This is a genomic window from Sphingopyxis panaciterrae (assembly GCF_011762125.1).
Taxonomy (GTDB): domain Bacteria; phylum Pseudomonadota; class Alphaproteobacteria; order Sphingomonadales; family Sphingomonadaceae; genus Sphingopyxis; species Sphingopyxis panaciterrae.
The window spans coordinates 1,247,939-1,305,609 of the sequence record NZ_JAASQN010000001.1; the positions used below are offsets into that span (position 1 = coordinate 1,247,939).

Consider the following 57,671-nt stretch of genomic DNA (forward strand, 5'->3'; position numbering starts at 1 on the left):
CCGCCGCGACCGCCTGCATGCCAACATCCTGCTGCGCTCGAACGTCATCGCGTCCTTGCGGCGCCGCATGGTCGATCAGGGTTTCACCGAATATCAGACCCCGATCCTGACCGCCTCGTCGCCCGAGGGCGCGCGCGACTATCTGGTGCCGAGCCGCGTCCATCCCGGCAAATTCTATGCGCTGCCGCAGGCGCCGCAGATGTTCAAGCAGCTGCTGATGGTCGCCGGCTTCGACCGCTATTTCCAGATCGCGCCCTGCTTCCGCGACGAGGACGCGCGCGCCGACCGCTCGCCCGGCGAATTCTACCAGCTCGACTTCGAAATGAGCTTCGTGACGCAGGATGACGTGTTCAACGCGATCGAGCCGGTGCTCGCGGGCGTGTTCGAAGAGTTCGCCAACGGCAAGTCGGTAACCCCGGCCGGCTCGTTCCCGCGCATCCCGTACCGCGAGTCGATGCTGAAATACGGCAATGACAAGCCCGATCTGCGCAACCCGCTGATCATCACCGACGTTTCGTCGCACTTCACCGGTTCGGGCTTCGGCCGCTTCGCCGACATCGTCGCCGCGGGCGACGTCGTCCGTGCGATTCCCGCGCCCGCGACCGCCGAGAAGAGCCGCAAATTCTTCGACGACATGAACAGCTGGGCGCAGGGCGAGGGCTTTGCAGGCCTTGGCTATGCGACGCGCAAGGGCGGCGAATGGGGCGGCCCGATCGCCAAGAACCATGGGCCGGAAAAGATGGATGCGCTCGCCGCCGAGCTCGGCACCGGTCCCGACGACGGTCTGTTCTTCGCCGCCGGCAAGGAACAGGCGGTCGCAAAGCTCGCGGGTTTCGCGCGCACCCGCGTCGCCGAACAGCTGGGCCTCATCGATCCGTCCAAGTTCGAAATGTGCTGGATCGTCGATTTCCCGATGTTCGAGGCCGACGAGGACACCGGCAAGATCGACTTCAGCCACAACCCGTTCAGCATGCCGCAGGGCGAGCTCGAAGCGCTCGAGACCAGCGACCCGCTCGACATCCTCGCGTGGCAATATGACATCGTGTGCAATGGCGTCGAACTGTCGTCGGGCGCAATCCGCAACCATCGCCCCGACATCATGTACAAGGCATTCGAGATTGCGGGTTACAGCCAGGCCGACGTCGACGCCAACTTCAGCGGCATGATCAACGCCTTCAAATTCGGCGCGCCGCCGCATGGCGGTTCGGCGCCGGGCGTCGACCGCATCGTGATGCTGCTCGCCGACGAGCCGAACATCCGCGAAGTCGTCGTCTTCCCGATGAACCAGAAGGCCGAAGACCTGATGATGAACGCCCCGGCGCCGGTCAGCGACAGGCAGCTCAAGGAACTCGGTATCCGCATCGTCGACGGTCCGAAGAGCTAGGCGTGACCGGGCGGCCCCGCGAACACCGGCTGGCAACGCCGGAAGGCGATATCTGCTGGTTCGAATGGGGCGCGCCGTCGTCCGATCGCGCCTCGCTGCTGCTCCTCCACGCCACCGGCTTTCATGCCCGATTGTGGGATCAACTCGTCGCTGCGCTGCCTGCGGGCACGCACGTCATCGCCCCCGATCATCTCGGGCACGGACGCAGCGCCAATCCGGCGTCGCTGTCCGACTGGGCGGCGACCGCGGATGCGCTGCTGCCGCTTGTCGACCATTTCGCCGGCACGCCGCTCGTCGGCTGCGGCCACAGCATGGGCGGCTATGTCCTGACCCGCCTCGCAGCCGCGCGGCCGCAGGCGTTCCGGCATCTTTTGCTCGTCGATCCGGTGATCATGGCACCGGCCCTCTATGCCGAGGCGGCCGGGCAGCCGGTGCCCGATCCTGCCGAACATCCGGTCGCGCGCCGCCGCGCCCGCTGGGACGGCTGGGAAGCGATGAACGCGCATTTCGCGCAGCGCCCGCCCTATATGCATTGGCAACCCGCGGTGCTCGCCGACTATTGCCGTTTCGGCCTGCTGCCCGCAGCCGAGGGTGAGGGATATGAGCTCGCCTGTCCGCCGATGCTCGAAGCCTCGGTCTATCTGAACGCGCTGCGCACCAGCCCGCACGACTGGCTCGCCCGCATCGCCGCGCCGGTCAGCGTGATCCGCGCCCGCACCGGCGACCGCGCCAACGCGCTCGATTTCTCGGTCAGCCCGACCTGGCCGGGGCTTGGCGCGGCGCTCGGCGCGGTCCGCGACGAACAATGGGGCGAGAACAGCCACTTCATCCCGATGGAAGCACCCGGGCGGCTCGCGGCGCTGCTCGCGGCAACGCTCTGATCTTCATCCCGTCTTCGTCACCCCGGATCAAGTCCGGGGTGACGAAGACGGGATGATCGCCGCTTTTGACAGTTTCCTCTCGCTGCGATAGCCCGCCCATGGGTTGATCAACGGGGGGTATGATTTCATGCTGCGTCTGCTTGCCGCGACGATGTTGTGCCTCGCTGCACCCGCCACCGCCGAAGTGCTGACGATCGAGGGCAGCGAGCCCGCGACCGCGAACGTCAACGACCTGTTCCGCGTCGCGGTCGAGCGGTTCGAGGGGCGCGACGGCGCGGTGCTCGCGCAGGCGCTGGAGGCCGAACTCGGCGCGGCGCAATTCGGCGGCCAGCCCTATTATCGCATCGTGGCGCTCGAATCGGGCGCGCCGGTCGATGCGCTGATCACCGGCACGGTGCGCAGTCGCACGGAGGAAACGCCGGTCACCGAAAAGCGCAAGCGCTGCGTCGAACAGGACCCCGGCAACAAGAAAAAGTGCCTCAAGGAGAAAGAAGTCGATATCCGCTGTTATAGCCGCGTCGCCACCGTCGCGACGACGGTGCGGCTCGTCGCGATCGCCGACGGGGCGGTGCGCTATTCGCGGCCGCTCCATGCCCGCGACGACATCACCTATTGCCCTGACCGCAGCGCCTCGCGAACGGTCGATCAGTTCGTCGCCGAGACGCTGAAGACCCAGGTGCGCGTCATTCGCGGCGACCTCGCGCCGCGCGATTATGCGCTCGACATTCGCGTCGACGAAAATCGCAAGGGACTGGCGAAGGCGGCGGCAGAGACCTTCAAGGATGCGATCCGCCAGACCAAGAGCGATCAGGACGGCGCCTGCGCGACATGGACCGCGCTGACCCGCGATGCCGAACCGACCGCGGCGCTTGCCTTCAACCTCGGCCTCTGTTCCGAACGGCAGGGCGATTTCGATGCCGCGCTCGACTGGTATGGCGAGGCGCAGCGCCAAGGTTCGCGCAGCGACGCGATCCCTGACGCGCTGGCGCGGATCGAACGCCACCGCCGCGCGCTCGCCGATTGGCAGGCGCGCCAGCGGCTGGGCCGCCGCGAGTAACTCGCGCACCGCGCGCTGTACCAGAAAATGACAATGATATTCACGCCCTTGGTAACCGGCCCCGGTCTGGGCTAGGGATGGCGTCATGACCATTTCGCTTTCGGACCATGAATCGGGCGCCAAATATGACGGCGACTATGGCGATGACATCAAGGCGCTGCAGGAGCGGCTCGAACGGGTGCAGGCGGCGCATATCACGCACGGCCAGCGCAGCATCATTATGTTCGAAGGCTGGGACGCCGGGGGCAAGGGCGGTATCATCAAGCGGCTGACCGCGCTGCTCGACCCGCGCTATTTCGAGGTATGGCCGATCGCCGCGCCGACTGACGAGGAAAAGGCGCGGCATTTCCTCTGGCGCTTCTGGAAGCGGCTGCCCGGCAATCGCGAAATATCGATCTTCGACCGCAGCTGGTACGGTCGCGTCCTCGTCGAGCGCGTCGAAGGTTTCGCAAGCGAGGCCGAATGGCGCAAGGGCTATGACGAAATCAATGAGTTCGAGGCGCAGCTGACCGGCAGCCGTACCAACCTCGTCAAATTGTTCATCCACGTCACGCAGGAAGAACAGGACAAGCGCTTCGCCGACCGGCTCGACGATCCGTGGAAACGCTGGAAGACCGGGCCGGAGGATTATCGCAACCGCGCGAAGCGCAAGGATTATGTCGCTGCGATGGACGAGATGTTCGCGCAGACCAATACGCGCTGGGCACCGTGGAAGGTCATCGACGGCAACAACAAGAAGGCGGCGCGCATCGCTGCGCTGACGCATATCGCCGAAATGCTCGAGGGCGCGGTGTCGATGACCCCGCCCGACCTCGACCCCGCGGTGGTCAAGCTGGCGCATAAGGCCTTCGGCTACACGGCAAAAGACTAGGTGGCGTGGACAAACTCGGTCTATTATCGGCCGATTGCGGACTTTCCTTTCATCGTCACCCCGGACTTGATCCGGGGTCCCGCTTGAAGCCCAAAGCTTTCGTCGCCCAAAAAAAGCGGGATCCCGGGTCAAGCCCGGGATGACGAAGGTAGGGTGGTACCTGTGTCGGCTCCCCACCCCAAAGCCGCCGTTCAACGCGTTGCGAATTTGTCCACGCGACCTAGGGTCAGGATCTATTGATTTCCCGTTATTCCCGCGAAGGGCGCGGAGAGATGGCTGGCTCTCCAAGCAATCTGCCGCCTTCCTTTTTCCTTCTTTGTGGCTTTGTGCGAGCCAAAAAAATCTCGCACAAAGCCACAAAGAACAGCGGGATTCCCGCCTTTCGCGGGAATGACGAAAGAGGGGGTGACGGACAGGGTTTAACAGTTCCTGACCCTCGGTTTTTGGCCGCGTCCCGCTAGCAATCGCGGCGCCCAGCCGCTACATGGGTATGATGAGCCGCGCCAAGAGATCTGACGATTGGGGTTTTCCCCGCTGGCGCCCCTATGGGTCGTCGCGCGAGGCGCAGAAGGTCCGGCTGTGCGATCGCCACGGTTGTACCAATCCCGGCAACTGCCCGGCGCCCAAGTCGCCGAACAGCCCCGAACGCTGGTATTTCTGCGAAACGCACGCCGCCGAATATAATCGCGGCTGGGACTATTTCGAAGGATTGAGCGCCGAGGATGCTGCGGAGCGCGCCGCCGCCGAAACGCGTGACGCGGGGGCCTATACCAAGGCGCAGCATTATGCCTGGGGCGGGTCGGGCGACGGCAGCCGCAGCGCCGACGAAATGCGCGCGCTGGAAATCCTCGACCTCGAACCCGACGCCGATTTCGAGACGACGAAAAAGGCGTGGCGCGGCCTCGCGAAGGAGTGCCACCCCGATGTCAAACCCGGCGACGCCGAAGCCGCGAAGCGCTTCGCCGCAGGGCAGGCGGCGTTCGAAGTGCTGAAGCAGGCCGAAGAGCGGAAAAGCTGGAAGCCCGCGTAGCGGCGGCGGACGGCTGGTTACTGCCCGTCTTCTCCCCTCCCGCTTGCGGGAGCGGCTCTATCCATCACCGTCATCCCGGACTTGATCCGGGGTCTCGCTTGACGTCGAAACTGCCAGTACCAAAAAAGCGGGGTCCCGGGCCAAACCCGGGATGACGGGCGACCGCAAACGACCGATTGCGGTCGCTCGAATATCGCTGAAACAAAGTCTATCTTCCTCTGTCTGTCGGAGGTGGTAAGGGGGGATGCGGGCAACGCGGACGCCCGTTCAGGTGATGCGTCGCCCAAGCTCCGCTCCATTAGCCGCGTCTGCGGCAAGGAGCGTATTTGCAATGACGACCGATCACTATCGTCCGCCGAGCCTTTCTCTGCCGATCCTTTTCCTTCGCTTCCTGCGATTCGGTTTTCTCGCCTTTGGCGGTCCGGTTGCGCAGATCGCGATGGTGAAGCAAGCGCTGGTCGAAGAGGAGCGCTGGATATCGCCCGCGCGCTTCAACAGGCTGCTCGCGGTGATGCAGATCCTGCCCGGACCGGAGGCGCATGAGCTATGCGTCCATCTCGGCATGGTCGCGCGCGGACGGATCGGCGGATTGCTGGCGGGGCTGGGTTTCATGCTGCCGGGCTTCGTGCTGATGCTTGGCGCGGCGTGGTTTTACAAGGACTGGATTGTCGGCCATTCGTCGATGGCGCCGATCTTTCTCGGCGTGCAGATCGCGGTGCTCGCGATCATCCTGCGCGCGGTGCAGCGGATCGCGACGCATATCCTCGAAGACAGGCTGCTTTGGGGGCTCGCCGCGGCTTCACTCGCCGCGACGCTGGCGGGCGTCCCTTTCTGGATTCCGCTGATTGCGGCCGGGTTGATCTACAGCTTTGCGGCACGGCCGCTGATCGCCGCCGGCGTGGTCGCCGCCGCGATTGCGCTGGCTTTTCTCGGCGCGGGACAGGCCGTTGCCGTGAAAATAGACGTCGCCGCGAGCGAGGTGGGGATCATCGCGCTGTTCGTGGCGGGATTGAAGGGGGGATTGCTGACCTTCGGCGGCGCCTATACCGCCATCCCCTATGTGCGAACCGACACGGTCGGACGCGGATGGCTGTCCGACGCGAGCTTCCTCGATGGCGTGGCGTTTGCGGGTATGCTGCCCGCGCCGCTCGTGATCTTCGCCACTTTTGCGGGCTATGTCGCGGGCGGACTGCCGGGCGCGGTTGCGATCACCGTCGGCATGTTTCTGCCCGCCTTCGCCTTTTCGATGATCTTTTTCGAGCGATTGGAAGCGGTAGCCGAGAACCCGGCCTTGCACCGGATGCTGGCTGGCGTCGCTACGGCCGTCGTCGGCGTGATCGCCGCGACGCTGTTGCAACTCGGCTGGTCGACGGCCGGGCGCTCGACGACCCTCCTGTGGCCGGGGCTTCTCTTTTGCGCTTCGGGGCTGGCGGTCTGGCGCTGGAAAGGAAAGCTGGTCGTTCCGGCGATTATATTTGCGGGCGGATTTGCCGGGTGAGTGATGAAATTATGAGTAAGGGAAAGGAATCGATGTCCGCATTGCATCCCGAACTCGCTCCCGCCTCAACCCGCCCGGGTAACGGCGAACGCCTTCAACCCTTGCCCGAATCCAGCGCATAACCCGCCGACCGCACCGTGCGGATGATATCTGCCGTCCCCGGCAGGTTGATCGCCTTGCGCAACCGCCGGATATGCACGTCGACCGTCCTGAGCTCGATGTCGCTATCCTGCCCCCACACGCTGTCGAGCAATTGCCCGCGCGAAAAGACGCGGCCCGGATGCTCCATGAAATGGCGCAACAGGCGGAACTCGGTCGGGCCCATCGCGACGATCTGGCTGTTCCGCACCACCTTGTGCGCGACCGAATCCAGTTCGATATCGGCATAGCTTAGCATCTCGCCGGCCAGCGCGGGGCGCAGGCGGCGCAGCACCGCCTGGACGCGCGCGACCAGTTCGCGCGGGCTGAACGGCTTGGTGACATAATCGTCGGCGCCGGTTTCAAGGCCACGGATGCGGTCCTCTTCCTCGCCGCGCGCGGTCAGCATGATGATCGGGACGTTCGCCGATTTGGGGTTGCGGCGCAGGCGCCGGCAGACCTCGATCCCCGGCAGGCTCTCGATCATCCAGTCGAGCAGGACGATGTCGGGGACGCGTTCCTCGACGAGGATCAGCGCCTGTTCGCCGTCGGGGGTCTGGCGGACCGAAAAGCCTTCGCGGGCGAAATGCCAGACGATGAGCTCGGCGATCGCTTCGTCATCCTCGATGAGCAGCAGGTCGGGCTGGGGCATCAGGCCTTCTCCTGCTCCGCGGCGCCATCTTCGGGACGGTCGCCGCGCTCGCGTTCTTCCATCCGTTCGCCGGTCACGACATAATGGACCATCTCGGCGATGTTCGTCGCATGGTCGCCCATGCGCTCAAGGTTCTTGGCGACGAACAGCAGGTGCGCGCTTTCCGAAATATATTTCGGATTTTCCATCATGAAGGTGACGAGGGTGCGGAAGATGCTGTTGTAGAAATCGTCGACGCTCTTGTCGCGCACCGTCACCCGCACCGCGAGTTCGGCGTCGCGCGCCGCAAAGCTGTCGAGCGCGTCGTGGATCAACTCGACGACGATGTTCGACATCGACATCAGGAGCGGGATCGCCTCGATCGACCGCGTCTGGTCCATCAGCGCGACGCGCTTGGCGATATTCTTGCCATAGTCGCCGATCCGCTCGACGACCGACACGATCTTGAGCGCCGCGATCATCTCGCGCAGATCGTCGGCCATCGGGGCCCTCAGCGCGATGGTCTGGACCGCGAGCTGTTCGACCTCGGCCTCCAGCGCGTCGATCTTCTTGTCGTCGCGCACGACCTGTGCGGCGAGGTCGAGGTCGCCGCTGTTGAGCGCGTTCATCGCCTGGAGCAGCGCCTGTTCGGCGCGCCCGCCCATTTCGCTGATCAGTCCGCGCAGGCGGTTCAGATCCTCGTCGAAGGCCTTGACGGTATGATCGTTCGTTAATGCCATCACTCTTGTCCTTTAGCGCCGCGACTTAGCCGTAGCGGCCGGTGATATAGTCCTTGGTGCGTTCCTGCCGCGGGTTGGTGAAGATGTCGGTCGTCTTGCCGTACTCCACCAACGTCCCGAGGTGGAAAAAGGCGGTGCGCTGCGACACGCGGGCCGCCTGCTGCATATTGTGCGTGACGATCACGATCGCATATTTGCCGCGCAGTTCGTGGATCAGCTCCTCGATCTTCGCGGTCGCGATCGGGTCGAGCGCCGAGCAGGGCTCGTCCATCAAAATGACCTCGGGATCGACCGCGATCGCGCGCGCGATGCACAGGCGCTGCTGCTGGCCGCCCGACAGCGCGGTGCCGCTCTCGGCCAGCCGGTCCTTGACCTCGTCCCACAGGCCGGCGCGCACCAGCGCGCGCTCGACGATGACGTCAAGGTCGGCCTTGTTCGGCGCGAGGCCGTGGATGCGCGGGCCGTAACCGACATTGTCATAGATCGACTTGGGGAAGGGGTTCGGTTTCTGGAACACCATGCCGACGCGGGCGCGCAGCTGCACGACGTCCATCGACGGCGCATAGATATCCTCGCCGTCGAGCTCGATCTGTCCGGTGACGCGCGCGCTCGCGACCGTGTCGTTCATCCGGTTCAGCGAACGCAGAAAGGTCGACTTGCCGCAGCCCGACGGGCCGATGAAGGCGGTGACGAGGTCGGTGCCGACGTCGATCGAGACGTCGTTGATCGCCTGTTTCTCGCCATAGAAGACGTTGACGCTATGCGCCTTCATCTTCGGGTCGGATATGGTCAGGTCTTCTTGGGTCATGTTCACCAGCGTTTTTCGAATTTGTTGCGAAGATAGATCGCAAAGGCGTTCATCGACAGCAGCACGATAAGCAGCACGATGATCGCGGCGGAGGTTTTCTCGACAAAGCCCCGGTCGACTTCGTCCGACCAGAGGAAGATCTGCATCGGCAGCACGGTCGACGGCGAGCAGATGCCGCCCGGAACGTCGCCGATAAAGGCGCGCATCCCGACGAGGAGCAGCGGCGCGGTCTCGCCCAGCGCGCGCGCCATGCCGATGATCGTGCCGGTCAATATGCCGGGCAGGGCGAGCGGCAGGACATGGTGGAACACCACCTGCACCGGGCTGGCGCCCACACCCAGCGCGGCATCGCGGATCGACGGCGGCACCGATTTGATCGCGTTGCGGCTGGCGATCACGATCACCGGCATCGTCATCAGCGCGAGCGTCAGCCCGCCGACGAGCGGGCTCGCCTGACAAAGCCCGAACCAGTTGATGAACACCGCGAGCGCGAGCAGGCCGAAGATGATCGACGGCACCGCCGCGAGGTTGTTGATCGACACTTCGATGAGGTCGGTCCAGCGGTTCTTTGCCGCATATTCCTCGAGATACAGCGCCGCGAGCACCCCGGTCGGGAACGCGATCAGGAAGGCAATGAAGATCGTCAGCACCGATCCCTTGAGCGCCCCCCAGATGCCCGCAACCGCAGGGTCGGTCGCATCGGCGTTCCTGAAGAAGGGCCAATGGATGCCGGTCGACAGCTTGCCGTCCCTCTCCAGCGCATCGACCTTCGCGCCGAGCACGCCCTTGGCGCCTTCCTTGGCGGCGATGTCGACCTCGGACGAAGCGGGCAGCTCGAACACCGTCTTGGCCGTAAGCAGTTCGGGATCGGCCTTGATCGCGCTGCGCACTTCCTTCCACGCATTTTCGCTGATCAGCTTCGACCCGCCTTCGCCCAGCGCCTCGTCGGCGGCAAAGGCGACGATGTCCGACAGGCCCGCATTCGCAATCACCTGATCGGCATCGGCATCACCCAGCCGCGCCGTGTCGATCGTCAGCGGCATCGCCTTGAAGTCGACGGGCACTTCGACATGCGTATAGGTAAAGCCGCGTGCGCCGTTGCCGACCATCACGAACAGCAGGAAGGCAAGGAAAGCGCCCGAGAGCAGCACCGCGCCCAGCCCCATCAGCTTGAAGCGGCGTTCGGCGGCGTAGCGGCCCGCGATGCGCTTCTGCATCACGGCGCCTTTCCAGTCGGTGGGGGTGGTCTGCCTATTCATAAGCTTCACGATATCTTTTGACGATGCGCAGCGCGACGATGTTGAGCAGCAGCGTAACGATGAAGAGGACAAGGCCGAGCGCGAAGGCCGCCAGCGTTTTCGCGCTGTCGAACTCCTGGTCGCCGGTGAGCAGTTTGACGATCTGCGCGGTCACCGTGGTGACGCTGGCAAAGGGATTGGCGGTCATGTTGGCCGACAGGCCCGCCGCCATGACAACAATCATGGTTTCCCCGATCGCGCGGCTGACCGCGAGCAGGATGCCGCCCATCACGCCCGGAAGCGCGGCGGGGATCAGCACCTGGCGGATCGTCTCGTTCGGCGTCGCCCCCAATGCCAGCGACCCGTCGCGCATCGCCTGCGGCACCGCGTTGATGCTGTCGTCGGCCATCGACGAGACGAACGGGATGATCATTACCCCCATCACGATACCCGCGGCGAGCGCGCTTTCGGTCGAGGCGTTGGGAATGCCCAGCATCACCGCGAAATTGCGCAGTGCGGGGGCGACGGTCAGCGCGGCGAAATAGCCGTAAACCACCGTCGGCACGCCCGCGAGAATCTCGAGGATCGGCTTCACCCAGCGCCGCACCGCCGGCGCTGCATATTGAGTGAGGTACACCGCGGTCATCATCCCGATCGGGATGGCGACGATCATCGCGATGATCGCGCCGATCAGCACCGTGCCCCAGAACAGCGGAATGCCGCCAAAGGTATCGGGCTGCGGCGCACCACTGGTGGGCGCCCATTCGGTGCCGAACAGCAATTCGGCGGGCGAGACGAGGCGGAAGAAGCGGATCGATTCGAACAGCAGCGACAGCACGATGCCGAATGTCGTGAGGATCGCGACCAGCGACGCGAGCAACAGGAACAGCATCACGATCTTTTCGACCCGCGTCCGCGCCCGGAATTCGGGGCGAATGCGCGTGAAGGCGTAAAGCCCGCCCGCCAGCGCCAGCGCCAGCATCGCGGCGATGCCGATCCACGCATATTTGTGGCTCGCGTCGGCGTAGGGCTTGACCAGCGGCGCCGCGGCGGGCAGCCGCACCGCGGCCTGCCGGCCCTCGGCAACACTGCGCGCATCGGACAGGATCGCGCCGCGTTCGAAGCCGAACGACGGCAGGCTCTGCGCCGCCTCGCTCGCGAGCACCTGGTTGGTCACCAGCGCCGGCGAAACCGACGACCAGATCGCGAGGAACAGCGCCGCGGGGGCGAACAGCCACAGCGCGACATACCAGCCATGATATTGCGGGCGCGAATGCAGCTTCTCGCCCGCACGGCCCGCCAGCAGTGCCGAGCGCGCGCGCCCGGCCAGCCAGCCGATCAGCGCGAGACCCGCGATCAAAAGCAAAAGGGCGGCGGCGTTGAAGGTCACTTAAGCCTCAAATCCTCGGCGTCTTCCCTTCCGCTCACCCTGAGCTTGTCGAAGGGTGGAACCACCCTTCGACAAGCTCAGGGTGAGCGGGGTAGGAGAGCATCAAAAAGTCGGCGGCCGGATCGGGCGAGCCCGCCCCGGCCGCCAGCGGGGGATGTTACTTCAGCGCCGAACCGTCGAGCACGGTCATGCCCTTGGCGTTCGCCGCCGCGGTCGCGGCGACGTCCTTCGGCGACACGATCAGGCCCTTGGGCGCCAGATAGCCGCCCTCGGCCGCGCCCTTCAGGAACTCGGCGACATATTCGGCGAGGCCCGGGACGACGCCGACATGCGCCTTCTTCACATAGATGAACAGCGGGCGCGAGCCGGGATAGCTGCCGTCGGCGATCGCCGCGTAAGTGGGCGAAACGCCCTGTACCGGCACCGCCTTGATCTTGTCCTTGTTGGCGTCGAGGTAGCTGAAGCCGAAGATGCCGAGGCTGGTCGGATTCTTGTCGAGCTTCGAGATGATGAGGTTATCATTCTCGCCCTGCTCGACATAATAAGGCGCGCCGCGCAGCGTGGTGCAGGTCGCCTCATGCTTGTCCTTGTCGCTGTCCTTCAGCGCCTTCATCTCGGCGTTGGCGTCGCAGCCCTTGCCGAGGATCAGCTCCTTGAACGCATCATAGGTACCGCTGGTCGACGGCGGCCCGAAGACCGAGATCGCGACGGCGGGAAGCGCGGGGTTCACGTCCTTCCACGTCTTCGCCTCATTGGGCTTGCCATAGGGGTTGGCGGCGAGCGCCTTATAGACGTCTTCTTCGGAGAGCTTGAAGCCCGGGCCGCGCTGTGCTTCGCCCAGCGCGATGCCGTCGATGCCGACCTGAATTTCGACGATGTCCTTGACGCCATTCTTGGCGCAGGTGTCGAACTCCTTCTTCTTGATGCGGCGCGAAGCGTTCGCGATGTCGGGGGTGTCGCCGCCGACCCCGGCGCAGAAGCGCTCGAAGCCGCCGCCGGTCCCGGTGCTGTCGATCTTCGGCGTCTTGTTGCCGGTCGCTTCGGCGAACTTTTCACCGACCGCGGTGGCAAAGGGATAGACGGTCGACGAACCGACCGCGCTGATATAATCGCGCGCCCCGCCACCCGAAGAGGCCTGGTCCTGACACGCGGAAAGCGCCAGCGCGCACGTCGCGGCACCGGCGATAAGGGCAAATTTCTTCACCATGGTAATTCCTGTGGTGGGGGTCGTTACCGATCCAAGCCACCACCCCCGCGGCGACTCGCTGAGCCGCAAATGGGGGAGTACTGTGACGTGTTTGTGACAGGGGGTGTCATATAAGTGTCATGCTCTGCTCCTGCTACCAAATCGGGTTGGTCGTTGGGCAATGTCGGCGCTAAGAGAGGTAATATATAATCTATCGCAGAGAACCCGCACATGCTTGGTGAAGAATCGATTCGTACGGCCGTAAATCACCTAGTCGCGTTTGGTGATACCGATATATTTCCGGCGCTTCCCGAGTTGAGATTCTTCGGTGAAAAAATTGACGAAGTTGTAAAAATTCTATCGAAGCTTACACCGGGAGATTATATTCCAAGTACAGCTCAAGAATTTCTAGTACCAAAATCTTCAAACTCTTTTCGGATAGCTCATCAGCTCACTAGTCAGGATACGCTTATATACCTAGCTAGCGTCCTTGATAACGCCGAAGAAATCGAAGGAATGCGGACCCCTGCTGATGAGGGTGTAGCGTTCTCCTACAGGTATTTAAAAGGAATAGGTCCAAAGATTTTCGACCCGGAATGCTCATATCATGACTGGTTGGAAAAAATTACCGATTTCGGTGGAGTTATAGTTCCGCAGAATGACAAACGCGTTGTCGTGGAAACTGACATATCCGATTTTTTCCAAAGGATATATTTTCATAGAATAGAAAATATATTAGATAATTGTAGCAAGAGACATGCGTCCTCGATAACGAAAAAGATCGTTAAAACTGTCAGGGCCAACCAGTCATTTGGTATTCCTGTTGGTCAGTCGGCATCGCGAATGTTGGCTGAAGCAGTCCTCAATGACACAGATAAATTTCTTCTAGATCAGGGACTCGCTGTTACACGGTTTGTCGATGATTTTAGAATAATAGCAGAGGGGGAGGCTGAAGCTCATGCAGCCCTTTGCCAACTTGCTGAACACCTTATGGTTACTGAAGGGCTCTCGTTGAACGGTGCCAAAACTGCATTTACGAGTGTCGGGGCGATGCAAGATGAAGCTGTGCGCAGCCTCGAAGATATGTCAGGGAGCGGTGATCTGAGGAAGATGCTCCGCTCCATTCGTGTTCACTATGGTGACGATCTGACGGATGACGATACCGAAGACGATATAGCAGAATTCCCATTTTCCGATGCGAACGACATATTGGAAAAGATGGATAAGCTAGAAGATGAGTACCCTTCGGACATATCCGTTTACAAGGCGATGTTGCGCGCAATTAAGGTCATGGGCGGGGCTGATCCAGATCACATAATGAAGTATGCAAATAGATTTTTTTATATAATTCCTAGAGACTATTGCCTTGCAATATCATCTTCTTCGACAGAAGATGATTCAAAAGTAAATAAAACTAGAATGAAGCTTTTGAGCTATCTTAAGACTTCTCCGTATTGTGATCTCGAGATATGCAGGTATTGGATACTATCCGTGTTCATAAAGTCGAACTTTAACGTGTCGGAGAAGGATTTTAGAGGATATGATTTTAACAGATCTATTTCTGAGCGGCGTTGTCATCATTTGTTGAAAGCGAAGCTGGGCGATGTTTCGTATTTTCGGCAGCGGAAGGCCAGATTCAACGACTTAAGCGATTGGGAAAAGCCGGCATTTATGATGGGTGCGATGGTGCTTCCTAGGGATGAATATGAAAAGTGGCTTACCGGAATCCGGAGTTTTAGTCCTGGGCCGCTAGGCGGTCTTTATTGCGATTGGTTAAAGGAGAAGTGGGGGAGCCTGCCGGAGCTTCTGACGTAGATACTGCGCCGGTAATTCGTCCACTCAATTCGACAGGTTCGCAGTCATGATCCTCATCACCGGCCACGTCATCCTCACCCCCGAGCATCGCGAGAGCATGATCGCGCTCGGCGCCGGGCATAGCGCGCGGTCGCGTTCCGAGCCGGGGTGTCTGGCGCATATTGCCATATCGATGTCGAAAACCCCGACCGGCTGATGTTTGTCGAGGAGTGGGAGAGCGTCGACGCGGTGCGCGCCCCGTCATCCCGGACCTGATCCGGGATCGCGCTGCCCGCGGCGCGCGGCTTCGTCGCCGAGATGCGCGCGCTGTCGCCCGCGCCGCCGGTGATCCGCATTTATGCGGCCGAGGATATCACCGCAAAGCTGTTGGGGTAGGGCCCGCGAGAAAATGGGCCGAGTCATTCCTTCTTCGTCATGCCGGACTTGATCCGGCATCCATATAGGTGCCGTCGATGGACCCCGGATCAAGTCCGGGGTGACGAGAATTGCGAAGGGAAGGGCTTCGGAAAAAACCGCTTTCCTACATTATTCGGCCGTGCCAGCCTTCATCCGGCTCTTTCAATTCGTGGACGAAAAGGGTCGCAGCCCCGACGGGGATTGCGGCGACGGCGGGGTGTGCCGGGCCTGCCCGGTACGCGGGGAGCGCCGGAACGAGGGGTAGGTAGCGTGACCTTTGTGACCTTCCGAATATATTGCGCGGATATGGCCGCCTCCCCGATCCACCGGGAATGGGGGAGAGCGAAGGACATGCCGCGCTCGGCGCTTGATCCGGGGCCGGGATCGCCAGGACCGGGTGCGGGGCCCCGGGCCGCATCAGGGGAACGATAACGGCGTGATTGCGGGGGCATATGAGCGAATTTGAATTCACCATGTCGCTGTTCGGGCTGATCCTCGGCCTCGCGCTCGCCGAGGGGCTGGGCGGGCTGGCGCGGGCGCTGAAGGCCAGCCACCGGGTGCGGATCGGCTGGCCGACCGCGCTGCTCGGCCTGTTCGTGTCGGCCGACGTCGTCACCTTCTGGATGTACGGCTGGTCCGTGCGCAACCTCTTGCCGCTGAGCTGGCCAGTGCTGTTCGGCGGCTTCCTCGTCACCGCCATCTATTTCATCGCCGCCAGCCTCGTCTTCCCCGACGACCCCGAAGCATGGGACGATCTCAACACACATTTCGACAAGCACCGCCGCACCGTGCTCGGCGGCATCTTCCTCTGTAATGTCGCGCTGCTTATCTGCGTCGGGATGCTCGACGCCTTGCCGCCCTTCGACCTGCGCCGGATCGTCCTGACCTGGAGTTTCTTCCCCGTCGCGGCGCTGGCGATATGGGCAAAGGACCGGCGCGTCATATGCGCCTGCCTCATCTGGCTGATCGCGCTCTACCCGCTCTCGGCGGTGTGGCGTTAGCCACGTCATGCTCGTCACCCGCACTTGATCCGGGGTCGCGCTTTTCGCCGTTGCGGAGCGGAATCCCGGATCAGGCCTGTCCTGAGCTTGTCGAAGGGGCCGGGGTGACGATGAGGGGAGGGGACTGGATTATTTCCCCAGCAGCGGCGCCAGATACTGCCCGGTGAAGCTGCGCTTCTCCTTCACCACCTGTTCGGGGGTGCCCGCCGCGACGATTTCGCCGCCCTTCACCCCGCCTTCGGGGCCGAGATCGAGGATATAATCGGCGGTCTTGATGACATCCAGATTATGCTCGATCACCACGACGCTGTTGCCCTGGTCGACCAGCGCCTGCAGCACTTCGAGCAGCTTGCGGACATCCTCGAAATGCAGGCCGGTCGTCGGTTCGTCGAGGATGTAGAGCGTCTGCCCGGTCGAGCGGCGCGAGAGTTCCTTGGCCAGCTTGACGCGCTGCGCCTCGCCCCCCGACAGGGTCGTCGCCTGCTGCCCGACCTTGATGTACCCCAGACCCACGCGGACGAGCATCGCCATCTTCTCGCGGATCGACGGCACCGCCTTGAAGAATTCGGCCGCATCCTCGACCGTCATGTCGAGCACGTCGGCGATGCTGTGGCCCTTGAACTTCACCTCGAGCGTTTCGCGGTTGTAGCGCTTGCCGTGGCACGTCTCGCACGTCACATAGACGTCGGGCAGGAAGTGCATCTCGATCTTGATCAGCCCGTCGCCGGTGCAGGTCTCGCAGCGCCCACCCTTGACGTTGAAGCTGAAACGCCCCGGCTTGTACCCGCGCGCCTGGCTTTCGGGCAGCCCCGCGAACCAGTCGCGGATGATCGTGAAAGCGCCGGTGTACGTCGCGGGGTTCGACCGCGGGGTGCGGCCGATCGGCGACTGGTCGATGTCGATCACCTTGTCGCAATGCTCCAGCCCCTTCAGGCTGTCGTGCGGCCCCGCGACCATCCGCGCGCCGTTGAGCACGCGCGCCGCGCTGGCATAGAGGGTGTCGATGATCAGGCTCGACTTGCCGCTGCCCGACAGCCCGGTCACGCAGGTGAAGGTGCCGAGCGGGATCTTCGCGGTGACATTATTGAGGTTGTTCGCGCGCGCGCCCTTGAGCACGAGGTCGAAGCCATTGCCCTTGCGGCGGTGCTTGGGCACTTCGATCTTCTTCGCGCCGGTGAGATACGCCGCGGTCAGGCTGTTCTTGTTCGCGAGCACTTCTTCGAGCGTGCCCTCGGCGACGATCTCGCCGCCGTGGAGGCCCGCGCCGGGGCCCATGTCGACGACATAATCGGCGTGGCGGATCGCATCCTCGTCATGCTCGACGACGATCACGGTGTTGCCGAGGTCGCGGAGGCGCTTCAGCGTCGCGAGCAGCCGGTCGTTGTCGCGCTGGTGCAGGCCGATGCTCGGCTCGTCGAGCACGTAGAGCACCCCCGACAGCCCCGATCCGATCTGCGAGGCGAGGCGGATGCGCTGACTTTCGCCGCCGCTCAATGTGCCGCTGGTGCGGTTGAGGTTGAGGTAATCGAGCCCGACATTGTTGAGGAAGCCCAGCCGCTCGTTGATCTCTTTCAATATCGCCTTGGCGATCTGGCGCTGCGTATCGTTCAGCTTCGCGTCGAGCGTGCTGAACCAGCCGAGCGCGTCCGCCACGCTGCGCTGCGCCGACAGGCTGATATCCTCGCCCGCGATCTTCACCGCGAGCGGTTCGGGGCGCAGCCGCGCGCCGTGGCATGTCTCGCACGGATGCGGCGCCTGATATTTGCTCAGCTCCTCGCGCATCCATGCGCTCTCGGTCTGGAGCAGGCGGCGGTTGAGGTTGCCGATGACGCCCTCGAACGCCTTGTGCGTCGTATAGCTGCGTTTGCCGTCCTTGAAGGTTAGCTCGACGGGCTTGCCGCCGCTGCCGTAAAGGATGATCAGCTGCACCTCGCCGGGCAGGTCCTGCCACGGCGTCGTCAGGTCGAAGCCATAGGCTTTGCCGAGGCTTTCGAGCACCTGCATATAATAAGGCGAGGGCGGGTTCGATTTCGCCCACGGCACGATCGCGCCTTTTTTCAGGCTCAGCGCATGGTTGGGGACGACAAGATCGGGGTCGAACTCCTGCCGCTCGCCGAGCCCGTCGCAGGCGGGGCAGGCGCCCTGCGGCGCGTTGAAGCTGAACAGCCGCGGTTCGATCTCGGCGATCGTGAAGCCCGAAACGGGGCAGGCAAATTTCTCCGAGAAGATGAGGCGGTTGGCGGGAATACCCGCGCCCTTCATCGCGCCGCCGGTGTCTTCCTCCTCGCGCCCTGGCACCGGGCCGTCGGCGAGGTCGACATAGGCAAGCCCCTCGGCAAGCTTCAGCGCGGTCTCGAAGCTGTCGGCGAGCCTTGTGCCGAGCCCTTCGCGCACCGCGATACGGTCGACCACGACTTCGATGTCATGCTTGTATTTCTTGTCGAGCGTCGGCGCCTCGCCGATCTCGTAAAATTCCCCGTCGATCCTGACTCGCGTGAAGCCGTCCTTCTGCCACTGCGCGAGTTCCTTCTTATATTCGCCCTTGCGGCCGCGCACGACGGGGGCGAGCAGATAGGCGCGGGTTCCCTCGGGCAATGCCATCACACGGTCGACCATGTCGGTGACCGTCTGCGCGCTGATCGGCTCGCCGGTTGCCGGCGAATAGGGAATGCCGACACGCGCCCACAGCAGGCGCATATAGTCGTAGATTTCGGTCACCGTCGCGACGGTCGAGCGCGGGTTGCGCGACGTCGTCTTCTGCTCGATGCTGATCGCCGGCGACAGCCCGTCGATATGCTCGACGTCGGGCTTTTGCATCATTTCGAGAAACTGGCGCGCATAGGCCGACAGGCTCTCGACATAACGCCGCTGGCCCTCGGCATAAATGGTGTCGAAGGCGAGCGACGATTTGCCGCTGCCCGACAGGCCGGTGATGACGATCAGCGCGTCACGCGGCAGGTCGACGTCGACGCCCTTCAGATTATGCTCGCGCGCACCGCGCACCTTGATGTGGGTGAGACTCATGGGAGAGGTATGTTCCAGATTTGTTCTTGGCGCGCAAGAGGGGAGAGGCGCAAGGAAGATAGGGATGCGATATGGGGGCTGCAATGGACAGCTTCCGGAGGCGGGCGGGAACTGTTGGGCCATCGGTACGTATAAGCTGCTGATCTGGAGGGAGGATCGCGATATGATAATTTCTCGTTCTTTGTTGGCGGGACTTGCCGTCACCGCGCTGGGGCTGACCGCCTGTCAGCAGGATGCTGCGCCGGCTGCCGACGAAACGGCGGCGACCGGAACCGCGGCGTCCGGCGAGCGCAGCAATGGCGTGGTTCGCGAGGAGGTCGTCCCGGCAGCCCCGCCCGCGCTGCCCGCCATCCAGACGCAGCCGGGCCCGGACGGCATCCAGTTCGCGCTGCTCAAGGCGGCGGTGACCGGCGACATCCTGACCGTGACGGTCAATTGCACCTCTGAAAAGAGCAAATGGGCCTATCTGAAACTCGATGAGATCAGCGTCATCGACGACACCACGTCGCAGCGCATCGGTGTGCTCAAGGATAATGGCGGGGCCTGGATGGGCTCGCCGCTCAACGGCAAGGATCGGATCGGGCTGAACTGTTCGCCCAATGGCGTGATCTGGGCCAAATTCCCGGCCCCCCCGGCGAGCAGCCCGACCGTGTCGATCAATTTTCCGGGCGTTGCACCGTTTGACGGAGTGACGGTGGCGCGATGAGGGCGACACTTGTCCTCATCGGCGGGCTGATGTTGGTCGCGGGCTGTTCCGACGGGGAGGATGCCGCCGACACCGGAGGCAAGAATGGTGGCGCCGCGACGGCATCGACGGCGAGCGCCGGGGCCGGAAACCGGCCGGCACCCGGAGGGACGATGAAGGCAGACGTCAGCGCCCTGGCGGCGGACACCAGCGGCCTTGAGGTCCGGATCACCGATATGGGTACGATCATCGACTTGCCGAGCGACACACTCTTCGACTTTGACAAGGCGACTCTCACGGCCGCCGCGGAGGTGGAACTTGCCAAAGCGGCCGAAATGATCCGCAGGGCGCCGCCGGGCGCGATCGAGGTGATCGGACATACCGACAGCAAGGGTGAGGACGACTATAACCGGAAACTCTCCGAAGCGCGGGCGAAGACGGTCGCAGAGTGGTTCGGGCGGCAGGTTGGGGTGCGGCAGCGCGAATTCCGGGTGTCGGGCAAGGGCGAAGCCGCCCCGATCGCGGCCAACGCAATGGCGGACGGCGTCGATGATCCGGCTGGCCGGGCGAAGAATCGACGGGTCGAAGTCCTGCTCCCGGCCGGGGCGTCTTCCCGCTAAGGCCTGAGTCCGACATCTGCGCCGGAAATCTACCAACGCGGCTTTTGAATCGACCAGTGTCGGCGTGCTCACTTGACTGGCGGGCGTGGTGGCCGACAGTGCGAACCATAGTCGCCGGGCAGGGGTGTCGGCGCAGGAGACCCGAAATGAAAACCGTTTTTATGGGAGCCGCAACCGCAGCTTTGGCTGTATCGTTGATCGCCGGGCCGGCGATCGCACGTGAAATGCCGGCGCGGGCCGCCACAATGACCGATGGCGACAAGGCAGGCGGTGCAGACGACACATCGCTGAAGGCACTCACTTTTGGCAATTGGGGCGTCGACCTGACCGCGCGTGACGAGACGGTGAAGCCCGGCGACGATTTCGACAAATATGCCAACGGCGGCTGGTTCGCGCGCACCGAAATTCCGGCCGATCAGCCGTCGGCCGGGGTCGATTACGACGTCTATAACCTGACCCAGCGCCAGCTTCGCCAGCTGGTAACGAGCGCCCCGGCGACGAGCCAGGTCGGCGGGCTGTACCAAAGCTTCATGGACGAAAAACGCGTCGATGCGCTTGGCAGCAAGCCGCTGATGGCCGATATCGCGGCGGTCGCCGCGATCAAGGATAAGAGCGCGATGGCGCGCTTCATGGGCACGACGCAGGGGACGTTCGGCGCGACGATCGTCGGCGGCGGACCCTATGCCGACACCGATGATCCGACCACGAACGTGCTATGGCTGGGGCAGGGCGGGCTCGGCCTGCCCGACCGCGAATATTATCTGACCGACAGCTTCAAGCCGCAGCTGGGCGCCTATCGCGCCTATATCGCGCGGACGATGAAGATGGTCGGCAATGCCGATCCCGACAAGGCGGCCGACGCGATCCTTGCGTTCGAAACCGAAATCGCCAAGGTCAGCTGGGCGATCGCCGACCGCCGCGACGTCGGCAAGATCAACAACCCGATGTCGTCGGCCGAGCTTGCCGCCTATGCGCCGGGCCTCGACTGGACCGCCTGGTTCGCGGGAGCCGGGCTGGCGCCGCAAAAGCGCATCATCGTCAACGAAAACACCGCGATCCGCGACATCGCCGTGCTCTATGCCAAGACACTGCTCGACACGATCAAGCTGTGGCAGCAGTTCCATGTCGCCGACAATGCGGCGATCTATCTGTCGAAGGATTGGGTCGACAGCCGCTTCGAATATACCAAGGCGCTGAGCGGCGTCGGCGAACTGCGCCCGCGCTGGAAACGCGGGCTGACCCTCGTCGATGGCAGCCTTGGCGAGTTGGTGGGCGAAACCTATTCGCAGCAATATTTCCCGGCCAGCGCCAAGGCGAAGATGGAGACGCTGGTCGGCAACCTGAAACTCGCGATGGGCGACCGCATCCGGAACAATAGCTGGATGGCGCCCGCGACCAAAGACGCCGCGCTCGCCAAGCTCGACAAGATGGATGTCATGGTCGGCTATCCCGACAAATGGCGCGACTATTCGGGGCTGAAGATCGATCCCGCCGACCTTTACGGCAATGTGAAGCGCAGCGCGGCGTTCGAATATGCCTATGGCCTGTCGGACCTCGGCAAACCCGTCGATCGCAAGAAATGGTCGATGAACCCGCAGGAAGTGAACGCCTATAATGGCGGGCTGGAGAATAAGATCGTTTTCCCGGCCGGCATCCTGCAGGCGCCCTATTTTGCCGAAAATGTCGACGACGCGGTCAATTATGGCGCGATCGGCGCGGTGATCGGCCATGAGATCACGCATGGTTTCGATGATCAGGGGCGCAAGATCGACGCCAGCGGCGCGGTCCGCGACTGGTGGACGCCCGAGGATGCGGCGCGCTTCGAGGCGCAGGCCAAGGCGTTCGGGGCGCAATATGCGACCTATGAAGCGGCGCCGGGCGCCTTCGTCAATCCCGACCTGACGATGGGTGAGAATATCGCCGACCTTGCCGGACTCGAGGTCGCCTATGACGCCTATCACCGCTCGCTGGGCGGCAAGGACGCGCCGGTGATCGACGGCCTGACCGGCGACCAGCGCTTCTTCCTCGCTTTTGCGCAGGCGTGGCGGGACAAGGCGCGCGAAGATGCGATCAAGCAGCAGGTGGCCAGCGATCCGCACAGCCCGGCGCGCTGGCGCGTCATTGGCCCGGTGCGCAATGTCGATGCGTGGTACAAGGCGTTTAACGTCGACGTGGGCGCCAAATATTATCTGAAGCCCGAGGCACGGACGCGCATCTGGTAGTCCTGAGACCCCTTTCTCAGGATGAGGCGGGGGCGGCTTCGCGCCGTCCCCGTATCGTCATCACGACCAGCGACAGCGCCGCGCCGATGATGACGAACAGCGCGGGAAAACCGCCGAGCACCGACATCATCCGGATGCCGTCGATCCCCGACGCGGCGACGAGCATCACCGCGACCAGCCCGACGGTGACGCCCCAGACCGCTTGCACCCCGATCGGCGCTTCGGGCGCGTCGGGCGAAATGCCGCGGGTCGACAGCGCGCTCATCGCCGACACATTGGCGTCGGCCCCCGCGACATAGGACAGGAAGATCGCGAACAGCACCGTCGCGGTCACCACCGGCCCGCCGCCGAGCGCGTCGAACAGGCGGAACAGCACCGGATCGGGACCTTGCGCGCTCAGGATCGCATAGAGGCTCGCGCCGCTCTGCTGGTCGAGGATAATCGTCGCCCCCGCGATCGCGGTCATCCACACCGCCCCGAACAGCGCGGGCAGGATCAGGTTGACGAGGATGAAGGCGCGGACGCTGTATCCGACCGCCAGCCGCCCGAGGAACAGCGCGGTCACCGGCGCCCAGGCGAACCAGTTCGCCCAGTTGAAGATCGTCCATTGCCGGTGCCAGTCGCCATCGACGTCGAGGCCCAGGTTGCGCGGCACGAAGGTCGCGAAATAATCGCCGCCGCCGCGCAGCGACAGGCCGAGCATCTGGGCGGTCGGCCCGGCGACCAGGACGAAGGCGATGATCGCGAAAAACAGCCAGGTGTTGAGCACCGACAGCCCGGCGATGCCCTTTTGCAGCCCGGTCGCGGCGGAGAGCAGGAAGCTGCCGACGATCAGCGCCGCGATGCCCCAGCGCAGCGGCGTCCCGCCGGCAAAGCCGCCAAGCCCCTCGATCCCGCCCGCGAGCGAAAGGATGCCGGCGCCGAGCGACGCCGCCATCCCCGCGACCAGCGCATAGAGGCAGATGATGTCGACCGCCGTGCCCACGGGGCCGTGCGCGCGCTGGCCGATCAGCGGCACGAACAGCGACGACAGGCTGAACGGTTCGCGGCGGTTGTAGTAAACAAGCGCGAAGGCCAGGCCGGCGACGGTATAGATGGCGTAGGGCGTCAGCGTCCAATGGAGGAACATCGTCGACATGGCGAAGGTCGCGGCGGCGTCGCTGCCGGGCTCGAGCCCCAGCATCGCGGGCGGCGCGTTGAGGTGGAACAGCGGTTCGGCGGCGCCCCAGAACAATATGCCGGTGGCGATGGTGGTGCACAGCATGACCGCGAACCAGCGCCAGCGCCCCAGCAACGGCCGCGCATCGGGGCCGCCGATGATCACCGTGCCGAGCGGCGACAGCGCGACGAGCGCGAGCAGCACCAGAAAGGCGACCCCGGCGACGGCGAAGACGGGGCCGAGGCGGAGCAGTATCCAGTCGTTGATCGCCGTCTCCAGCGCGACAAAGGCGGCGCCCTGCCACAGGCTGAAGGTCAGCGCGGCGACGAGCACTGCCAGCGGCACGAAAAAGACGGGGCGATTGATCGGGTGACGCGATGGGGCTGGCAAATGATCCGCCGTTCGGACAAGAGGAGCAGGTCAGCATGACGGCCTCCGGCGCCGAGGTCAAACGACGCGGGAACGCCCGATGCGCCAGAACGTTGGACGGGCAGGATTTTGATGGAAGGATATGCTTCGATGAGCAGGAAGATTCTGGCCGCCGCCGCGATCGCTGTATTGATCGGCTCGACCCACGCCATGGCCTTTCAGGCCGCGCCCGAGGCCCCGCCCGCCGCGGCCGGGACGAAGCCCGACGGCACCACGCCCGAAGAGCGTTCGAACACCGCCCGGCTGAACGCCGAACAGGCGGCGCGATCGAAGGCCGAAAATACGACCTACGAGCAGGAAGTGTCCGCGGTGGCCCAGCAAACCGCGGCCGACCAGGCGCGCTTCGCCGAAGAAACGGCGGCCTATGAAGCCGAAAAGGCGCGGGTTGCCGCGATGTCGGCCGAAGAACGCATGCAGTGGGAAGCCGATGTCGCGGCGTGCCGGGGCGGGGATGTCAGCCGCTGCGCAAAACCGGCCGTTCCGCCCCGGCACTGATCGGGTCGGTCCTCGCGCCATCGGCAACCGGGTGGACCCGGCATCGGCGCGCGCCGTCAGGGCTGCATGATCGCCTTGACGTCGTGCAGATAGGTGCGCCCGATCCGGTGGACGCCGCCTTCGCCCAGATCGACGCTCCACGCGCCGTCGCCATGGTGGCGCAGCCCGGCGATGCCGCCCCGGCGGACCATTTTCGACCGGTGGATGCGCATGAACTGGTCGGGATCCATCCGCGCTTCCAGCGACTTGATCGTCTGGTGGATCAGCCAGCTGCGGCTGCCGACATGCAGCCGCATATAATCGCGTTCGGCCTCGATCAGGTCGACCTGATCGGCATCGATCCGCAGCATCTCGCCGCGGTTCTGGACCCAGAATTCGCCGATCCAGCGGCTCTTCTGCTGGCCGCTGCGGTCGGCCATCCGCCATTCGCGGACGCGCGCCAGCGCGCGCGTGAGGCGGTCGGGCGCGACCGGCTTGAGCAGGTAATCGACCGCCGCGACGTCGAAGGCGGCCACGGCATAGCGGTCGAACGCGGTCACGAAGACGACCGCCGGCGGATTGTCGAGCTTCTCGATCGCGGCGGCGACGTCGATGCCGTTGAGGTCGGGCATCGCGATGTCGCACAGGACCAGGTCGGGCGCGAGCGCGTCGACCATGCGCAGCGCCGTGGCGCCGTCGCCGGCGGTGCCGACCAGCAAAACGCCGTCCTGCTGCTCCGCCAGCATCTGCAGCCGCTCGATCGCGAGCGGTTCGTCGTCGACAATCAGGGTCCGAAGCGTCTGTTGCATCGTCAGCATCCGTTACGCGCGAGCGGGAGCCACAGCGAGACGAAGAAGCCGCCATGGTCGGCGCGGCCCCATTCGCACCCCGCGGCCGGACCATAGCGCGTCAGCAGCCGTTCGCGAACATTGCCGAGGCCAAGGCCGGTGCCGGGGGCCGGGGTCGGCGCCTTCGCATCGATGTCATTCTCGATCCGCAGCACCAGCAGGCCATATTCGCTGGTCGCCGCAACGCGGACCGCGATTTTCCCCTTGCTCGGCGCGACGCCGTATTTGATCGCATTTTCGATGATCGGCTGCAGGATGAGCACCGGGACGCAGGCATCTTCGAGCGCCGCCGGGATCGTCACTTCGACCTGCAAGCGGTCGGGAAAGCGTGCCTGTTCGATATCGAGGTAGAGCCGCTGGAGCGCGATCTCCTCGTCCAGGCTGACAAGCTGTTCGGGGTCGATCGCCAGGCTCGACCGCAGAAAGGCCGACAGGTTCATGATCATCGTTTCGGCTTCGGCCTTCGACCCGCGCATGACCAGCGTCGACAGCGAATTGAGCGTGTTGAACAGGAAGTGCGGATTGACCTGATAGTGCAGCGCACGCAGCTGGGCGTTCTTCGCCTCCAGCCGGAAATGATTGGCGCGCCGCTCGACCGCGCGCATTTCATTGGCATAGCCGAAGGCGACGTACAGCGCCGCCCAGACGGCGAAGAAGAAATACCAGCGGATCGAACTGTCGAGGATCAGCACGGTCTGCCAGGTCACCGGATATTGGCCGCGCAGGTCGTCGATGACCAGATGCGTGTCGGCGGCGGGGAACCAGTAATAGAAGACGAGCAGGTTGACGCTGGCGTAGATGATGACCAGCGGCACCGCGGCGCCCATCGCGACCGCCAGCCGCGCGCCGAAGCTTTGCGGCTGGATGCGCTGGAGCAGCTTGTACAGCACGAAGGTGCACAGGATTCCGGCGACGACGACGACCCCGCGCCGCCAGATCTGCTCCCATTGGCCCGACGGACCGGTGAGCAGGGCGAGGCCGGTGCTGATCAGGAAATAGAGCAGCCACATCGCGATGATCGAACCGATTGCGACGCGCGGATTGACGCGGGCATCCGACGCGCGCCAGTCGGGCGCCGCGGCAAGCATCTTGGCGCGCTGGTCGCGCAGGGCGTCGCTGTTGACGGTCATCTTCATCATCGCCGGTTTAGCGTCAAAATCCTGCCAAAGGCCAGCCGGCGCGCGGCCATCAGTCGAAGGCGCGCGCGCTTTGGTCGAAACGCCGCAGCGTTATCCGGCCGCCGGTTGCGGCAGGGCGCGGCGCCAGTTGCCGCGCTTGAAGATGATCCAGGCCATCGCCAGCGACGCGAGCGACGACAGCGGAAAGCTCCACCAGATGATATCGCTGCCGATCAGCGGATAGCCGAAATGATAGATGCCGAAGCGGATCGGGAACATCGACACGAACAGGATGATCAGCGGCGGCATCACCGCGCCGTTCGCGCGCAGCGTGCTGATCAGGACGATCGTGGTGCCAAAGGGCAGGAAGGTCCAGGTCGCGATCAGCTGGATATTGCGCGAGACCTCGATCGCCGGACTGCCGCTGCCAAGGAACAAGGCGAGCGCGGCGCGGTCGAACAGCAGGAGCAATATGATCAACACGCCGGTCATGACCAGGTTGATCGCGATGCCGCTGTTGGTCACCGATCCGACGCGATCCCAGCGCTGCGCGCCGATATTCTGCGCCGCCATCGAACTGACCGCCGCGCCGATCGCCAGCGCGGGCATCTGGATATAATTCCATAGCTGCAACGTCGCGCCATAGGCTGCGGCGGTAACCATCCCCTCGCGGTTGACCAGTCCGACCATGATCAGCCCGGCGCCTGAAATCACGAACATCTGCGCGCCCATCGGCAGCCCGCGTCCGATAATGAAGCGCAGTTCGCTCCATTTGGGGAGCAGATAGGAAAGCTCGGGTCCGCGCAGGCGCAGGACATGGTTCTTCTTGTAGAACCAGGCGATCATACCGATCATGCTGATCGTTCCCGCCGCCGCCGTCGCCAGCGCGCTGCCCGCGATGCCCAGCCGGGGGAAGGGGCCAAGCCCCAGGATCAGCACCGGGTTGAAGATGATGTCGAGCACCACGGCAAGGATCATGAAGCGCAGCGGCGTCACCGCATCGCCCGCACCGCGCGACGCCATCATCAGCGTCACCGACAACATGCTCGCCGGCACGGCGAGGAAGGTGACGCGCAGATAGTCATGCGCCAGCGCAAAGGCCTCGGGCGGGGTTTCGAGCCAGCGCAGGATGCGGTCCGACGCGAACCAGCCGATGATTGCGATCACGACCGAGAAGAGGAGGGCGAGGCCGATGACGCCGCCGGTGGCGCGGCGCGCGGCGTCGATGTCGCCGCGCCCCATCGACTGGCCGATCAGCACTGTTGCCGCCATGCCGAAACCGAAAAAGGCACCGAACATCAGGAACATGATGATATTGGCGTTGGCGGTCGCGGCGAGCGCGCTGTTGCCCAGGAACTGCCCGACCCAGATCGAATTCACCGAACCCGACAACGTCTGGAGGATGTTCGACGCGAGCGTCGGCAAGGCGAAGAGGATCAGCGTCTTGGTGATCGGCCCGCTGGTCAGGTCCATCCGCCCGCCGCCGCGCGCGGTCTGGCGCGGCGGGATCGGGCTGGCGGCGGGGTCCGCTGCCGCCGCGACCGGGGTCGGCGTGACGGGTTGTCCGTCGGTCACGCCGGACCGCCTTCGAGGTCGCCGACGCATTGGGTTTCGGGTTCGCTCTTCGCCATGCGTTCCAGCTCGCGCGTCTGCGCGGCAATGCCCGGGACAAGCGCATCGGGCTTCGCGCGATAGGACTCGATCAGTTGGATCGCCCACCGGTAATGGCGCGCCCCCGCGGCGCAGCTGTCGCTGCCGCCGTCGCCTTCGCCCCAGACTTCGCGCCAGCCGGCTTGGCCCTCGCGCGTCAGGATGATCTTGAAACCGCCGGTGATGCCATTGTCGCCCTCGGCATAGGCGATGGCGCGCGCACCGTCGTTCCATACCCGCAGATGGCGGAAGGTGAAGCGCAGGTCGGGATGCGTGCGCAGTGCGGTGAGGATTGCGGCGCGTTCGGCGCTGCCAACCGCGGGGGTATGCGGGCTCGCATCCCTGGCGGCGAGCGGCGCGGCGAAAAGCAGCCCCGTCGCCAGAACCAGCGTGCGCAAGCCCCGCATCATCCCAGCCGCGCCAGCGCGGCGGTCAGCCGGTCGGCCTCGGCTTCCTTGGCGGCATGGTCGGCGCGCGCCTTTTCGACCGCTTCGGGCTTCGCGCGCTCGACGAACGACGGATTGCCCAGGCGCCCGGCCAGGCCGTCGCGTTCCTTCGCGGCGGCGGCGAGCGCCTTGGTCAGCCGGTCGCGTTCGGCGGCGATGTCGATCACGCCTTCCAGCGGCACGGTGATCGTCTCGCCCTCGACGACAAGCTGTGCCGAAGCTCCCGCCGGTGCGGCTTCGAAACGGATCGCTTCGAGCCGCGCGAGGCGGTCGAGCTGCGCGGCGAGCTTGTCGGCACGATCTTTCAGCGACGCCGGGAAATGCGCGGTCAGCCGCGCACCCGGCGGCAGGCCGAGTTCGGCTTTCGCCGTCCGCAACTCGCTGACCAGCTTGATCAGCCAGTCGATATCGGCGCTGGCATCGGCATCGCGCGTGGCGTTCGGTGCCGGCCATTGCGCGGTGATCAGCGGATAGCCGGCGCGCTCGCCAAGCCCCGTCCACAGCTCTTCGGTGATGAAGGGCATGAACGGATGCAGCATGACGAGGATCTGGTCGAGCACCCAGCCCGCGACGGCCTTCGTCTCGTCGTCGATCGCGCCCTTGATCAGCTCCAGATACCAGTCGCAGAAGCGATCCCACGCAAAGCTGTAGATCGCGTTCGCGGCCTCGTCGAAACGATAGTCGGCCAGCGACTTGTCCATCGCCGCCACGGTCGCGGCGACCTCGCCGATGATCCAGCGGTTGACCGGCAGCATCGCGGCGGGCGCCGCGATGCTGGTCGATGCCGAAATGCCATTGGCTTCGCAGAAGCGCGCGGCATTCCACAGCTTGGTCGCGAAGTTGCGATAGCCCGCGAGCCGCGCGTCATCCATCTTGATGTCGCGGCCCTGGCTTTCCATCGCCGCCATGAAGAAGCGCAGCGCGTCGGCGCCATATTGGTCGATCAGGCCGAGCGGATCGACGACATTGCCCTTCGACTTCGACATTTTCGCGCCGTCGGGCGCGCGGACCAGGCCGTGGAGATACAGCGTCTTCCACGGCACGTCGCCCATGAACTCCATCCCCTGCATTGCCATGCGCGCATCCCAGAAGAACAGGATGTCGAAGCCGGAGACGAGCACGTCATTGGGGTAGTGGCGCTTGAGCAGCTCGGTGTCTTCGGGCCAGCCGAGCGTGGCGAAGGGCCAGAGCGCGGAGGAAAACCAGGTGTCGAGCACATCCTCGTCGCGCGTCAGGGCCACGCCCGCACCCGCCTCGGCTTGCGCTTCCTCTTCGGTCTCGGCGACGAAGATGCGGCCATCCTCGGCGTACCACGCCGGAATCCGGTGCCCCCACCAAAGCTGGCGCGAGACGCACCAGGGCTGGATATTCTCCATCCAGTTGAAGAAGGTCTTTTCCCAGGTCTTCGGCACGATGTTGATGCGCCCATCGCGCACCGCCGCCATCGGCGGCTGCGCCAGCGTTTCGGCGTCGACATACCATTGATCGGTGAGCCAGGGCTCGATCACCACGCCGCCGCGATCGCCGAACGGGGTCTGGATCGTGCGCGGCTCGGCGTCATGCGCGTTGCCATCCTTGTCGGTGTGCGGGATCAGGAAGCCCGCTTCCTTCATCTGTGCCACGACCAACTCGCGCGCGCCATCGACGCCGTCGCGCTTGAAGCGATGGAGGCCGAGATATTCGTCGGGGATCAGCCCGTCGCTCGTCTGGACGACATTCGCATCGCCATCGAACATGTTCAGCATCTCGCTCGCCTTGAAGCCCGCGCGCTTGCCGACTTCGAAGTCGTTGAAATCATGTCCCGGGGTGATTTTCACCGCGCCGCTGCCCAACTCAGGGTCGGCATGCTCGTCGGCGACGATCTTGAAACGGCGCCCGGTGATTGGCTGAAGAATCTCCTTGCCGATCACGCTCTGGTAGCGCGCATCGCCCGGGTGCACCGCGACCGCCATGTCGGCGAGCATCGTTTCGGGGCGCGTCGTCGCGACCTCGATATAATCGCGCCCGTCATCGAGCGTCACGCCGTCTGCGAGCGGATATTTGAAGTGCCAGAAGCCGCCCTGCACCTCGTGCGTTTCGACCTCGAGGTCCGAAATCGCGGTCTTGAGCTTCGGGTCCCAGTTCACCAGCCGCTTGTCGCGGTAGATCAGCCCCTTTTTGTGCAGGTCGACGAACACCTTGGCGACGGCGCGGTTGAGCCCGTCGTCCATCGTGAAACGCTCGTTCGCCCAGTCCATCGAACAGCCGAGGCGGCGGAGCTGGCCGGTGATCTGGCCGCCGCTTTCCGCCTTCCACTGCCACACTTTCTCGACGAATTCGTCGCGCGTGTAATTGGTGCGCTTGTCCTGCCGCTCTTCCATCTGGCGTTCGACGACCATCTGCGTCGCGATCCCGGCATGGTCCATGCCGACGACCCACAGCGCATCCTTGCCGCGCAGCCGTTCGTAGCGGATCAGCACGTCCTGCAACGTGTTGTCGAGCGCATGGCCGATGTGCAGCGCGCCGGTGACGTTCGGCGGCGGGTTGACGATCGTGAACGGCGTCGCGTCGGGACGCGCCGGACGATACAGCCCGCGGCTTTCCCACTCATGGGTCCATTTCGCCTCGATAGCGGCGGGATCAAAGGTTTTTTCCATCGGCATAGCCGAGCGCCTTTGCCAGCCATGCTGCGGCGCGGCAAGGGGGTGATCGCTTAAACGGCCTCTCCCCCTCGTCATGCCGGACTTGATCCGGCATCCCGCTTTCCTGCGTTGGATGGAAAAAGCGGGACCCCGGATCAAGTCCGGGGTGACGAGTGAAAGAAGAGTCGAGCTTATTTCTTCAGATAGGTCCCCAGCCAGTTGAACACGCTTTGGTGCCACTGCACGCTGTTCGCGCCCTTCAGCACCCAGTGATTCTCGTCGGGGAAGACCAGCAGCTCGGACGGCACGCCGCGGCGCTGGAGCACGGTGTAGGGAGCGATGCTCTGATAATAGGGCACGCGGTAATCCAGTTCGCCGGTGATCACCAGCGTCGGGGTTTTCCACTTGTCGACATGGTTCACCGGGTTCCATTTTTCGCCGTCGGTGCGTTCCCACCACGGCCCGCCATGATCCCATTCGTCGAACCACAGTTCCTCGGTTTCCATCGACATGGCGCGCAGGTCGAAGATGCCGGCATGGGTGACGAGGCATTTGAATCCGTCGGGCCAGTTGCCCGCGATCCAGTTCATCATATAGCCGCCGTACGACCCGCCGAGCGCGCAGGCGTTGGTGACGTCGATCCCGGCGTCCTGTTTGCCCGCCGCGGCGAGCCCCAGCTTCAGGTCTTCGAGCGGCTTGCCGCCCCAATCCTTGTTGATGCTGTCGGTGAAGGCCTGGCCATATCCGGTCGAACCATGGAAATCGATCGTGATCGTGCCATAGCCCTGCTGCGCGAACAGGCGCGGGTTCCAGCGCGTCGACCAGGCGTTGCCGAAGCTGCCCTGCGGCCCGCCATGGACGAGCAGCGCGACGGGCAGCTTGCCCCCCGCCGCATTGGCGGGCTTGAGGATCTGGCCCCACACCTTGTCGCCGCCGGCGCCCGCGAACTGCAGGCGCTCGACCTTGACCGGGTCGAACTGCGCCAGCTCGGCCGCATTGACGTTGGTGAGCTGCGCCACCTTGCCCCTGGCGTCGCGGACATAGACGTCGGTCGGCAGCAGCACGGTGTTGCGCGAATAGAGCAGCGCGCCGTTCGCCAGCGGGGTCACGTCGCCGATATTGCCGTCAAAGGCTTCGTTCGACGCCTTCAATTTCTCGACCTTGCCGCTCGCCGCATCGACGCGGAACACGGGGTGGTCGAGCACGTCCTGCGCGGTGACATAGAGCGACTTGCCGTCGGGCGCCCAGGCGATCGAGGCGACCGAACGGTCCCATGCGTCGGTGAGCCTGCGCGCTTCGCCGGTGGCAAGATCGCGCAGCATCAGCACCTGCCGGTCGGATTCATATCCCGCGCGCGCCATCGCGGCATAGGCGAGCCATTTGCCGTCGGGCGAGGGGGCGGGCAGCGTGTCGGTCGCCTGATTGGCCTCGGTCAGGTTGAGCGGCGGCATCCGCGCGTCGACCAGCACCTTGTAGATATCGAGGTTGGTCGACGTCGGCTCGCCCCGGTCGGCCTTGCGCAGCGTGAAATAGACGGTGCGGCTGTCGGGGCCCCACGCCAGTTCGCTGCCGTCGCCGAACGGTTTCGACGGGGTGTCGCCGATCAGCCCGCCATCGATCGCGCGCTCGGCTGTCGCCTTGCCGCCTGCCAGGTCGAAGACGAAGGGGCGGCTGTAGGTGCCGGGCGTTTCCCACTGATCCCAATGGCGGACGAAGCCGCTGCCGTCCTTGTACAGGCGGCCGGTGCCGGGGCCGGGCTGCGCGCCCTTGTCCTTCGCATCGCAGCCGAAGCTGGTGCATTCGCGCGGGATATCACCCCAGGCGAGCAGCTTCGTCCCGTCGGGCGAGATCTTGAAGCCCGCGACGTCGGCCTTGGCATCGGTAACCTGCGTCGCGGCGGCGTTCGCGGCCTGGGGGTCGATCCGCCAGACCTGGTCGCTGCCCGACGCATTCGAAAGGAAGAAGAGGATCCCATCCTTGTCGAAAGCCGGCGATGTCTCGTTCTTGCCCGCGGTGTCGGCGATGCGGACCGGCCGCGCATCCTTGGCATTGCGGTCGACGATCCACAGCCCGGTCGAGCGCTTGTAGCTTTCCGCCTCGGTCTCGGTCATCTGATAGACGACCCAGCGCCCGTCGGGCGAAGCGGCCGGCGCCGCGACGCGTTTCAGCGTGGCCAGGTCGACCTCGGTCATCGGGCGCGCGAAGGCGGGGGAGGAAAGGGCGGCGGCGAGCGCGAAGGCGCTGGCGAGGATGTGGTTACGCATGAAAGCGGTTTAGCGGCGGAGCGGGCAGGTTCAAGGGTAGAAGTGCTATCGCTGCCGCGCCTGCCAAACGGGACGTAAAACCCGACTTGGCGGCGACAAACTAAACCTCTCTGGCGCAAAGTGCCGGGGCGTCGCATCGGCGCGCTCGCCATGAAAGATTTGCGCGTGCCCCGTTGGAAGTCCCTCCCGAAAAGCCTTTTCACCCCGCTGCTGGCCGGGGCGAGCCTGCGCGACCGCGTGATCGCGAGCTTCGGCGCGCTCGCGGGGATCGGGATCGCCGGATGGATCTGCGCGACCCTGTTTCCCGTATCGATGCCGTGGCTCATCGCCCCGATCGGCGCATCGGCGGTGCTGCTGTTCGCGGTGCCCGCGAGCCCGCTGGCCCAGCCCTGGTCGATCGTCGGCGGCAATTTCCTGTCGGCCGTCTTCGGCGTCGTCGTGGCCCAGGCGGTCAGCGAGCCGGCGCTCGCCGCCGCGCTCGCCGTTTCGACCGCGATCCTCGTCATGTCGCTGCTGCGCTGCCTGCATCCGCCGGGCGGCGCCGCCGCGCTCAGCGCCGTTCTCGGCTGGCAGGGCTTCGCGGGTCATGCCGCCGATTATCTCGTCCCGGTCCTGCTCAACTCGCTCATCCTCGTCGCGATCGGCATGTTCTTCCACCGTTTTTCGGGCCACAGCTACCCGCACCGGGCGCGGCCGGTGGACGGAAAGACCGTCACGCCCGAACCCGTTGGCCTGCTGATGGACGATATCGACGGCGCGCTCGCCGATCTCGGCGAAACCTTCGACATCAGCCGCGAAGACCTCGCGCTGCTGCTGACGCGCGCCGAGGTGCACGCCGCGGCACGCCTCGCCAAGGTGCAGCTGGCCGCCGCCGGGAACAAGATGGCGGCCGGAAATGATGCGGAGCGCAAGCGCGCGAGAGCGCGGCTGTAATCGCATTTTGTCACCCCGTGAACGCCGGGGTGAGGGGCATGAACAGGCTTCGGCGGTCGAGCACTTCGGCCTTGATCGCCTGGTCGGGGCCAAGACGGAGGCGCCCCTGTCGCATTCGAACGCGGCCCCGTTGCGGATAGAGCGGCAGTCGATCTGGCGCTCCTGCTTAGAACTTCTGGTTTGTGGGGCGACGGCTTGTTTCTGATAACTCCATCCGATCACAGGAGTACAGATCATGAGGGTAATCGTCAGGCGGGCGGCTGCGATTATGGGGCTGGCAACGTTGGTGCCATCCCCGGTGATGGCGCAATCGGTGGCGCCGATCGTCGTTCCGGGCGGCGATATGGCGAAACTGGCGCCGCCCGCCGAGCCGGCCGATTACATCCGCCGCGAAGCGATGATTCCGATGCGCGACGGCGTGAAACTCTACACCGTCATGATGATCCCGAAGGGCGCGACGAATGCACCCATCGTGCTGACCCGCACCCCCTACGACGCGACCGCGCGTGCCATGCGCTCGCAGAGCCGCACGCTGATCAACGCAAGCCAGCGCAGCGAAGAGCAGTTCGTCCGTGCCGGTTACATCCGCGTGTGGCAGGATGTGCGCGGCAAATACAAGTCGGACGGCGAGTATGTCATGATGCGCCCGCCGGTCGGCCCGCTGAACGACACGGGCGTCGACAACGCCACTGACGCCTATGACACGATCGCCTGGCTCACCAACCCGGCAAACCTGCCGGAGAGCAATCGCCGCGTCGGCATGGTCGGCTCCTCCTACGAGGGGCACACGGTGGCGATGGCGCTGTTGCGTCCGCATCCGGCGCTGAAAGCTGCCGTCGCCGAAAGCCCGATGATCGATCAATGGCGCGACGACTGGTTTCACAATGGTGCGTTTCACAACATATATCTCGATTATTTCGCGATGCAGACCGGCTCCAAAGGCGCGGGGCCGCGTCCGCCACATCACGGCTACGACGACTATGACAATTTCCTGCGCGCCGGATCGACCCACGACTGGGCTGTAAAACATGGGCTGGACCAGATGCCCGTTTACAAGCGGCTCGAGGAACACCCCGCCTATGACGAGCTATGGCAGGGACAGGCGCTCGACCGGTTGCTCGCGGCCAATCCCTCCGACGTGCCGACGATCTGGGAAGCCGGGCTGTGGGATCAGGAAGAGATTCATGGCGCGGTGCTCGCCTGGGAAGCACTCAAGGCAGCTGGCAAGGCCGGCAACAATCATCTGATCATGGGGCCATGGCGGCACAGTCAGGTCAATCGCGAAGGGCGCAGCACCGGGGCATTTGTGTGGAACGGCGACACGGTACGGCAATATTGGGATCAGATGGTCATGCCGCTGTTCCGCGAACAGCTGGAAAGCGGGCCTAAGGCGGACCTGCCGTCGGCGATCCTGTACAACACCGCCGAGGATCGCTGGGAACGGTTCGCACGCTGGCCGCTGGCCTGTGAGCGCGACTGCGCCGTGCCCTTGACGCCGCTGAATCTGGCGGGCGAGGGCGGGCTGAGCTTCGCCCAAGGCGCGCGCGGCGAAGACAGCTATGTCTCGGACCCCGCCAAGCCGGTGCCGTTCATGCCGCGGCCCTATGACATGGACGAGTTCGCGGCGCCATGGACCACCTGGCGCCTTTCCGACCAGCGCCATGTCGACAAGCGGCCCGACGTGATGAGCTATGAGACCGGGCCGTTGACCGGGCCAGTGCGCGTTTCGGGCGTGCCGATTGCTGAACTGTTCGCACGCACGACCGGAACGGACGGCGACTTCATCGTCAAGCTGATTGACGTGTTCCCGCCGGAAAATGCGAATGATCCGCCGATGGGCGGCTACCAGCTTCCGATCAGTATCGAGATACTGCGCGGGCGCTATCGCGACGATCCCTCAAAGCCGAGCGCGATTCCGGCCAATATGGTGCAGCGCTATCGATTCCGGATGCCGGTGGTGAACCATGTGTTCCGGCCGGGGCATCGCATCATGGTGCAGGTGCAGTCATCGCTGTTCCCGCTCTACGATCGCAATCCGCAAACCTTCGTGCCGAATATCTTCCGCGCCAGGAAACAGGACTACCGCGCCGCCACGATCACGCTGGAACGCGGCGGCGCCGAGGGCAGCCGCGTGTGGCTGCCGGTGCTGCCGGTCGACAAACCGGAGAGCGCCGGCAAGTGATGGATTGTCGCGGGATAGATTGCGTCAAATCCTGGGGTCAGGACCCTAACGGACGAGCGCGCCGCCCTTCATCACATGGTCGATCTTCTCGAGCACGCTGACGTCGGCCAGTGGGTCGGCTTTGACCGCGACGAGGTCGGCGAAGCGGCCGGGGACGATGGCACCTATGTCGTCGCGCCCCATTTCGACCGCGGCGCGGCCGGTGGCCGACTGGATCGCCTGCATCGGCGTCATGCCATATTTGACCATATTGCGGAACTGGCGGCCGTTCAGCCCGTGCGGATAGACCCCGGCGTCGGTGCCGTAACCGATATTGACCCCCAGTTCGACGGCGCGGCGGAAGGCGGCGCGCTGGGTATCGGTCGTCTCGCGATTCTTGCGCAGATATTCCTCGGGCCAGCCTTCCTTCGTACCCTGCTCGTCGATGTAGGTGCCGTTGTAGATGTCCATCACCAGCCAGGTGCCGCGCTTTTTGGCGAGCTGGAGCGTCGCCTCGTCGGCGATGCTGGCATGCTCGATGCTGTCGACCCCCGCATTGATCGCATTCTGGATGCCGATCGCGCCATGGGCGTGCGCGGTGACTCTCTTGCCGCGGGCGTGCGCGACCTTCACGATCGCGCGAAGCTGGTCGACGGTGAGTTCGGGGGCGCCGGGCTCGGTGCCGATCGCCAGCACTGCGCCGGTCGCGATCGCCTTGATGAAGTCGGCGCCATGGTCGAGCAGCCAGGTCGCCTTGGCGGCCGCCTCCTCGGGCGTCGCGGCGACGCCCAGGCGCATGTCGGGCGGCAGCTGTTCGTTCGGGACGACGCCATTCAATTCGCCGCCGCCCTTCGGAATGGTGATGTACGCCCCCGCGACCCACATGCGCGGCCCCGGCACGTCGCCGCGCTCGATCGCGTTGCGCAGGGTTACGTCGGTCAGCCCGCGATAGGTGCCGACGTCGCGCACCGCGGTAAAGCCGGCGTCGAGCGTGACGCGCGCATTGCGCGCGCCGACAAGCGCGGTTTCGGCGGGCGACGCCTTGATCGGCGCGGCCAGGTCGGCGCTCTGGCCCAGATCGGCGAGATGGGTGTGCAGGTCGATCAGTCCGGGCAGGACGGTGAAGCCCGACCAGTCGAGCCGCGTCGCACCCGCTGGCGTCGCGCCGCACGCGGCGACCGCCGCGATACGCTCATCCGCGATCGTGATGCACTGGCCGGTCCGGACCTCGTTCGTCACCCCGTCGATCAGCCGCCCCGCCTCGACATAAAGCGTTGCGGCCGATGCCGGCGATGCCGCCAGAAAGGTCGCCGCCAGCGCGGCGGTCAGATGGCGGTGTCGAAGGCGTTGCACTGGCGCGGGTCTCCCGTTTGCAGGCCGCGGCGCAGCCAGGTCATGCGTTGTTCGCTGGTGCCATGGGTGAAGCTTTCGGGCACCGGGCGCTGTCCCGCCGAGCGCATCAGCGTGTCGTCGCCGATCGCATTGGCGGCGCGCATCGCTTCCTCCATGTCGCCCGCTTCCATCACCGGCTGGCCGGCGCTGTTCTTCGCCCGCGACGCCCAGACGCCGGCATAGCAGTCGGCCTGCAATTCCATACGGACTTGCAGCGCATTGCCGTCAGCCTGCGATCCACGCGCCTGCGCGGCGCGGACCTGGTCGGAAATGCCGCTGATCGTCTGGATATGGTGACCGACCTCATGCGCGACGACATAGGCTTGCGCCGCATCGCCCGCGGCGCCGAACTTGCGGTCGAGTTCGGTGAAGAAGTCGGTGTCGAGGTAGACATATTGGTCGGCGGGGCAATAGAAAGGTCCCATCGCCGACTGGGCGGGGCCGCAGCCCGACTTGTCCGTCGAATTCTGATAAAAGCGCAGCCTCGGCTTCTGGTAACCGCTGATCAGGCTGCCCCAGACCTGATGCGTCGACCCGAAGACATTGCAGGCAAAGCGTTCGCTTTCGGTGTCGCAGGCAACGCCTTGTGCGCCGCGGCTGTCGGCCGCCGGATCGGCGGTGCCGCCACCGCTGCTCAGCATATTCGCGCCCGGGCCGAGCAGGAAAAAGGCGACCGCACCGATCAGCAGGATCGTGCCGCAGCCCATTTTGCGCCCCAGCAGCATCGGCAGCAGGCCGATGAGCAAGCCGCCCATCCCGCCGCCACCGCCGCCGAAGCCGCCACCACCGCCACGGCCGAGATCTTCAATGTCGTCGCCTGGCTGATAATCATCGAGGCGCATCGGAACTCTCCAGCAATCGATTGGGTCTTTTACCGGTTCTGGCAGCAGCTCGCGGCAATTGGAAGCGTCTTCGCGCGGCGCCATGCAGGACCGGCCTTGCAATCAGCTCTGTTGCGGTGCAACAAAAGCGCCCGCGTCAAAGGATCCCCCGAGTCCATGCCCCGCCGCGCCGCCCGTACCGCCTTGCCATTGCCCGATCTCGTCGTCCTCGTCCTTCAGGGCGGCGGGGCGCTCGGCGCGTTTCAGGCCGGGGTTTACGAGGCTCTGATCGACCTCGGCATCGAACTCGACTGGGTCGCCGGTATCTCGATCGGCGCGGTCAATGCCGCGATCATCGCGGGCAACGAGCGCGATCAGGCCGTGGGCAAGATGCGCGAGTTCTGGAATGGCGTATCGTCGGCGCTCCCCGCGCTGCCGATCGCCGATGACAGCCTGCTGCGCGAATGGACGCACTGGGCTGCGGCGGGACAGGTCGCGACCTTCGGGGTGCCCGGTTTCTTTACCCCGCGCTGGCCGCCGCCGGCCTTCGCCGAACGCCAGACCCCTGCGGCGATCAGCTTTTACGACACTGCGCCGTTGACCGCGACGCTCGACCGCCTCGTCGACTGGGACCGGGTGAACAGCGGCAAGGTCCGCCTGTCGGTCGGCGCCGTCGAAGTCGAAACCGGCAATTTTCGCTATTTCGACACGAAATCCGACACGCTCGACGCGCGCCATATCCTCGCCTCGGGGGCGCTGCCGCCCGGGCTGCCGCCGGTCGAGATCGACGGCATCTGGTATTGGGACGGCGGGCTGGTGTCGAATACGCCGCTCGAACATGTCGTCGAGGCGGCGAAGGAGGATATGCTCGTCTTCCAGGTCGATCTGTTCCCCGCGCGCGGGGACCGGCCGCGCGACATGGAAGAAGCCTGGTCGCGCGAAAAGGATATCCGCTTTTCCAGCCGCACCCGGCGCATTTCGGACGGGCTCGTGCGGCGGCGCAAGGAACATGCGCTGATCGACAGGATGCTCGGCAAGCTGCCGCCCGAATTCGCCGATCTCGCCGAAGTGAAGGCGGTCCGGCGGATGGTCGATGCCAAGGCGCTCAACGTCGTCCAGCTGATCCACCAGCCGCCGGCATGGCAGTCGGGGGCGCGCGATTTCGAATTTTCGCGCTCGACGATGGAGGTCAATTGGGCGCTGGGCCGCGACGCGGTCGAGGCGGCGATGAAGGACGGGCATTTGCTCGCCGACAGCATCGCGGAGGGGCGGTCGGACAGTTTCGCGGTGCAATCAAATGCCCTGCGGCCCAAGGCGGGCGAAGATATTTCCTGACTCCATCGTGACTCCCCCACTGAAAGGATCAAAATCATGCACCTTAAAGGCAAGACCGCCCTCGTCACCGGCTCGACCTCGGGCATCGGGCTGGGCATCGCCAAGGCGCTCGCCGCCGAGGGCGCGAACATCATCATCAACGGTTTCGGCGATGCCGCGGCGATCGAGGCCGAGCGCGCCGCGCTGGAGGTGCTGAACGGCGGCAAGGCCGCCTATGATGGCGCCGACCTCACCAAGCCCGACCAGATTGGCGAGATGTTCGCGCGCGCCGACAAGGATCTGGGCGGGGTCGATATCCTGGTGAATAACGCCGGGATGCAGTTCGTGTCGCCGGTCGAGGATTTCCCGCCCGAAAAATGGGACATGATCATCGCGCTCAACCTGACCGCCTCGTTCCACACCATTCGCCATGCAGTGCCCGGAATGCGCCAGAAGGGATGGGGGCGGATCATCGCCACCGCCTCGGCGCACTCGCTCGTCGCGTCGCCGTTCAAATCGGCCTATGTCACCGCCAAGCATGGGCTGGCCGGGCTGACCAAGACCGTCGCGCTCGAGGTGGCCGAGGCGGGGGTCACGGTGAACTGCATCAGCCCCGGCTATGTCTGGACCCCGCTGGTCGAAAATCAGATCCCCGATACGATGAAAACGCGCAAAATGACGCGCGAACAGGTGATCAACGACGTGCTGCTGGCGGGGCAACCGACCAAGAAATTCGTGACAATCGAACAGGTTGCGGCGCTCGCCGCCTTCCTGACCCGCGACGAGGCCGCGAGTATCACAGGCACAAACCTAAGCATAGACGGCGGCTGGACCGCTGCCTGAGCAGGCTGGCGGCGCAGCCATAGATTGCTGCGGCCTTGAGCATTTTACTTTGGCCGCTTATGGTTAAAGCGAACCGGACCGGGAGAGGCGGACAATGCGGGGTCGCTTACCATTGATATCGATGCTCGCGCTGGGGCTCTGCCTCGGCGCGTGCAAGACGGTGCCGTCGGTGCCGCCGTCGGCGGCAGATGCCCCCGATACCGGCACCTGGCGGGCGACGGCGACCGATCAGGACAAGGCGCGCATCCGCGGCTGGTATTCGAGCTGGGAAGCCGCCCTTGCCGACGCGCGCGCAAAGGGCTTTGGCGGCGCCGTCCAGCGCGAAGGGGTTTTGCTCCAGCCGATGGCGGCGCTGCCCAATCCGCATCTGCCCGCGGGCGAATATCGCTGCCGCACGATCAAGCTTGGTACCCAGGGCCGCGGCGGGCTCGGCTATATCGCCTATGACTGGTTCCGCTGCCGCATCGCGGCGGAGCAAGGGCTCTACAGCCTCGTCAAGCTAACGGGCTCGCAGCGGCCCGTCGGCCTGATCTTCCCCGACAATCTGAACCGCCAGATATTCCTCGGCACGCTCGAACTGGGCGACGAGGAGATGCCGGTCAACTACGGCAGCGACCGGATGCGCGACATGGCGGGGCTGGTCGAACGGATCGGCGACAATCGCTGGCGCCTCGTTCTGCCCGCGCCGGCCTATGAATCGCTGCTCGACGTGATCGAACTGGTGCCGGCGGGCTGAACGTCTGGCGGACCGAAAAAGGGGTGAAATGATGCGGATTCTATGGGCAGGCGCGGCGGCGCTGGCATTGTCGGTGCCTGCGGCGGCGCAAAGTGATACGCTTGGGGCCGAGGTCGGCAAGCAGATGCCGTCGCTGATGGAAATCTACAAGGATTTTCACGCCAACCCCGAACTCAGCTTCATGGAAGTCCGCTCGGCGGGCATATTGGCGGCCGAGGCGCGCAGGCTCGGGTTTCAGGTCACCGAAAAGGTCGGCGGGACCGGCGTCGTTGCGGTGATGAAGAACGGGCCGGGTCCGGTCGTGCTCGTTCGCGCCGACATGGATGGGCTGCCGGTGACCGAACAGACCGGCCTCGCCGGCGCGTCGAAAGTGCGCGTCACGACCAAGGAAGGCGTCGAAACCGGCGTCATGCACGCCTGCGGCCACGATACGCATATGACCAGCTGGATCGGCGTCGCGCGCCTGATGGCGGCGAACAAGGACAAATGGTCGGGGACGCTGGTGATGATCGGCCAGCCCGCCGAAGAACGCGGCGCCGGCGCGCGTATGATGCTCGAGGATGGGCTTTATACCCGCTTTCCGAAACCCCAATATGCGCTCGCGTTCCACGATGCCGCACAATTCCCGGCGGGAATGATCGGTTATACGCCGGGCTATGCGCTCGCCAACGTCGATAGCGTCGATATCATGGTCAAGGGTCTCGGCGGCCACGGCGCCTATCCGCAGACGACGAAGGACCCGATCGTGCTTGCCAGCCGCATCGTCGGCGCGCTGCAAACGCTCGTCTCGCGCGAGATCAGCCCGCTCGACAGCGCGGTGGTGACCGTCGGCAGCTTCCACGCCGGGGCGAAGCATAATATCATCTCCGACGAGGCCAAGTTGCAGCTCACCGTGCGCAGCTATACCGACGAGGTGCGTAATCATCTTCTCGACGGCATCGCGCGCATCGCAAAGGGCGAGGCGATCGCTGCGGGGATACCCGAGGACAAGATGCCGGTCGTCAGCGTCGATCGCAACGAATATACCCCGGCGACCTTCAACACCCCCGAATTCACCGAAGATATGGCGAAATATCTGAAGGGCCGCTTCGGCGACCAGCGCGTCGTCCAGATGCCGCCGGTGATGGGGGGCGAAGATTTCGGCCGCTTCGGCCGCGAAGACAAGACGATCAAAAGCCTGATCATCTGGGTCGGCGGCGTACCGCAGGCCGAATATGACGCGGCAAAGAAGGACGGACGGACGATGCCCAGCCTCCATTCGCCCTTCTGGGCGCCCGAGGCGGACAAGGTGATCGCGACCGCGACCGAGGCGCTGACCGCGATGACGATGAAGCTGATGCCGAAGGGGTAGGTGGGGTGTCGACTTGCGGCCAATTGCAGCCACCCCATTCACCGTCATCCCGGACTTGATCCGGGGTCCCGCTTGACCTCGAAAACTGCGCTACCCTCAAAAAGCGGGATCCCAGGTCAAGCCCGGGATGACGAAGGTGAGCGGAGCTCATGGCAGTTTCCCACCCCAAATCGGACCTCTGCCCTATAATCAACAACCGCCGCCGCTACGCGTAAATCGCGATCCCCTGGCTGCCGCTCAGCACCGGTTCGCCGGCGCGGTTCCACAGCATCATGTCCTGCACCGAAAAACCGCCGCGGGCATAGCCGGTCTTCGCCGACAGCAGCCACCATCCGTCGTCGGTCCGCGGATCGCCGCTCAGCATGTTGACGGTCCAGTTCATCGAACTGATCGGGCCGAATTCGGTGAACAGCGCCATCGCCGCGGGCGGCAGCGCGTCGCCCATCGCGAGCAATGCGACCGCCGGGTGGCATAACGGTTCTTCGACAAAGCGCACCCAGGTCAGATATTCGCCGACCGCGCCCTTCCAGTCGAAGCGTGGGCCGGTGGTCGGGCGCATGTCGAAATGGCGCGTGAAGCTCGGCCGCACCTTGTGATCGGGGACCGGCGCCAGCGTTTCGGGCGCGGGCACGTCGGGCATCGCGATGCTGTTGTGGTCGAGATGGCTCGCGCGGTCGCCCGAAAAGGCAAAGACCGCGGCAGTGCCGAAGCCCATGTCGCTCGACACGCCGGCATCGACGAACAGGCTCGATTTCGACTGGCGGAGCACCCGTGTATCCACCGTGCAGTCGCCCCCGACGGGGCCGACGAAGCTGATCTGTGCATAGCGCAGCGGCGTGTCGGTCGGATGCAGCGCCATCGTGCCCGCCAGCGCGACCGCCGAACTGATCCCGCCGTAAGCGGTGCGGCCCTGCATCCATCCTTCATCGATATGCGCATTGGCCACGCCCTCTTCGGTGCGCAGCGTCGAGAGAAGGGCGTCGAGAGGGCTGGGGGAGGGGGGATTCATAGGAGTCGTTTCATTCTCAAAACCCTGAGGGTGTCGAAGGACCGTTCTTCTTTGCGGCGTAAAAAGAAAGAACATTGCTTCGACAAGCTCAGTGCGAACGGATGCGGGTTATTCCTCGATCCGGAACGTCAATCCGGCATGGTCGGTCAGCCGCGCGATCAGCGCATCGCCGAGCAGCGCGCCCGGTGTCCAGACGCCACCGTCGCCCTTGTTGGCGAGCAGCGCCATGCCCGTTTCGGCGAGCATCTTCGATGTCGAGCCATAGCCCGGATCGCGGTCGCCCTGGACGCTTGCCCGCACGGCCGTGCCATCGGGATATTCGCCGACGAACAGCACGTCGTAGAAACCCTTCTCGCGCTCTTCCTTGCTCGGACCTTCGCCCGGCTGGGGTTTCGATTCGCCGAAGGGGTTCGCCTTGGCGATCGCTTCGGCCATCGCCTTGCCCGCGTCGCCGATCGTCGTCATCAGCATCTCGTCATAGACAAGGTCTTCGCCCCATGCGTGGCCGAGCAGGAAATTGGTGCGATGGACATTCTTGGTGTTGATCGCCGCCATGACGAAGGGCGCGGTCCAAGTGCCCGTCGCGCCGTCATATTCGGGGATCAGCCCGGTCGGCTGGTGCGGCCCCTCGAAGCCGGGGGTCAGCGCGAAGCTGGATTTGAGCAGCAGCGCCAGCGAGGGCTTTTTCGCTACCGCCTTCACCGTCTCGGTCAGGCTGGCGATCGTGCCGCCCGATGCGCCGCCGGCCATCTTGCGGACGCGGCCCTTGACGCGCGGTGCGGGTTTGCCGTGACGCTTGACCGCCTCGGCCTGCAGGAACAGCACGCCGAGGTCGAAGGGGATCGAATCGAAACCGCAGCTAAAGGCGATGCGCGCGCCCGAGGCCTTGGCGGCATCCTGATATTCGTCGATCATCTCGCGCATCCAGCCGGGTTCGCCGCACAGGTCGGCATAGGCGGTACCCGCCTTGACGCAGGCCGCGACTAGCGGGGCGCCGTAAAGCTGGTACGGGCCGACGGTGGTCAGAACGACCTTGGTGCGCGCCGCCATCGCGTCGAGGCTGGCGGGATCGCTCGCGTCGGCGACGACGAGCGGCGTATCCTTGGGCGCGCCGATCAGGTCGCGGACATCCGCCAGCTTGTCGGCGCTGCGCCCTGCCATCGCCCAGCGGGGTGCATCGGCGCGGCCGGCATAATGCTGGGTGAAATATTCGGCGACAAGGCGTCCGGTAAACCCGGTCGCGCCATAGACGATGATGTCGAATTCGCGATTGGCGGCCATGACATCCTCCCTTTTACGTAAACGTCAACCGAAGGCTAGCGTACGCAAGGAGGGATGCCAAGCACGAAGCGTCAGCGGCGCCAGAAGGGGCGCTTCTCAACCACCACCGGCGCCCCGGCCGCCTCGGCGCGCCCCTCGGCCCGCGCGGCCCGAAGCTCGGCATCGGCCGCGTGACGCTGCGCGGCACTTTCGGCAACTTCCGCCCGCCGCCGCGCCCGCAGCGCATCATAGCTCCAGCGCGTATGGCCATAGCCGAACAGGCAGAGCAGCCCGCCGGCGATCGCGAGATTCTTCATCGCCATCATCGCCTGCATCGGGTCGGTGAATTCGCGGTGAAAGAATAATATCGTCAGCAGCACGAAGCCCGCAAGCAGGATGGCCCACAATCGCGTTGCAATGCCAAGCGCGAGGCAGACACCAGCAATCAGTTCGAACAGCCCGGTGGGAATGGCGAGCCCCGCGGGCAGGCCGGCGGCAGAAATCATCGCATTGGTGTCGGCGACATGGATCAGCTTGTTGATCCCCGACACCAGGAAAATCACGGCGATGAACAGGCGCCCGATAAAGACGGCGATCATGGACATGGGTCATCCTCCACTACATGCCCGCCCGCTTGTGCAGACAGGACGCGCGGGGAGCCCATGAGGTTCCGGGCTAGCGCGGGGTAAAGGTCAGATCGGCGACCTCGCAATCGTCACAATCGATCGCGCGCAAGGTCGCCGCTCCCGGCCCGGGCGGCAGATCGACCTCGGCAAGCGGGATAACCTGCCACGCCGCGCCTGCGGGAATGGGGACACCGCGCTCGTCGATGCCGATGCGGCCGCCCTTCGCCGATCGTACTCGGGCGGAGACGGTCCAGCGGCCGGCCTTCGCGACCTCGGCGCTGTACCGCATGAATTCGCCGGTGACGAAATCGCGGACATAGGGTGTGCCATCGGCCTCGCGTGCGATGTCGACGCCGTCGTTGCGGTAGGTGGCACCATTGTTCCATGGCGTGCGTTCGCCGCCGGTCGCGACGTGATAATTGGCGTCGACCGTGTCGCGATAGGCCACCCCCGACGGCCCCAGATCATAATCGGCCGCGCCAATAACGAGCGGTCCGGTTCCGATCCGGCGCGGAGTGAAGGCGCGGTTGCCGGCTTCGTGCGGTTGGCGGAACATCGCATCGATCACATCGGGCTTCGCGATATTCTTGTCGAAGCGGCTGTTTCCGGCGAGCGTCATCATTGCCGCAAAGGCTTCGTCCGCGCCCGGTTTCGGGCCGCCACCCGTCGCCCACGCGACGATCTTTGCCCAGGCCGGCCCGGGATCGATCTCCAGCGGCTGGTTGAAACCGATCTTCTTGAGCGGCCAGAAATTCCAGCCGATGTCTTCGCCTTCGACCAGCGCGATCGCATCGCGGAACCAGACATTGCTGTTCTCGCCCGATTCGCCGAGCCAGATCGGCCGATTATAGCTGGTGCGCAGCGCCTTGATCTCGGCGATGCTCGCTTCGTCGTTGCGGTTCCAATATTTGTGGAAGCTCAGCACCATGTTGGCATCCCATGCAGGCGGCAGGCCTTTATAATTATTGCCCCAGCAATTGCCCTCGATGATGACGATATGCTTTGCGTCGACCTTGCGGATCGCGGCGGTGATCCGCTGTTGCAGGCTCCAGACCGCCTTGTTTTCGGTCTCGTCGCAGCCATTGCCCTTGCCGGGGGTCGCAAAGCTCCAGTTCGGCTCGTTGATCAGGTCATAGCCGCCGATCCATGGCTCGTCCCTGTAGCGCGCGGCGAGCTTGGTCCACAGGGTAACGGTCTTGCGCTGGTTCTCCTCGCTTTGCCAGAGCGACGGCTTGGCGGGATCGCGGTCCGAAATGGCGAGGTCATTGCCTTGGCCGCCGGGTGCGGCGTGGAGGTCGAGGATCAGGTAGATGCGGTTCGCCTTGCTCCATTCGAGCAGCCGGTCGATGCGCTGGAAACCTTCCTCGTGCCATGTGTCCTGCCCGGTCTTCGGTTCCTTGTCGGCGGGCAGGGTCAGCTGGTCGAAATGGATCGGCAGGCGTACCGAATTGAATCCCCATTTCGCCATCGCGGCGATGTCGGCCTCAGTCGTGTGATTGTCGAGCCAAGCGCGGTAAAACACTGCCGTGCGCTCCTCGCCGACAAGTTCGACAAGTTTGGCGCGGATTTTATGCTGCTGCCCGATCTCGCCGAGCTTCAGCATATAACCCTCCTGCAGCATCCAGCCGCCAAGCCCCATGCCGCGCAGGATGACGGGTTCGCCGCTGTCGTCGACGATGTGCGTGCCATCGACCTTCAGCCAGCCTTCGGCCTGTACTGCCGTCGACGAGAGCAGAGCGGCGATCACGAAAACGGCAGTGCGGAATTTCATGACCTCATCCCCATTTCCTGATCTATGGGAACGTTATCAATCTCCATCGAAAGAGCAAGTGCGCGATCCTGTTTCTCCGTTCTTCCGTCATCCCGGCGAAGGCCGGGATCTCGCCATTGCATCATGCTGGCGGCCTGAAATCCCGGTCTTCGCCGGGATGACGAGATTGAACGGCCGGCTTCGGGCGAAGGGAATGCGGCGTTCTGGCCTTAAAGCCTGGGCAGCGTGACGCCCTTCTGCCCCATATATTTGCCCGCGCGGTCGGCATAGCTCGTTTCACAAGGCTCATTGCCTTGCAGGAAGAGGAACTGACACGCGCCTTCATTGGCGTAGATCTTCGCGGGTAGGGGAGTGGTGTTCGAAAACTCCAGCGTGACATGGCCTTCCCAGCCCGGTTCGAGCGGGGTGACGTTCACGATGATGCCGCAGCGCGCATAGGTCGACTTGCCGAGGCAGATCACGAGCACGTCGCGCGGAATGCGGAAATATTCGACCGTCCGGGCCAGCGCGAAGCTGTTCGGCGGGATGATGCAGACCTCGGTCTCGCGATCGACGAAATTCTTGGGGTCGAATTCCTTGGGGTCGACCGTCGTCGAATCGATGTTTGTGAAAATCTTGAATTCGGGCGCGACGCGTGCGTCATAGCCGTATGAGGACAGGCCATAGCTGATGCACCCGTCGCGGCGTTGCGCCTCGACGAACGGTTCGATCATGCCCTGCGTCTGGGCGGCTTCGCGAATCCAGCGATCGGAAAGAATGGCCATGCGTGTCTCTTGAAAGCGCGGCGCGCTTTGCGCAAGCCGATGTTTGCGGTCCTTCGAGGCTCGTCATCCCGGCCTTCGCCGGGAAAGGCCGGTGGATACCGGCATTAATCTATCAGTCCCAGATCCTTCGGACCAAAGGCCGCGGGGAGCAATTCGCTGAGCCTGTAGCTCGTCACGGTCATTCCGTCGCCCGAACCGCAATGAACGAGGATGTCGGTTTTCGACCGCTCGGCGGCTTCGTTGAGGATCTGGCGGCAACGGCCGCACGGGTGAACTGCATCGCCGCCGAGCAGCGCATCGCCGTCGGGCCGGCCGCCGACGATCGCGACTTCGGCCAGTTCGCCGATCCACCCTTCGTTGGCAATTTTCGCGATCGCCGCCGTCTCGGCGCAGAGCGTCAGGCCGTAGCTCGCATTTTCGACATTGGCGCCGGTCACGACGTCGCCATTTTTGAGCAGCAGCGCGGCGCCGACATGGAAACCCGAATAAGGCGCATAGGCCCGGCTTGCCGCATCGCGCGCCGCGGCGATCAGGGCGTCGCGGGTGCTTTCGTCGGTCATGGCGTGTCTCCCTCGCCGCGCAGGACGTTCCAGCCGACGGTGCCGCCGGCGCCCGACAGGCGCACGAATTGATTCGCCTGCCACATTGCCCAGGGATGCGCGCCATAATCGGGTTCGAAGAAATCGCGGCGCAGCCAGGTCGTGCGCGCGATGCCTTGCGTCACCTTATAATCGCGCTCGAACGCCGGGCCTGGGGCGATCAGGCTTCGTTTGCCCATATGTGCCTCGATCTGCGCGAGGAAGGTCGCGAGTTCGGACAAGAGCAGCGCGCGCGTCGGCCGGTCGGGGCAGCGGTCGTCATAGTCCAGCCAGACGACCGCGGGCAGCGTATCGGGCCGTCTCGGCACATGGCGGATGAAGTTTGCGGCCTGGTCGGTCGCGAGCTGACAAAGGCTGTAGCGGTGGATCGCCCCTGTCTGGATGCCCGCTTCGCGTGCCGCCGCCATATTGCTCGCGAACATCGGGTCGACGCCGTCGGTACCGTCGGTCGCCATCAGATAGGAAAAGTCGGCGCCCGCGGCTTTGATCGACCCCCAGCGGACAACGCCGTTGTCTGCGTCGATCGTCACACCCTGGATCGGAAATTGCGCGCGGGGCGGCGTCCAGCGCGCGGCCCACCACATCACCAGTCCGGCCGCAAGGACAAGGAGCAACAATAGGCCGCTCACGCGCCGCAGCCAGTAGGCAAGCACGCCGCGCCACTCGGCGAGCGGCTTTACCGGACCCTTGTTCCCCCTGCTGGCTGCCCCCGTCGCCATCGCTAACCCTTGATGTGTAACACGCAGATCAGCGTGAAAAGCCGTCGTGCCGTGTCGAAATCGACCGCAATCTTGCCATCGAGCCGGTCCATCAGCATTTCGGCCGCCTCGTTGTGGAGCCCGCGCCGCGCCATGTCGACGGTCTCGATCTGCTGCGCGGTCGAGGTTTTGATCGCCTGATAATAGCTGTCGCAGATCGCAAAATAATCGCGGATCGGGCGGCGAAAACGACCGAGGCCGAGGATGATCGCCTCCAGCGGCGAGCCGTCGTCGCGGCTGATTTCGAAAATCAGCCGCCCTTCCTCGACACGCAGCATCAGGCGGTAGGGACCGGCATAGCCGTCGGGGTGGCCGCGCTGCGGCACGAACTTGTTATCCTCGATCAGGTCGAAGATCGCGACGCGGCGCTCCTGCTCGACATCGGGGTTGCGCCAGACGATCGAGCCCTCGTCGAGTTCGACCGCGATGATGCGCTGTTTCGAAGGATCTGCGTCGGCCATATGGGAAGTGCTTCTACTTGGCCGGGCACGAAGGGCAAGGGGGCGACTTATTCACAGCAACCCACAGCTATGATAAGCTTCACTTCATCGCCTGTTGCACCACCCGCAGCGACACCGCATGAAGGCTGCCATGCCAGAGCTCGCCCTGATTCCGACCCCGGCCAACGCCGGGGATGACCGCCAATTGCCGCGCAATATCGAGGCTGAGGCCGCGTTTCTCGGTGCGATTCTGATCGACAACCGAGTCGTCGAGGATTTGCCGGTCGCATTGACCCCCGAGCATTTCTTCGAACCGCTCCATGGCCGCATCTTCCAGCAGACGATGGCGCTGATCGAACGCAACAGCATCGCGACCCCGGTCACGCTGAAGCCTTTTTTCGAAGCCGACGAGGCTATGAAAGCGGTCGGCGGCCCCGGATATCTGGCGCAATTGACCGGCAGCGGTGCGGGATTGATCGGCGCGCGCGACTTTGCCCGGCAGATTTTCGACCTCGCGTTGCTCCGCGAATTGGTCGGGGTCGGGCGCACGCTCGTCGACAGCGCGCTCGATACGAGCGAAAGCGTCGATCCGCAGTCGCAGATCGAGGAAGCCGAAACGGCGCTTTACCGCGTCGCGGGCGGTGAGGCCGAAATGGGCTCGGTCAAGAGTTTCAACCAGGCCAGCCTCACCGCGCTGCAAGCGGCAGAGCGCGCGCTCAATTCGGGCGGTCATCTGTCGGGGATCACGACGGGCATCGGCAGCATGAACGCCAAGATTGGCGGTATGCATAATTCGGACTTGATGATCCTCGCCGGACGCCCCGGCATGGGCAAGACGTCGCTCGCGACGAACATCGCCTATAATGCCGCCGAGCGCTTCCGCCGCGATGAAGAGGATGGCATTCCGCCCGAGAAGAATATGGGCGCCAAGGTTGCGTTTTTCAGCCTCGAAATGTCCGCCGATCAGCTGGCGACGCGCGTGCTCGCCGAACAATCGGGGGTGTCGGGCGAGGCGCTGCGCATGGGCAAGATCAGCAAGGACCAGTTCCAGCAGCTCTCGCGCGCAGCGCAGGCGTTACAGACGCTGCCCCTGTTCATCGATGACACGCCGGGCCTGACTATCGCCGGCCTGCGCACCCGCGCGCGCCGGCTGCAGCGCCGCCACGGCATCGGTTTCGTCATCGTCGACTATCTTCAGCTGTTGCAGGGCTCGTCGAAGAGCGGCGACAATCGTGTCCAGGAAATTTCGGAAATTTCGCGTGGTTTGAAGACGCTGGCGAAGGAACTTCATGTACCGGTAATGGCGCTGTCACAGCTCAGCCGTGCGGTCGAAAGCCGCGAGGACAAGCGCCCGCAGCTTTCCGACCTTCGCGAATCGGGCTCGATCGAACAGGACGCCGACATGGTGCTCTTTGTGTTCCGAGAGGATTATTATGTCGCGGCGAAGGAGCCCAAACGTCCGATCGAAGGCGACGATGTCAAGATCCACGCGCAGCATGAGGAATGGGCGGCCGAAATGGAACGTGTCTTCGGTCTTGCCGAAGTCATCGTCGCGAAATCGCGCCACGGCTCGACCGGCAAGATCCGCATGCACTTCGAGGCGAAGACGACGAAGTTCAGCGACCTTGCCGACGACAGCATGGCGTATGATGATTATGAGTGATCGCCGCAGGTAAATGCTTCGACATTGCGAGGGGCGATGCATTTTTGAGATGCGTCAGATCAGAACACCGGATCGTTCGCCGGATCATCATCGATCGGCGTCACTTCGGTGTGGATGCCGCATTCGGTCTTGTCCCAGCCGCGCCAGCGGCCCGATCGAGGGTCTTCGCCCAGCTTGACCTTCGATGTGCATGGCGAGCAGCCGATCGAGGGATAACCTTCGGCTTCCAGCGGATGGCGCGGCAGATCATGCTCGGTGAAATAGGCGTCGAGCTGATCGCGCGTCCAGTTGGCGAGCGGGTTGAACTTCAGCCGGCCCGTGGTGCCGTCGAGCTCGAAGCGCGCCAGCCCCTGCCGCGTCGACGACTGGAAACCCTTGCGCCCCGTAATCGACGTGTCGAAATCGACGAGCGCCTTTTCGAGCGGCTTGACCTTGCGGATTTCGCAGCAGCCGTCGGGATCGTAGGACCAGCGCAGTTCGGTTCCGTCCTTTACCGCCAGTTCTTCGGGATCGGGCGTCAGGTTGACGATGTTGAGTTTCAGCTTCGCCGCCAGTTCGTCGCGATAGGTGAGCGTTTCGGGGAAATGCTTGCCGGTATCGAGGAACAGCACCGGCATGTCGGGCGCGGCTTGCGTCACCAGATGGAGCAACACCGCGCTTTCGGCGCCGAAGCTCGAGACGATTCCGGTCTCGCCCAGCAATCCCGCGCCGATCACGCTCGCCACCACTTCGGCGGCGTCCTGGCCGCGGAAGAGGTTGTTGAGGCGAATGACGTCGGCCTGCGTGAAACGCGGCGCTGCGTCGATCCGGTCGCGGGTGCGGGGAGAGACCGTCACGTCAGCCATGCCTCAGCTTCCATATCGGCACCACGCCGTCGGCGGCGCCCTGATAATGTTCGGGCCAGCGCGACAGCGCCGCCTCGACATCGGCCGGGTTCAGCTCCTTTTCGGGCGCAAATGTGTCGAAACCGCAGCGCTTCATATAGGCAACCTGGTCGACCAGCACGTCGCCCTGCGCGCGCAACTCGCCAGCATAGCCCGCCTCGCGCAGGATACGCGCCGACGAATAGCCGCGGCCGTCGCGGAATTTCGGGAAAGCGACCTCGATCAGCGCGAGCCGGTCGAGATGCGGGATCAGCGCGCGCGCATCCTCGTCGGGCTCCAGCCGCACCGCCGTCGCGTTTGATTGCGACAGGAAGGCGTCGAGGGTGACCGCGGGCTCTTCGCCGTCCGAATGGATATGTTCAACCATAGATCGCCTCCTTGAACGGGGCCATGCCGACGCGGCGGAAGGTGTCGACGAAGCGTTCGCCCTCGGTGCGTGTCGCAAGATATTTGTCGGTGACGCGCTCGATCGCATCGACGACGCCATCCTCGTCGAAACCGGGGCCGGTGATCGTGCCGAGGCTGACGTCCTCTGCGCCCGATCCGCCAAGCGACAGCTGGTAGTTTTCGGTGCCTTTGCGGTCGACGCCAAGGATACCGATGTGGCCGGCATGATGATGGCCGCAGGCGTTGATGCAGCCCGAAATCTTGAGCTTGAGCTCGCCCAGGTCGCGCTGGCGCGCCGGATCGGCGAAGCGCGTCGCGATCTTCTGCGCGACCGGGATCGAACGGGCGTTGGCGAGGCTGCAATAATCGAGGCCCGGGCAGGCGATGATATCGCTGATCAAGCCAAGGTTCGGCGTCGCCAGCCCCGCTTCGTCGAGCGCCTGCCAGATCGCGTGGAGGTCGGCCTTGCGGACGTGCGGCAGCACGATGTTCTGCGCGTGGGTGACGCGCAGTTCATCATGGCTGTATTTCTCGGCAAGGTCGGCCATCAGGTCGATCTGCGCCGAGCTGGCATCACCGGGGATGCCGCCGACGGGCTTCAGGCTGATGTTGACGATCGCGTGGCCAGATACCTTGTGCTTCGCGACATTTTGGTCGACCCAGACCGCGAAATCGGGATCGCCGCGGTCGATCGCATCGGGCGCCGAGGCGTCGAGCGGTGGCGGCGCGAACTGCGCGGCGATGCGGTCGAACTCGGCCTTCGGCGGATCGATGCCCAGCGACTTCACATGGACGAACTCTTCCTCGACCTGGCGGCGATATTCCTCGGCGCCCAGCTCGTGGATCAGGATCTTGATCCGCGCCTTGTAGATATTGTCGCGGCGGCCATAGCGGTTGTAGACGCGCAGGCACGCCTCGGCATAGCTCAGCATGTCGTCCAGCGGCACGAAATCCTTGATCAGCGGCGCAATCATCGGGGTGCGGCCCATGCCGCCGCCGACGTAGAACGCCGCGCCGTGGACGCCGTCCTGCTCGACGATCTGGATGCCGATATCGTGGAGGCGCATCGCGGCGCGATCTTCCTCGGCGGCGATCACGGCGATCTTGAACTTGCGCGGCAAATAGCTGAATTCGGGGTGGAAGCTCGACCACTGGCGGAGCAGTTCGGCCCATGGGCGCGGATCGGTGATTTCGTCGGCGGCGGCACCGGCCCACTGGTCAGAACTGATGTTGCGGATGCAATTGCCGCTGGTCTGGATCGCGTGCATCTCCACCGATGCCAGATCGGCGAGGATCGCGGGCGCGTCTTCCAGCTTGATCCAGTTATACTGGATATTCTGGCGCGTCGTGAAATGGCCGTAATCGCGGTCATATTTGCGCGCGATGTGAGCGAGCATCCGCATCTGGCGGCTGTCGAGCGTCCCATAAGGGACCGCTACCCGCAGCATATAGGCGTGAAGCTGGAGGTAAAGGCCGTTCATCAGTCGCAGCGGCTTGAACTGGTCCTCGGTGATTTCGCCCGCAAGGCGGCGGCGCACTTGGTCGCTGAACTCGGCGACACGGGCAGCAACCATCTGATGGTCATATTCGTCATATTTATACATGTCAGATCACCCAGTCGCCGGCCGCGGGATCGGCGGGTTTCAAAGTCAGGTCGGGGCGCACGGTCGGACCCAGCGCGCGAATACGGTCCTTGATATGCGCGGGGCGCGGACCCTCGGCGGTTATCTCGCCAGCGATGATGTAGGGAGCGTTGACGCGGCGCGCGCCTTCCTCGGCGGCAAGGATCGCCTCGCCCTGCTCGCCGACGTCGGCGGCGTCCTCGATATGCAGCGACCAGTCGGCACCGGTCCACCAGGTGACAAATCCCGTTTTCAGGTCATTGCCCGTGAGCAGCTTCATGTGAAATCCCTTATTTGAGCAGCAACGCCCGGTGCGCCGAGGCAATCGAGCGCGTCGGCGCGTGCTGCGACCTTGCCGACCACGATCAGCGCCGGGCTTTGGACTTTCTCGCGCGCGACGAGGTCGCCGAGATCGGTGAGGAGCGTGCGCAGGACGCGCGCGTCGGCAGTGGTGCCGCGCTCGACGACAGCGACAGGAAGATCGGGCGAAACGCCATCGGCGATCAATTTGTCGGCGATGGCGTTGGCGGTCGCGAGGCCCATGTAGATAACCAGCGTCCGGCCATGGCCCGCGAGCCCCGACCAGTCCTGATCGGTCAGGTCCTTGCACTGGCCAGCAACGAAGCTGACCGCGCTCGCATCTTCACGATGGGTGAGGGGGAGTCCTGCCTGTGCGGCGCAACCCGCCGCCGCGGTGATGCCAGGGACGACCTCCACCGCGACGCCGGCCTTGCGCGCGGCGTCGAGTTCCTCGCCGCCGCGCCCGAAGATAAAGGGATCGCCGCCCTTCAGGCGTACGACCTGCTTGCCCGTCAGCGTTTCGCGGACGAGCAGCTCGTTGATCAGTTCCTGCTTCAGCGTGTGGCGGCTGCGCTGCTTGGCAACGCTGATCCGGTCGACCTGCGGCGGGATCAGCGCGAGCACGCCGTCGCCGACAAGCCCGTCGTGGACGACCAGATCGGCGCTCGCGAGCAGCCGCGCGGCGCGCAGCGTCAACAGGTCGGGGTCGCCGGGGCCGGCGCCGACGAGCCACAGCTTGCCTGCAGAAATCGGAGTCTTTTCCATGCAGCGGAGATGGGCCGTGCCGGTCGATATGGCAAAGCAGGCTTTTTTGATGGCGATGAAGGTAAAATTGCTCCTTCGACTATCGTCGCCCCGGACTTGATCCGGGGTCCATTCTTCGTTCGTCCGGCGGAATGGATGCAGGATCAGGGCCGGCATGACGAAAAAGAGATTAAAGAAAGCCCTTGCGGATCAGCTTCGGCTTGTCAGCCTCGCTCTCGCGCAAACCGACCCCGATCGACGCGCGCATCGTGTCGCTTTCCGAACTGGCGACCGGATAGGCGCAGTAATCGGCCGCATAAAAGGCGCTGGGCCGGTGATTGCCCGACAGTCCGATGCCGCCGAAGGGTGCCGCGGACGAGGCGCCGTTGGTCGGCCGGTTCCAGTTGATCACGCCGCCGCGCGCATTCGCCCAAAACTGGTCGTAGAGCTTCGGCGAACCGCCGATCAGCGCCGCCGACAGGCCAAAGGCGGTATTGTTCGCCTCGGCGATCGCGGCCTCGAAACTGTCGACGCGGATCACTTGCAGCAGCGGGCCGAACAATTCGATGTCGGGGCGCTCGGGCATCGTGGTGACGTCGATGATGCCGGGGGTCAGGAAGGGGCGGCCGGGCACCGGACGCGTCATATGGCGGATCACCTGGCCGCCGTTCGACATCAGGATCAGGAAGCTTTCGGTCAGGCCGTCGGCGGCTTCGTTGTCGATCACCGGACCCATATAGGGGGCGGGGTCGGCGTGCGGATGGTCGACGATCAACCGGCCCGACAGATCGCGCACCTGTTCGATCAGGCCATCGGCGAGGCTTTCCTTGACGATCAGACGCCGCGCGTTCGAACAGCGTTGTCCGGCGCTGAGAAAAGCCGACTGCACGACGAGGATTGCCGCGGTACGGATGTCGGCGGTGTCCCACACGACGATGGGATTGTTGCCGCCCATTTCGAGTGCGAGAATCTTGTCTGGGCGGTTTGCGAACTGGCGGTTCAGCGCCAGGCCGGTACGCGCCGAGCCGGTGAACAGCAATCCGTCGATGTCGGGATGGCCGGCGAGCGCCTTTCCTGTTTCGGGGCCGCCGACGACAAGACGGAGCACCTCTTTCGGGACGCCGGCGCTGTGGAACAGGTCGACGAGCATCGCGCCGACCGCAGGTGTCTTTTCCGATGGTTTGAAAATCACCGAATTGCCCGCGAGTAAGGCGGGCACGATATGGCCGTTGGGCAGGTGCGCCGGAAAATTATAGGGACCGAGCACCGCGAGCGCGCCGTGCGGCTTGTGGCGCACGGCATTGCGGAGCCCCATCGCGCCTTCGATCCGCCGGTTCGGCGTCCGTTCGGCATAGGCGGTGACCGAAATATTGACCTTGTTGTAAACGGACTCGACCTCGGTCCGCGCTTCCCACAAAGGCTTGCCGGTTTCGCGCGCGATCAGGTCGGCGAACTTCTCGCCTTCGGCCTTCACCCGGTCGGCGAAGCGACGCAGTGTTTCGGTGCGGAAAGTGACGGGTTTCGCGGCCCATTCGGGCCATGCGGCCCTTGCGATTGCGACCTCATCATCGACATGGCTGGTCGGGCCGCGCCACAGTTCCTCGCCGGTGGCGGGCTCGTACGAAAGCAGCTCTTCGCTCATGACCGGATGCCTTATCGGCGAAAGCGG

General features: G+C 64.5%; 50 protein-coding genes (1 of these 50 cut by a window edge). 20 read left to right on the forward strand and 30 right to left on the reverse strand.

The genetic code is table 11. The annotated features are described in order from the left end of the window. The 6 genes from aspS to chrA all read left to right on the forward strand — a co-directional run. Positions 1–1,384: the 3' portion of an aspartate--tRNA ligase gene (gene aspS / locus FHR22_RS05740; RefSeq protein ID WP_166939819.1), read on the forward strand. 398 nt of this gene lie to the left of the window's left edge; 1,384 of the gene's 1,782 nt are visible here — the last part of the coding sequence; the start codon falls outside the window, past its left edge; the stop codon is at positions 1,382–1,384. Positions 1,385–1,386: 2 nt separating this feature from the next. Then, positions 1,387–2,265 (forward strand): alpha/beta fold hydrolase, encoded by an 879-nt coding sequence (locus tag FHR22_RS05745; RefSeq protein ID WP_166939821.1) that lies wholly within the window; start codon positions 1,387–1,389, stop codon positions 2,263–2,265. Positions 2,266–2,392: 127 nt separating this feature from the next. Next, positions 2,393–3,322 carry a hypothetical protein gene (locus FHR22_RS05750; RefSeq protein ID WP_166939823.1) on the forward strand — a complete coding sequence of 310 codons (930 nt, stop codon included), beginning with the start codon at positions 2,393–2,395 and terminating at the stop codon, positions 3,320–3,322. A gap of 85 nt (positions 3,323–3,407) precedes the next feature. After that, positions 3,408–4,193 carry a polyphosphate kinase 2 family protein gene (locus FHR22_RS05755; protein WP_166939825.1) on the forward strand — a complete coding sequence of 262 codons (786 nt, stop codon included), beginning with the start codon at positions 3,408–3,410 and terminating at the stop codon, positions 4,191–4,193. 493 nt (positions 4,194–4,686) lie between these two features. Continuing rightward, on the forward strand, positions 4,687–5,223 hold the full coding sequence (locus FHR22_RS05760; protein ID WP_166940801.1) for a J domain-containing protein: 537 nt from the start codon (positions 4,687–4,689) through the stop codon (positions 5,221–5,223). A gap of 331 nt (positions 5,224–5,554) precedes the next feature. Next, positions 5,555–6,721: a chromate efflux transporter gene (chrA, locus tag FHR22_RS05765; RefSeq protein WP_166939827.1), complete on the forward strand. Its 1,167-nt coding sequence runs from the start codon at positions 5,555–5,557 to the stop codon at positions 6,719–6,721. A gap of 94 nt (positions 6,722–6,815) precedes the next feature. Here chrA and phoB read toward each other — a convergent pair whose 3' ends face one another. The 6 genes from phoB to FHR22_RS05795 all read right to left on the reverse strand — a co-directional run bounded on the left by phoB (position 6,816) and on the right by FHR22_RS05795 (position 12,873). Further along, entirely contained in the window at positions 6,816–7,511 is a 696-nt protein-coding gene (phoB, locus tag FHR22_RS05770; RefSeq protein WP_166939829.1) for a phosphate regulon transcriptional regulator PhoB, read from the reverse strand. After that, on the reverse strand, positions 7,511–8,230 hold the full coding sequence (gene phoU / locus FHR22_RS05775) for a phosphate signaling complex protein PhoU (protein ID WP_166939831.1): 720 nt from the start codon (positions 8,228–8,230) through the stop codon (positions 7,511–7,513). Before phoU ends, phoB begins: the two co-directional genes overlap by 1 nt. Before the next feature lie 25 nt (positions 8,231–8,255). Further along, entirely contained in the window at positions 8,256–9,038 is a 783-nt protein-coding gene (gene pstB / locus FHR22_RS05780) for a phosphate ABC transporter ATP-binding protein PstB (RefSeq protein ID WP_166939833.1), read from the reverse strand. 2 nt (positions 9,039–9,040) lie between these two features. Beyond that, positions 9,041–10,297, reverse strand: a complete 1,257-nt coding sequence (pstA, locus tag FHR22_RS05785; RefSeq protein ID WP_166939835.1) for a phosphate ABC transporter permease PstA — start codon at positions 10,295–10,297, stop codon at positions 9,041–9,043. Next, positions 10,290–11,666: a phosphate ABC transporter permease subunit PstC gene (gene pstC / locus FHR22_RS05790; protein WP_166939837.1), complete on the reverse strand. Its 1,377-nt coding sequence runs from the start codon at positions 11,664–11,666 to the stop codon at positions 10,290–10,292. Before pstC ends, pstA begins: the two co-directional genes overlap by 8 nt. 157 nt (positions 11,667–11,823) lie before the next feature. Further along, a complete protein-coding gene (locus FHR22_RS05795; protein ID WP_166939839.1) occupies positions 11,824–12,873 on the reverse strand; it encodes a substrate-binding domain-containing protein in 1,050 nt (349 codons plus the stop codon). A 210-nt stretch (positions 12,874–13,083) separates the two neighbouring features. Here FHR22_RS05795 and FHR22_RS05800 point away from each other — a divergent pair, with 210 nt between their 5' ends. The 3 genes from FHR22_RS05800 (at position 13,084) to FHR22_RS05810 (ending at position 16,064) form a co-directional block, all read left to right on the forward strand. Then, complete coding sequence (locus tag FHR22_RS05800) at positions 13,084–14,667, forward strand: RNA-directed DNA polymerase (protein ID WP_166939841.1); 1,584 nt, start codon at positions 13,084–13,086, stop codon at positions 14,665–14,667. Positions 14,668–14,713: 46 nt separating this feature from the next. Next, positions 14,714–14,863: a putative quinol monooxygenase gene (locus FHR22_RS22280; RefSeq protein WP_243853486.1), complete on the forward strand. Its 150-nt coding sequence runs from the start codon at positions 14,714–14,716 to the stop codon at positions 14,861–14,863. A 652-nt stretch (positions 14,864–15,515) separates the two neighbouring features. Further along, on the forward strand, positions 15,516–16,064 hold the full coding sequence (locus FHR22_RS05810) for a hypothetical protein (protein WP_166939843.1): 549 nt from the start codon (positions 15,516–15,518) through the stop codon (positions 16,062–16,064). A 129-nt stretch (positions 16,065–16,193) separates the two neighbouring features. Here the strand turns inward: FHR22_RS05810 and uvrA are convergent, their stop codons facing one another. After that, positions 16,194–19,088: an excinuclease ABC subunit UvrA gene (uvrA, locus tag FHR22_RS05815; protein WP_166939845.1), complete on the reverse strand. Its 2,895-nt coding sequence runs from the start codon at positions 19,086–19,088 to the stop codon at positions 16,194–16,196. A 163-nt stretch (positions 19,089–19,251) separates the two neighbouring features. Here uvrA and FHR22_RS05820 point away from each other — a divergent pair, with 163 nt between their 5' ends. The 3 genes from FHR22_RS05820 to FHR22_RS05830 all read left to right on the forward strand — a co-directional run bounded on the left by FHR22_RS05820 (position 19,252) and on the right by FHR22_RS05830 (position 22,615). Then, positions 19,252–19,794 carry a hypothetical protein gene (locus FHR22_RS05820; RefSeq protein WP_166939847.1) on the forward strand — a complete coding sequence of 181 codons (543 nt, stop codon included), beginning with the start codon at positions 19,252–19,254 and terminating at the stop codon, positions 19,792–19,794. Further along, positions 19,791–20,393, forward strand: coding sequence for an OmpA family protein (locus FHR22_RS05825; RefSeq protein ID WP_166939849.1), 603 nt, complete (start codon positions 19,791–19,793; stop codon positions 20,391–20,393). Before FHR22_RS05820 ends, FHR22_RS05825 begins: the two co-directional genes overlap by 4 nt. 146 nt (positions 20,394–20,539) lie before the next feature. Then, positions 20,540–22,615 (forward strand): M13 family metallopeptidase, encoded by a 2,076-nt coding sequence (locus tag FHR22_RS05830; protein ID WP_166939851.1) that lies wholly within the window; start codon positions 20,540–20,542, stop codon positions 22,613–22,615. Positions 22,616–22,631: 16 nt separating this feature from the next. Here FHR22_RS05830 and FHR22_RS05835 read toward each other — a convergent pair whose 3' ends face one another. After that, a complete protein-coding gene (locus FHR22_RS05835) occupies positions 22,632–24,164 on the reverse strand; it encodes a BCCT family transporter (RefSeq protein ID WP_166939853.1) in 1,533 nt (510 codons plus the stop codon). Between the two features lie 129 nt (positions 24,165–24,293). On the opposite strand from FHR22_RS05835, the gene FHR22_RS05840 reads away from it, so the two are divergent. Then, positions 24,294–24,698, forward strand: coding sequence for a hypothetical protein (locus FHR22_RS05840; protein ID WP_166939855.1), 405 nt, complete (start codon positions 24,294–24,296; stop codon positions 24,696–24,698). Between the two features lie 56 nt (positions 24,699–24,754). Here the strand turns inward: FHR22_RS05840 and FHR22_RS05845 are convergent, their stop codons facing one another. From FHR22_RS05845 to FHR22_RS05870, 6 genes are all read right to left on the reverse strand, one after another. Then, positions 24,755–25,486 carry a LytR/AlgR family response regulator transcription factor gene (locus FHR22_RS05845; RefSeq protein ID WP_166939857.1) on the reverse strand — a complete coding sequence of 244 codons (732 nt, stop codon included), beginning with the start codon at positions 25,484–25,486 and terminating at the stop codon, positions 24,755–24,757. A 2-nt stretch (positions 25,487–25,488) separates the two neighbouring features. After that, positions 25,489–26,664 carry a sensor histidine kinase gene (locus FHR22_RS05850; protein ID WP_243853489.1) on the reverse strand — a complete coding sequence of 392 codons (1,176 nt, stop codon included), beginning with the start codon at positions 26,662–26,664 and terminating at the stop codon, positions 25,489–25,491. Positions 26,665–26,754: 90 nt separating this feature from the next. Further along, a complete protein-coding gene (locus tag FHR22_RS05855; RefSeq protein ID WP_341786563.1) occupies positions 26,755–28,218 on the reverse strand; it encodes an MATE family efflux transporter in 1,464 nt (487 codons plus the stop codon). Beyond that, the gene (locus FHR22_RS05860; RefSeq protein WP_166939859.1) at positions 28,215–28,703 is read right to left on the reverse strand and encodes a hypothetical protein; all 489 of its coding nucleotides are present in this window, start codon (positions 28,701–28,703) and stop codon (positions 28,215–28,217) included. The genes FHR22_RS05855 and FHR22_RS05860 overlap by 4 nt, the downstream gene beginning before the upstream one ends. Further along, the gene (locus FHR22_RS05865; RefSeq protein ID WP_166939861.1) at positions 28,700–31,381 is read right to left on the reverse strand and encodes a valine--tRNA ligase; all 2,682 of its coding nucleotides are present in this window, start codon (positions 31,379–31,381) and stop codon (positions 28,700–28,702) included. The genes FHR22_RS05860 and FHR22_RS05865 overlap by 4 nt, the downstream gene beginning before the upstream one ends. A gap of 170 nt (positions 31,382–31,551) precedes the next feature. Next, positions 31,552–33,624 carry a S9 family peptidase gene (locus FHR22_RS05870; RefSeq protein WP_166939864.1) on the reverse strand — a complete coding sequence of 691 codons (2,073 nt, stop codon included), beginning with the start codon at positions 33,622–33,624 and terminating at the stop codon, positions 31,552–31,554. A gap of 165 nt (positions 33,625–33,789) precedes the next feature. Here FHR22_RS05870 and FHR22_RS05875 point away from each other — a divergent pair, with 165 nt between their 5' ends. Together FHR22_RS05875 and FHR22_RS05880 are read left to right on the forward strand one after the other, a co-directional pair. Continuing rightward, positions 33,790–34,557, forward strand: a complete 768-nt coding sequence (locus FHR22_RS05875) for an HPP family protein (protein ID WP_341786564.1) — start codon at positions 33,790–33,792, stop codon at positions 34,555–34,557. Positions 34,558–34,792: 235 nt separating this feature from the next. Beyond that, positions 34,793–36,739, forward strand: a complete 1,947-nt coding sequence (locus FHR22_RS05880) for a CocE/NonD family hydrolase (protein WP_166939868.1) — start codon at positions 34,793–34,795, stop codon at positions 36,737–36,739. 45 nt (positions 36,740–36,784) lie between these two features. On the opposite strand, the gene FHR22_RS05885 is transcribed toward FHR22_RS05880, so the two are convergent. Together FHR22_RS05885 and ypfJ are read right to left on the reverse strand one after the other, a co-directional pair. After that, on the reverse strand, positions 36,785–38,071 hold the full coding sequence (locus FHR22_RS05885; protein ID WP_166939870.1) for an amidohydrolase family protein: 1,287 nt from the start codon (positions 38,069–38,071) through the stop codon (positions 36,785–36,787). Continuing rightward, positions 38,044–38,952 carry a KPN_02809 family neutral zinc metallopeptidase gene (gene ypfJ / locus FHR22_RS05890; protein ID WP_166939872.1) on the reverse strand — a complete coding sequence of 303 codons (909 nt, stop codon included), beginning with the start codon at positions 38,950–38,952 and terminating at the stop codon, positions 38,044–38,046. Before ypfJ ends, FHR22_RS05885 begins: the two co-directional genes overlap by 28 nt. 156 nt (positions 38,953–39,108) lie before the next feature. Between ypfJ and FHR22_RS05895 the strand changes: the two genes are divergently transcribed. The 4 genes from FHR22_RS05895 (at position 39,109) to FHR22_RS05910 (ending at position 43,175) form a co-directional block, all read left to right on the forward strand. Then, a complete protein-coding gene (locus FHR22_RS05895; protein WP_166939874.1) occupies positions 39,109–40,266 on the forward strand; it encodes a patatin-like phospholipase family protein in 1,158 nt (385 codons plus the stop codon). Positions 40,267–40,302: 36 nt separating this feature from the next. Next, positions 40,303–41,088: a 3-hydroxybutyrate dehydrogenase gene (locus FHR22_RS05900; protein WP_166939876.1), complete on the forward strand. Its 786-nt coding sequence runs from the start codon at positions 40,303–40,305 to the stop codon at positions 41,086–41,088. Positions 41,089–41,182: 94 nt separating this feature from the next. Then, on the forward strand, positions 41,183–41,824 hold the full coding sequence (locus tag FHR22_RS05905; RefSeq protein WP_166939878.1) for a DUF4893 domain-containing protein: 642 nt from the start codon (positions 41,183–41,185) through the stop codon (positions 41,822–41,824). A gap of 31 nt (positions 41,825–41,855) precedes the next feature. Further along, positions 41,856–43,175: an amidohydrolase gene (locus FHR22_RS05910; RefSeq protein ID WP_166940807.1), complete on the forward strand. Its 1,320-nt coding sequence runs from the start codon at positions 41,856–41,858 to the stop codon at positions 43,173–43,175. Between the two features lie 205 nt (positions 43,176–43,380). Here FHR22_RS05910 and FHR22_RS05915 read toward each other — a convergent pair whose 3' ends face one another. The 8 genes from FHR22_RS05915 to FHR22_RS05950 all read right to left on the reverse strand — a co-directional run bounded on the left by FHR22_RS05915 (position 43,381) and on the right by FHR22_RS05950 (position 50,423). After that, a complete protein-coding gene (locus FHR22_RS05915; protein ID WP_166939880.1) occupies positions 43,381–44,184 on the reverse strand; it encodes an acyl-CoA thioesterase in 804 nt (267 codons plus the stop codon). A gap of 108 nt (positions 44,185–44,292) precedes the next feature. Further along, positions 44,293–45,465, reverse strand: a complete 1,173-nt coding sequence (locus FHR22_RS05920; protein WP_166939882.1) for a saccharopine dehydrogenase family protein — start codon at positions 45,463–45,465, stop codon at positions 44,293–44,295. A gap of 71 nt (positions 45,466–45,536) precedes the next feature. Then, positions 45,537–46,049: a DoxX family protein gene (locus tag FHR22_RS05925; RefSeq protein WP_166939884.1), complete on the reverse strand. Its 513-nt coding sequence runs from the start codon at positions 46,047–46,049 to the stop codon at positions 45,537–45,539. A 70-nt stretch (positions 46,050–46,119) separates the two neighbouring features. Then, on the reverse strand, positions 46,120–47,841 hold the full coding sequence (locus FHR22_RS05930) for a cellulase family glycosylhydrolase (RefSeq protein WP_166939886.1): 1,722 nt from the start codon (positions 47,839–47,841) through the stop codon (positions 46,120–46,122). A gap of 209 nt (positions 47,842–48,050) precedes the next feature. Then, on the reverse strand, positions 48,051–48,605 hold the full coding sequence (gene dcd / locus FHR22_RS05935; protein WP_166939888.1) for a dCTP deaminase: 555 nt from the start codon (positions 48,603–48,605) through the stop codon (positions 48,051–48,053). A 104-nt stretch (positions 48,606–48,709) separates the two neighbouring features. After that, complete coding sequence (locus FHR22_RS05940) at positions 48,710–49,165, reverse strand: cytidine deaminase (RefSeq protein ID WP_166939890.1); 456 nt, start codon at positions 49,163–49,165, stop codon at positions 48,710–48,712. Next, positions 49,162–49,923, reverse strand: a complete 762-nt coding sequence (locus FHR22_RS05945; protein WP_166939892.1) for a glycoside hydrolase family 25 protein — start codon at positions 49,921–49,923, stop codon at positions 49,162–49,164. Before FHR22_RS05945 ends, FHR22_RS05940 begins: the two co-directional genes overlap by 4 nt. Before the next feature lie 2 nt (positions 49,924–49,925). Further along, positions 49,926–50,423 carry a UPF0262 family protein gene (locus FHR22_RS05950; protein WP_166939894.1) on the reverse strand — a complete coding sequence of 166 codons (498 nt, stop codon included), beginning with the start codon at positions 50,421–50,423 and terminating at the stop codon, positions 49,926–49,928. 130 nt (positions 50,424–50,553) lie between these two features. Between FHR22_RS05950 and FHR22_RS05955 the strand changes: the two genes are divergently transcribed. Continuing rightward, entirely contained in the window at positions 50,554–52,065 is a 1,512-nt protein-coding gene (locus tag FHR22_RS05955; RefSeq protein WP_166939896.1) for a replicative DNA helicase, read from the forward strand. Positions 52,066–52,124: 59 nt separating this feature from the next. On the opposite strand, the gene FHR22_RS05960 is transcribed toward FHR22_RS05955, so the two are convergent. The 6 genes from FHR22_RS05960 to astD form a co-directional block, all read right to left on the reverse strand. Further along, complete coding sequence (locus tag FHR22_RS05960) at positions 52,125–52,910, reverse strand: phosphoadenylyl-sulfate reductase (protein WP_166939898.1); 786 nt, start codon at positions 52,908–52,910, stop codon at positions 52,125–52,127. After that, positions 52,903–53,316, reverse strand: coding sequence for a DUF934 domain-containing protein (locus FHR22_RS05965; RefSeq protein WP_166939900.1), 414 nt, complete (start codon positions 53,314–53,316; stop codon positions 52,903–52,905). The genes FHR22_RS05960 and FHR22_RS05965 overlap by 8 nt, the downstream gene beginning before the upstream one ends. Beyond that, entirely contained in the window at positions 53,309–54,940 is a 1,632-nt protein-coding gene (locus tag FHR22_RS05970; protein WP_166939902.1) for a nitrite/sulfite reductase, read from the reverse strand. The genes FHR22_RS05965 and FHR22_RS05970 overlap by 8 nt, the downstream gene beginning before the upstream one ends. Position 54,941: 1 nt before the next feature. Continuing rightward, on the reverse strand, positions 54,942–55,238 hold the full coding sequence (locus tag FHR22_RS05975; RefSeq protein ID WP_166939904.1) for a DUF2849 domain-containing protein: 297 nt from the start codon (positions 55,236–55,238) through the stop codon (positions 54,942–54,944). Then, on the reverse strand, positions 55,235–56,023 hold the full coding sequence (gene cobA, locus FHR22_RS05980) for a uroporphyrinogen-III C-methyltransferase (RefSeq protein WP_166939906.1): 789 nt from the start codon (positions 56,021–56,023) through the stop codon (positions 55,235–55,237). The genes FHR22_RS05975 and cobA overlap by 4 nt, the downstream gene beginning before the upstream one ends. 169 nt (positions 56,024–56,192) lie before the next feature. Next, complete coding sequence (gene astD, locus FHR22_RS05985; protein ID WP_166939908.1) at positions 56,193–57,644, reverse strand: succinylglutamate-semialdehyde dehydrogenase; 1,452 nt, start codon at positions 57,642–57,644, stop codon at positions 56,193–56,195. Between the last annotated feature and the right edge of the window lie 27 nt (positions 57,645–57,671).

Coding starts and splice junctions, on each gene's coding strand:
- FHR22_RS05750 (WP_166939823.1), top strand. CDS start 2,393: ATGCTGCGTCTGCTTGCCGCGACGATGTTGTGCCTCGCTGCACCCGCC.
- FHR22_RS05755 (WP_166939825.1), top strand. CDS start 3,408: ATGACCATTTCGCTTTCGGACCATGAATCGGGCGCCAAATATGACGGC.
- FHR22_RS05760 (WP_166940801.1), top strand. CDS start 4,687: ATGAGCCGCGCCAAGAGATCTGACGATTGGGGTTTTCCCCGCTGGCGC.
- chrA (WP_166939827.1), top strand. CDS start 5,555: ATGACGACCGATCACTATCGTCCGCCGAGCCTTTCTCTGCCGATCCTT.
- phoB (WP_166939829.1), bottom strand. CDS start 7,511: ATGCCCCAGCCCGACCTGCTGCTCATCGAGGATGACGAAGCGATCGCC.
- phoU (WP_166939831.1), bottom strand. CDS start 8,230: ATGGCATTAACGAACGATCATACCGTCAAGGCCTTCGACGAGGATCTG.
- pstB (WP_166939833.1), bottom strand. CDS start 9,038: ATGACCCAAGAAGACCTGACCATATCCGACCCGAAGATGAAGGCGCAT.
- pstA (WP_166939835.1), bottom strand. CDS start 10,297: ATGAATAGGCAGACCACCCCCACCGACTGGAAAGGCGCCGTGATGCAG.
- FHR22_RS05795 (WP_166939839.1), bottom strand. CDS start 12,873: ATGGTGAAGAAATTTGCCCTTATCGCCGGTGCCGCGACGTGCGCGCTG.
- FHR22_RS05800 (WP_166939841.1), top strand. CDS start 13,084: ATGCTTGGTGAAGAATCGATTCGTACGGCCGTAAATCACCTAGTCGCG.
- FHR22_RS22280 (WP_243853486.1), top strand. CDS start 14,714: ATGATCCTCATCACCGGCCACGTCATCCTCACCCCCGAGCATCGCGAG.
- FHR22_RS05810 (WP_166939843.1), top strand. CDS start 15,516: ATGAGCGAATTTGAATTCACCATGTCGCTGTTCGGGCTGATCCTCGGC.
- uvrA (WP_166939845.1), bottom strand. CDS start 19,088: ATGAGTCTCACCCACATCAAGGTGCGCGGTGCGCGCGAGCATAATCTG.
- FHR22_RS05820 (WP_166939847.1), top strand. CDS start 19,252: ATGATAATTTCTCGTTCTTTGTTGGCGGGACTTGCCGTCACCGCGCTG.
- FHR22_RS05825 (WP_166939849.1), top strand. CDS start 19,791: ATGAGGGCGACACTTGTCCTCATCGGCGGGCTGATGTTGGTCGCGGGC.
- FHR22_RS05830 (WP_166939851.1), top strand. CDS start 20,540: ATGAAAACCGTTTTTATGGGAGCCGCAACCGCAGCTTTGGCTGTATCG.
- FHR22_RS05840 (WP_166939855.1), top strand. CDS start 24,294: ATGAGCAGGAAGATTCTGGCCGCCGCCGCGATCGCTGTATTGATCGGC.
- FHR22_RS05845 (WP_166939857.1), bottom strand. CDS start 25,486: ATGCAACAGACGCTTCGGACCCTGATTGTCGACGACGAACCGCTCGCG.
- FHR22_RS05850 (WP_243853489.1), bottom strand. CDS start 26,664: ATGATGAAGATGACCGTCAACAGCGACGCCCTGCGCGACCAGCGCGCC.
- FHR22_RS05860 (WP_166939859.1), bottom strand. CDS start 28,703: ATGATGCGGGGCTTGCGCACGCTGGTTCTGGCGACGGGGCTGCTTTTC.
- FHR22_RS05865 (WP_166939861.1), bottom strand. CDS start 31,381: ATGCCGATGGAAAAAACCTTTGATCCCGCCGCTATCGAGGCGAAATGG.
- FHR22_RS05870 (WP_166939864.1), bottom strand. CDS start 33,624: ATGCGTAACCACATCCTCGCCAGCGCCTTCGCGCTCGCCGCCGCCCTT.
- FHR22_RS05880 (WP_166939868.1), top strand. CDS start 34,793: ATGAGGGTAATCGTCAGGCGGGCGGCTGCGATTATGGGGCTGGCAACG.
- ypfJ (WP_166939872.1), bottom strand. CDS start 38,952: ATGCGCCTCGATGATTATCAGCCAGGCGACGACATTGAAGATCTCGGC.
- FHR22_RS05895 (WP_166939874.1), top strand. CDS start 39,109: ATGCCCCGCCGCGCCGCCCGTACCGCCTTGCCATTGCCCGATCTCGTC.
- FHR22_RS05900 (WP_166939876.1), top strand. CDS start 40,303: ATGCACCTTAAAGGCAAGACCGCCCTCGTCACCGGCTCGACCTCGGGC.
- FHR22_RS05905 (WP_166939878.1), top strand. CDS start 41,183: ATGCGGGGTCGCTTACCATTGATATCGATGCTCGCGCTGGGGCTCTGC.
- FHR22_RS05910 (WP_166940807.1), top strand. CDS start 41,856: ATGCGGATTCTATGGGCAGGCGCGGCGGCGCTGGCATTGTCGGTGCCT.
- FHR22_RS05915 (WP_166939880.1), bottom strand. CDS start 44,184: ATGAATCCCCCCTCCCCCAGCCCTCTCGACGCCCTTCTCTCGACGCTG.
- FHR22_RS05920 (WP_166939882.1), bottom strand. CDS start 45,465: ATGGCCGCCAATCGCGAATTCGACATCATCGTCTATGGCGCGACCGGG.
- FHR22_RS05925 (WP_166939884.1), bottom strand. CDS start 46,049: ATGTCCATGATCGCCGTCTTTATCGGGCGCCTGTTCATCGCCGTGATT.
- FHR22_RS05930 (WP_166939886.1), bottom strand. CDS start 47,841: ATGAAATTCCGCACTGCCGTTTTCGTGATCGCCGCTCTGCTCTCGTCG.
- dcd (WP_166939888.1), bottom strand. CDS start 48,605: ATGGCCATTCTTTCCGATCGCTGGATTCGCGAAGCCGCCCAGACGCAG.
- FHR22_RS05940 (WP_166939890.1), bottom strand. CDS start 49,165: ATGACCGACGAAAGCACCCGCGACGCCCTGATCGCCGCGGCGCGCGAT.
- FHR22_RS05945 (WP_166939892.1), bottom strand. CDS start 49,923: ATGGCGACGGGGGCAGCCAGCAGGGGGAACAAGGGTCCGGTAAAGCCG.
- FHR22_RS05950 (WP_166939894.1), bottom strand. CDS start 50,423: ATGGCCGACGCAGATCCTTCGAAACAGCGCATCATCGCGGTCGAACTC.
- FHR22_RS05955 (WP_166939896.1), top strand. CDS start 50,554: ATGCCAGAGCTCGCCCTGATTCCGACCCCGGCCAACGCCGGGGATGAC.
- FHR22_RS05960 (WP_166939898.1), bottom strand. CDS start 52,910: ATGGCTGACGTGACGGTCTCTCCCCGCACCCGCGACCGGATCGACGCA.
- FHR22_RS05965 (WP_166939900.1), bottom strand. CDS start 53,316: ATGGTTGAACATATCCATTCGGACGGCGAAGAGCCCGCGGTCACCCTC.
- FHR22_RS05970 (WP_166939902.1), bottom strand. CDS start 54,940: ATGTATAAATATGACGAATATGACCATCAGATGGTTGCTGCCCGTGTC.
- FHR22_RS05975 (WP_166939904.1), bottom strand. CDS start 55,238: ATGAAGCTGCTCACGGGCAATGACCTGAAAACGGGATTTGTCACCTGG.
- cobA (WP_166939906.1), bottom strand. CDS start 56,023: ATGGAAAAGACTCCGATTTCTGCAGGCAAGCTGTGGCTCGTCGGCGCC.
- astD (WP_166939908.1), bottom strand. CDS start 57,644: ATGAGCGAAGAGCTGCTTTCGTACGAGCCCGCCACCGGCGAGGAACTG.